General features: G+C 41.1%; 46 protein-coding genes, 1 riboswitch and 2 other annotated features (1 of these 49 cut by a window edge). Of the genes, 32 read left to right on the top strand and 14 right to left on the bottom strand.

All coding sequences use genetic code 11. The annotated features are described in order from the left end of the window. The first annotated feature begins 124 nt into the window (after nt 1–124). From DES38_RS03780 to DES38_RS03770, 3 genes are all read left to right on the top strand, one after another. Complete coding sequence (locus tag DES38_RS03780; protein ID WP_110250765.1) at nt 125–1,555, top strand: glycoside hydrolase family 1 protein; 1,431 nt, start codon at nt 125–127, stop codon at nt 1,553–1,555. A gap of 106 nt (nt 1,556–1,661) precedes the next feature. Further along, nucleotides 1,662–3,248: a glycoside hydrolase family 9 protein gene (locus tag DES38_RS03775; protein WP_110250764.1), complete on the top strand. Its 1,587-nt coding sequence runs from the start codon at nt 1,662–1,664 to the stop codon at nt 3,246–3,248. A 133-nt stretch (nt 3,249–3,381) separates the two neighbouring features. Continuing rightward, on the top strand, nt 3,382–4,008 hold the full coding sequence (locus DES38_RS03770; protein ID WP_110250763.1) for a flavodoxin family protein: 627 nt from the start codon (nt 3,382–3,384) through the stop codon (nt 4,006–4,008). A 116-nt stretch (nt 4,009–4,124) separates the two neighbouring features. On the opposite strand, the gene DES38_RS11960 is transcribed toward DES38_RS03770, so the two are convergent. Then, the gene (locus DES38_RS11960) at nt 4,125–4,265 is read right to left on the bottom strand and encodes a hypothetical protein (RefSeq protein ID WP_170114322.1); all 141 of its coding nucleotides are present in this window, start codon (nt 4,263–4,265) and stop codon (nt 4,125–4,127) included. Between the two features lie 120 nt (nt 4,266–4,385). Between DES38_RS11960 and DES38_RS03765 the strand changes: the two genes are divergently transcribed. The 9 genes from DES38_RS03765 to DES38_RS03725 all read left to right on the top strand — a co-directional run bounded on the left by DES38_RS03765 (nt 4,386) and on the right by DES38_RS03725 (nt 13,625). Next, complete coding sequence (locus tag DES38_RS03765; protein ID WP_110250762.1) at nt 4,386–4,931, top strand: 3-dehydroquinate synthase II domain-containing protein; 546 nt, start codon at nt 4,386–4,388, stop codon at nt 4,929–4,931. Between the two features lie 190 nt (nt 4,932–5,121). Beyond that, nucleotides 5,122–5,389, top strand: a binding site (T-box leader). Between the two features lie 38 nt (nt 5,390–5,427). Continuing rightward, nucleotides 5,428–5,645 (top strand) — a binding site (T-box leader). A gap of 60 nt (nt 5,646–5,705) precedes the next feature. Next, nucleotides 5,706–7,076, top strand: coding sequence for an anthranilate synthase component I (trpE, locus tag DES38_RS03760; protein ID WP_110250761.1), 1,371 nt, complete (start codon nt 5,706–5,708; stop codon nt 7,074–7,076). Next, nucleotides 7,073–7,654, top strand: coding sequence for an anthranilate synthase component II (locus DES38_RS03755; RefSeq protein ID WP_110250760.1), 582 nt, complete (start codon nt 7,073–7,075; stop codon nt 7,652–7,654). The genes trpE and DES38_RS03755 overlap by 4 nt, the downstream gene beginning before the upstream one ends. After that, nucleotides 7,655–8,671 (top strand): anthranilate phosphoribosyltransferase, encoded by a 1,017-nt coding sequence (gene trpD / locus DES38_RS03750; RefSeq protein WP_110250759.1) that lies wholly within the window; start codon nt 7,655–7,657, stop codon nt 8,669–8,671. Nucleotides 8,672–8,675: 4 nt separating this feature from the next. Next, nucleotides 8,676–9,446, top strand: coding sequence for an indole-3-glycerol phosphate synthase TrpC (gene trpC / locus DES38_RS03745; protein WP_110250758.1), 771 nt, complete (start codon nt 8,676–8,678; stop codon nt 9,444–9,446). After that, complete coding sequence (locus tag DES38_RS03740; protein ID WP_110250757.1) at nt 9,443–10,054, top strand: phosphoribosylanthranilate isomerase; 612 nt, start codon at nt 9,443–9,445, stop codon at nt 10,052–10,054. Before trpC ends, DES38_RS03740 begins: the two co-directional genes overlap by 4 nt. Further along, nucleotides 10,051–11,256, top strand: a complete 1,206-nt coding sequence (trpB, locus tag DES38_RS03735) for a tryptophan synthase subunit beta (RefSeq protein ID WP_110250756.1) — start codon at nt 10,051–10,053, stop codon at nt 11,254–11,256. The genes DES38_RS03740 and trpB overlap by 4 nt, the downstream gene beginning before the upstream one ends. Further along, nucleotides 11,249–12,025, top strand: coding sequence for a tryptophan synthase subunit alpha (gene trpA, locus DES38_RS03730; protein WP_110250755.1), 777 nt, complete (start codon nt 11,249–11,251; stop codon nt 12,023–12,025). The genes trpB and trpA overlap by 8 nt, the downstream gene beginning before the upstream one ends. Before the next feature lie 325 nt (nt 12,026–12,350). Next, nucleotides 12,351–13,625, top strand: coding sequence for a methyl-accepting chemotaxis protein (locus tag DES38_RS03725; protein ID WP_110250754.1), 1,275 nt, complete (start codon nt 12,351–12,353; stop codon nt 13,623–13,625). A gap of 95 nt (nt 13,626–13,720) precedes the next feature. On the opposite strand, the gene DES38_RS03720 is transcribed toward DES38_RS03725, so the two are convergent. The 3 genes from DES38_RS03720 to DES38_RS12160 all read right to left on the bottom strand — a co-directional run bounded on the left by DES38_RS03720 (nt 13,721) and on the right by DES38_RS12160 (nt 17,498). After that, the gene (locus DES38_RS03720; protein WP_110250753.1) at nt 13,721–15,061 is read right to left on the bottom strand and encodes an FAD-dependent oxidoreductase; all 1,341 of its coding nucleotides are present in this window, start codon (nt 15,059–15,061) and stop codon (nt 13,721–13,723) included. 491 nt (nt 15,062–15,552) lie between these two features. Next, entirely contained in the window at nt 15,553–17,172 is a 1,620-nt protein-coding gene (locus tag DES38_RS03715) for an ABC-F family ATP-binding cassette domain-containing protein (protein ID WP_110250752.1), read from the bottom strand. A gap of 203 nt (nt 17,173–17,375) precedes the next feature. Next, nucleotides 17,376–17,498, bottom strand: coding sequence for a hypothetical protein (locus tag DES38_RS12160; protein WP_281267681.1), 123 nt, complete (start codon nt 17,496–17,498; stop codon nt 17,376–17,378). Nucleotides 17,499–18,315: 817 nt separating this feature from the next. On the opposite strand from DES38_RS12160, the gene DES38_RS03710 reads away from it, so the two are divergent. The 5 genes from DES38_RS03710 to DES38_RS03690 all read left to right on the top strand — a co-directional run bounded on the left by DES38_RS03710 (nt 18,316) and on the right by DES38_RS03690 (nt 23,116). Beyond that, the gene (locus tag DES38_RS03710; protein WP_110250751.1) at nt 18,316–19,596 is read left to right on the top strand and encodes a helix-turn-helix domain-containing protein; all 1,281 of its coding nucleotides are present in this window, start codon (nt 18,316–18,318) and stop codon (nt 19,594–19,596) included. A gap of 166 nt (nt 19,597–19,762) precedes the next feature. After that, complete coding sequence (locus tag DES38_RS03705; RefSeq protein WP_342767345.1) at nt 19,763–21,007, top strand: MFS transporter; 1,245 nt, start codon at nt 19,763–19,765, stop codon at nt 21,005–21,007. Nucleotides 21,008–21,076: 69 nt separating this feature from the next. Further along, nucleotides 21,077–21,676 (top strand): nitroreductase family protein, encoded by a 600-nt coding sequence (locus DES38_RS03700; RefSeq protein ID WP_110250750.1) that lies wholly within the window; start codon nt 21,077–21,079, stop codon nt 21,674–21,676. Nucleotides 21,677–21,801: 125 nt separating this feature from the next. Beyond that, entirely contained in the window at nt 21,802–22,053 is a 252-nt protein-coding gene (locus DES38_RS03695; RefSeq protein ID WP_110250749.1) for a SunI/YnzG family protein, read from the top strand. A gap of 445 nt (nt 22,054–22,498) precedes the next feature. Continuing rightward, on the top strand, nt 22,499–23,116 hold the full coding sequence (locus DES38_RS03690; RefSeq protein WP_170114328.1) for a DUF2628 domain-containing protein: 618 nt from the start codon (nt 22,499–22,501) through the stop codon (nt 23,114–23,116). A gap of 2 nt (nt 23,117–23,118) precedes the next feature. Here DES38_RS03690 and DES38_RS03685 read toward each other — a convergent pair whose 3' ends face one another. Next, a complete protein-coding gene (locus tag DES38_RS03685) occupies nt 23,119–23,619 on the bottom strand; it encodes an AAA family ATPase (protein ID WP_170114321.1) in 501 nt (166 codons plus the stop codon). A gap of 545 nt (nt 23,620–24,164) precedes the next feature. Between DES38_RS03685 and DES38_RS03675 the strand changes: the two genes are divergently transcribed. The 5 genes from DES38_RS03675 (at nt 24,165) to DES38_RS03655 (ending at nt 27,327) form a co-directional block, all read left to right on the top strand. Next, nucleotides 24,165–24,617 (top strand): hypothetical protein, encoded by a 453-nt coding sequence (locus DES38_RS03675; protein ID WP_146206349.1) that lies wholly within the window; start codon nt 24,165–24,167, stop codon nt 24,615–24,617. 42 nt (nt 24,618–24,659) lie between these two features. Beyond that, nucleotides 24,660–25,064, top strand: coding sequence for a DUF4181 domain-containing protein (locus DES38_RS03670; RefSeq protein ID WP_110250744.1), 405 nt, complete (start codon nt 24,660–24,662; stop codon nt 25,062–25,064). Between the two features lie 59 nt (nt 25,065–25,123). Next, a complete protein-coding gene (locus DES38_RS03665; RefSeq protein ID WP_110250743.1) occupies nt 25,124–25,516 on the top strand; it encodes a DUF4181 domain-containing protein in 393 nt (130 codons plus the stop codon). 135 nt (nt 25,517–25,651) lie between these two features. Beyond that, on the top strand, nt 25,652–26,236 hold the full coding sequence (locus DES38_RS03660) for a hypothetical protein (RefSeq protein ID WP_110250742.1): 585 nt from the start codon (nt 25,652–25,654) through the stop codon (nt 26,234–26,236). A 167-nt stretch (nt 26,237–26,403) separates the two neighbouring features. Further along, the gene (locus tag DES38_RS03655; protein WP_110250741.1) at nt 26,404–27,327 is read left to right on the top strand and encodes an alpha/beta hydrolase fold domain-containing protein; all 924 of its coding nucleotides are present in this window, start codon (nt 26,404–26,406) and stop codon (nt 27,325–27,327) included. A 26-nt stretch (nt 27,328–27,353) separates the two neighbouring features. Here the strand turns inward: DES38_RS03655 and DES38_RS03650 are convergent, their stop codons facing one another. From DES38_RS03650 to glf, 5 genes are all read right to left on the bottom strand, one after another. Beyond that, nucleotides 27,354–28,004 carry a YpmS family protein gene (locus tag DES38_RS03650; RefSeq protein WP_110250740.1) on the bottom strand — a complete coding sequence of 217 codons (651 nt, stop codon included), beginning with the start codon at nt 28,002–28,004 and terminating at the stop codon, nt 27,354–27,356. A gap of 10 nt (nt 28,005–28,014) precedes the next feature. Beyond that, the gene (locus tag DES38_RS03645) at nt 28,015–28,941 is read right to left on the bottom strand and encodes a GDSL-type esterase/lipase family protein (protein WP_110250739.1); all 927 of its coding nucleotides are present in this window, start codon (nt 28,939–28,941) and stop codon (nt 28,015–28,017) included. A 247-nt stretch (nt 28,942–29,188) separates the two neighbouring features. Further along, nucleotides 29,189–30,868, bottom strand: a complete 1,680-nt coding sequence (locus DES38_RS03640; protein WP_110250738.1) for an O-acetylhomoserine aminocarboxypropyltransferase/cysteine synthase family protein — start codon at nt 30,866–30,868, stop codon at nt 29,189–29,191. A gap of 138 nt (nt 30,869–31,006) precedes the next feature. Next, nucleotides 31,007–31,111: riboswitch (SAM riboswitch) on the bottom strand. Nucleotides 31,112–31,221: 110 nt separating this feature from the next. After that, complete coding sequence (locus DES38_RS03635; RefSeq protein WP_110250737.1) at nt 31,222–31,644, bottom strand: NusG domain II-containing protein; 423 nt, start codon at nt 31,642–31,644, stop codon at nt 31,222–31,224. A gap of 2 nt (nt 31,645–31,646) precedes the next feature. After that, nucleotides 31,647–32,750 carry a UDP-galactopyranose mutase gene (gene glf, locus DES38_RS03630; protein WP_110250736.1) on the bottom strand — a complete coding sequence of 368 codons (1,104 nt, stop codon included), beginning with the start codon at nt 32,748–32,750 and terminating at the stop codon, nt 31,647–31,649. Between the two features lie 321 nt (nt 32,751–33,071). On the opposite strand from glf, the gene DES38_RS03625 reads away from it, so the two are divergent. From DES38_RS03625 to DES38_RS03580, 10 genes are all read left to right on the top strand, one after another. Continuing rightward, nucleotides 33,072–33,782 carry a LytR/AlgR family response regulator transcription factor gene (locus DES38_RS03625; RefSeq protein WP_110250735.1) on the top strand — a complete coding sequence of 237 codons (711 nt, stop codon included), beginning with the start codon at nt 33,072–33,074 and terminating at the stop codon, nt 33,780–33,782. Next, nucleotides 33,779–35,086: an ATP-binding protein gene (locus tag DES38_RS03620; protein WP_110250734.1), complete on the top strand. Its 1,308-nt coding sequence runs from the start codon at nt 33,779–33,781 to the stop codon at nt 35,084–35,086. The genes DES38_RS03625 and DES38_RS03620 overlap by 4 nt, the downstream gene beginning before the upstream one ends. A 285-nt stretch (nt 35,087–35,371) precedes the next feature. After that, complete coding sequence (locus DES38_RS03615) at nt 35,372–37,111, top strand: methyl-accepting chemotaxis protein (RefSeq protein ID WP_170114320.1); 1,740 nt, start codon at nt 35,372–35,374, stop codon at nt 37,109–37,111. Nucleotides 37,112–37,340: 229 nt separating this feature from the next. Next, entirely contained in the window at nt 37,341–39,773 is a 2,433-nt protein-coding gene (locus tag DES38_RS03610; protein WP_110250732.1) for a glycoside hydrolase family 3 C-terminal domain-containing protein, read from the top strand. Then, entirely contained in the window at nt 39,770–42,478 is a 2,709-nt protein-coding gene (locus DES38_RS03605) for a glycoside hydrolase family 3 N-terminal domain-containing protein (RefSeq protein ID WP_110250731.1), read from the top strand. Before DES38_RS03610 ends, DES38_RS03605 begins: the two co-directional genes overlap by 4 nt. Before the next feature lie 149 nt (nt 42,479–42,627). Further along, nucleotides 42,628–43,251, top strand: a complete 624-nt coding sequence (locus DES38_RS03600; RefSeq protein ID WP_110250730.1) for a GtrA family protein — start codon at nt 42,628–42,630, stop codon at nt 43,249–43,251. A 17-nt stretch (nt 43,252–43,268) separates the two neighbouring features. After that, on the top strand, nt 43,269–44,285 hold the full coding sequence (locus DES38_RS03595) for a glycosyltransferase family 2 protein (RefSeq protein WP_110250729.1): 1,017 nt from the start codon (nt 43,269–43,271) through the stop codon (nt 44,283–44,285). A 419-nt stretch (nt 44,286–44,704) separates the two neighbouring features. Continuing rightward, nucleotides 44,705–46,147 (top strand): cardiolipin synthase, encoded by a 1,443-nt coding sequence (cls, locus tag DES38_RS03590; RefSeq protein ID WP_110250728.1) that lies wholly within the window; start codon nt 44,705–44,707, stop codon nt 46,145–46,147. Nucleotides 46,148–46,278: 131 nt separating this feature from the next. Next, nucleotides 46,279–48,168 (top strand): ABC-F family ATP-binding cassette domain-containing protein, encoded by a 1,890-nt coding sequence (locus tag DES38_RS03585; RefSeq protein WP_110250727.1) that lies wholly within the window; start codon nt 46,279–46,281, stop codon nt 48,166–48,168. A gap of 73 nt (nt 48,169–48,241) precedes the next feature. Beyond that, entirely contained in the window at nt 48,242–49,483 is a 1,242-nt protein-coding gene (locus DES38_RS03580) for an aminopeptidase (protein ID WP_110250726.1), read from the top strand. Between the two features lie 167 nt (nt 49,484–49,650). On the opposite strand, the gene DES38_RS03575 is transcribed toward DES38_RS03580, so the two are convergent. The 4 genes from DES38_RS03575 to DES38_RS03560 form a co-directional block, all read right to left on the bottom strand. Next, entirely contained in the window at nt 49,651–51,669 is a 2,019-nt protein-coding gene (locus tag DES38_RS03575) for a methyl-accepting chemotaxis protein (RefSeq protein WP_110250725.1), read from the bottom strand. Between the two features lie 257 nt (nt 51,670–51,926). Continuing rightward, nucleotides 51,927–54,008 (bottom strand): DNA helicase RecQ, encoded by a 2,082-nt coding sequence (recQ, locus tag DES38_RS03570; RefSeq protein ID WP_110250724.1) that lies wholly within the window; start codon nt 54,006–54,008, stop codon nt 51,927–51,929. Nucleotides 54,009–54,105: 97 nt separating this feature from the next. After that, nucleotides 54,106–55,188 (bottom strand): AI-2E family transporter, encoded by a 1,083-nt coding sequence (locus DES38_RS03565; RefSeq protein WP_110250723.1) that lies wholly within the window; start codon nt 55,186–55,188, stop codon nt 54,106–54,108. A 155-nt stretch (nt 55,189–55,343) separates the two neighbouring features. After that, nucleotides 55,344–57,671, bottom strand: partial view of an efflux RND transporter permease subunit gene (locus tag DES38_RS03560; protein WP_110250722.1) — the 3' portion only. It continues 726 nt past the right edge of the window; 2,328 of the gene's 3,054 nt are visible here — the last part of the coding sequence; its start codon lies beyond the right edge, outside the window; the stop codon is at nt 55,344–55,346.

The following is a 57,671-nucleotide window of genomic DNA, read 5'->3' as shown; positions in this document are numbered from 1 at the left end:
AAGAAAGCGTGGTTCTATCAAAGGAACCACGTATTTTTTAGGTTGACTTTATCCGTCGTCTGAATTAAGTTAAATATATAGATATTTAAAGTTATGGTTAAGTTACGAAAGAGGAGGCTAACAGATGGAACATCAGCAATTAACACCATTTCCAAAAGACTTTTTATGGGGATCAGCGTCGGCAGCCTATCAAATTGAAGGAGCCCATGATGAAGCAGGGAAAGGGCCATCGGTATGGGATGTCTACACGAAAATACCGGGAACAACATTTAAAGACACAAATGGAGATGTGGCGGTGGATCATTATCACCGTTATCAGGAAGATGTTCAACTAATGAAGGAACAGGGCTTGAAAGCATATCGTTTTTCAATTGCCTGGAGCCGTATTTTTCCGGAAGGTAAGGGTGAGGTCAACGAACAAGGGATTGCTTTTTATGATGCCTTGATTAATGAATTGATCAAGCATGACATTGAACCGTTGGTAACGGTCTACCACTGGGATGTCCCGCAAGCACTGATGGATGCTTACGGTGCGTGGGAGTCGCGCGAGATCATTGCGGACTTTACAAATTATTGTCGCGTGTTATTTGAACGCTTCGGTGACCGGGTTAAGCACTGGGTCACGCTGAATGAACAGAACATCTTTATTGGGTTAGGTTATCAAAAGGCCCTGCATCCCCCGGGTGTGAAAGATTTAAAACGGATGTATCAAGCGAATCATATTGCGAACCTTGCGAACGCATCAGTCATTAAAGCGTTTCGTGAAGTGGTTCAAGACGGTAAAATTGGACCGAGCTTTGCCTATACCCCGATCTACCCGTATGACGCAGACCCAGACCATGTTTTAGCAGCAGAGAATGCTGAAAGCATGAATGCGCATTGGTGGATGGACATTTACGCATGGGGGACCTATCCTGAAGCGATCTTTAACTATTTAGAACGTGAAGGGCTAGCGCCTACGATTGAAGCAGGTGACATGGCATTACTTCAATCACAAAAACCTGACTTCATGGGCTTAAACTATTATCAGACAGCTACCGTGAAACACAATCCACTTGATGGTGTTGGAGAAGCTGGTATGAATACAACAGGTAAAAAAGGATCGCAACAAGAATCAGGCAATCAAGGGTTGTTTAAGATGGTACAAAACCCTTACCTTGAGACGACGGATTGGGATTGGACCATTGATCCAAAGGGATTGCGGATTGCTTTACGTCGGATCCAAAGCCGTTATCACTTGCCTATCTTAATTACTGAAAACGGGCTGGGTGCTTTTGATACCTTACTCGAGGATGATACCGTAAACGATGATTATCGAATTGCGTTCTTAAAGAGTCATGTGGATCAAATTCAACATGCGATTAGTGATGGTGTTGAGGTATTGGGTTACTGCACCTGGTCATTTACAGACTTGTTAAGTTGGCTTAATGGCTATCAAAAGCGTTATGGTTTTGTTTACATTAACCGTGACGAAGACGGACCGAAAGATTTACGACGGATCAAGAAGAAAAGCTATTATTGGTATAAAGATGTGATTGAACGAAACGGTCTTTAATTTACAGACGCCTCTGAATCATTGATTCAGAGGCGTCAGTTTTAATCACAAAAACCTGGTATGCCAGCTCACTTGAAAATATTTAATTGAAAAGAGGAAGCGCCACATGTTAATGATGAATCAAGTAGGGTTTTTAAAAGGAAAACAGCAACGGGTCATCGCAACAACAGCGAGCCCGGTTCATATCCATCAACAAAAAGACAAAGCCATGCTCAAAACGTTAGTGCCAGAAGGTCCTGTCTACGACGCGACGAGCGCGACGTCCATTTACAGCGTAGAGCTCGGACTTGACCCGGGTCAATATACCATCACCCAGAATAAGCAAGCGTACGAAATTACCGTCAGTGCGAATCCTTTTGAAGCAGTTACCCAAGCGCTTCTGCGTGCATTTTACTATTTGCGCTGCGGTGAGACCTTACCTAAAGCGGCCGCTGGGCTATACCATCATGGCCCTTGCCACACGGCCAAAGCGATTGTATATGACAACCCAACAGAAATGGTCGATGTGAGTGGGGGTTGGCATGATGCGGGTGACTACGGCAAGTATGTGGTTGCAGCGGGGAAAGCAATTGCTGATTTATTATTAACGTTTGATGACTTTTCGGATCGCTACCGGAATCAATCTGGAACCACTGGGCTGCCTTATCTCCTTGAGGAAGTGAAGGTCGAACTGGACTTCTTGTTGAAGTGTCAGCGTGCGGACGGGGCCGTTTATCATAAAGTGACGACAGAACAATTCCCTCCCTTTGATAGACATCCCGAAGCTGATACGATGCGACTTGTTCTTTCGCCAGTCTCCGATACAGCTACCGCAAGTTTTGCGGCAACATTAGCTGATGCAGCCCGTGTCTTTAAGCCATACCTTGCTGACTATAGTGATCGACTTCTTGAGGCGGCAATTAAAGCTTTTGACCGGTTAGAACAAGGGGGCCTAGCGCCCTTTGTTAATCCACCTTCGATTTCAACGGGCGAATATGGCGATCCCTCTTGTCTAGATGAGACTTACTGGGCAAGCGCTACGTTGTATCGGACAACTGGCGATTCACGCTACCTGACGGTCTTTAAAACGCTGTACGCTAAATTAGCAGATCCCCTTCACTTAGGCTGGGTTGATATGAGTGGGTATGGCAGCATCAGTTATTTGAAAAATCCGAAAGCTGACCGAAATGAACCCATTTACCAAGATATTTTGACCCGATTAAGCGCTACGGTTGATCAGCGTCTTGAGGTTATCAAGGCAAGTGGCTTTAAACTGGCCATGCGCCGAGAAGATTTTATTTGGGGAAGTAATATGGAAGTGGCAAATCAAGCGATTCAATTTATACTTGCTTATCAGTGCTTTGGTGACGCGCGTTATGAACAAGCAGCGCTGGATCATTTTGATTATTTGCTGGGTAAGAACATTTTAGGTAAGAGTTATGTGACGGGGTTTGGCGCGAACAGTGTTTTGTTTCCACATTACCGTCCGCAAATGCATCTCGGGGTAAATGAACCAGTACCAGGATTTGTCTCAGGTGGACCGAACAAAAATTTAGAAGATCCCTATGCACAGGAACAGATTAAAATGGCTGCACCTCAAGCCTGTTTTGTTGACCATTTTGAAAGTTTTGCGACAAATGAAATAACGATTTATTGGAATGCACCTGTTGTGTACCTAGCAAGTTATTTCACAGAGGCGTTTGCGGAGGAATAACGTGCAGAGGAATAGTGGCCGGTGGTTCCTTTCTTTGGAAAGAGGCGTGACTTGAGTGGAAAATCATTGAGCATGGTTAAGTGAAACGACAAACGGGTAATGCTAAGTAAATGCTTATGAGGAGGAACGGTAAATGACTGAGGTAAAGGTATTGTTTTTAAATGCGTCGCTAAAGGATAGCTCTGAAGTTTCAAACACAGAAGCTTTATATGAAGAAGCAAAAGCCCTCTATGAAAAAGAAGGGGCCAAAACAGAGAGCATTCGCTTGGCTGACTACAACATCCGTTATGGGATTAGTGGTGATGAAGGTGAAGGTGATGAATGGCCAGGGATTTTAGAAAAAGTAAAAGCAGCGGATATTCTCCTAATCGGTACGCCGATTTGGTTAGGAGAAAAAAGCAGTATCGCTACTAAAGCAATTGAGCGATTATATGGAAGCAGTAGTGAAACAAACGAAAAAGGACAAGCGATTTACTACAATAAGGTAGGCGGTGTTGTAATTACAGGCAATGAAGATGGGGCGAAACAATCTGCCGCTTCTGTCTTATATGGGCTTACGCATATTGGTTTTGTGATTCCACCGAATGTCGACGCTTATTGGGTTGGTGAAGCAGGTCCAGGTCCTTCGTACATTGATGCGGATGCAAAGCAAAATAGCTTTACGCAAAAACATATTGAGATGTTGGTCTATAACACACTCTATTTTGCCGAGCTGTTGAAGCAGTCACCGATTCCAGCAATAGGCAATACCTTGGAGTAAGCGCAAGGAAAGTAAACATTGCTAAGCGCTAATGGGACTAAAAATAAGGACATCAAAAAATGAGGAGCATCAAGAGCGATGGTCCTCATTTTAGTCTGAGTATGATAAACTGGGTGTTACATAGATACTTCCGTATGTGTGACCGATCGATCACTATTTAAATTGGATTGTTGGCTATCATTTTGTTCAATCTGATAACCAATCACGAAGAAACCGACGATCAACAAGAGAAATACAACAAATAATCCTTTTCTCAACGTTTTTGCCTCCTGAATAGTAAACTCTATTATTAATTTTAACGGGTCAGTAGTGAAAAATAAAGCGTCTTTTGCTAGTTATGCACGATTTATTTATTTTTTAGAAAGGGGTGTTTCATAATGGTAGACGCGTATGTTGATGCTAAAGTTACACAAATTAAAAAAATAGGGCAAGGGACAAGGGTTTGTTTAGATTTTATTGATGTACTAGCAGCGGATGAAGGGGTTTGTGTTGGGAACACGGGGCATGGCTACGTAACGGTTCTTAGTGAAAATAGACAGACAGACACCTATCCGCCAAGACCGTTTCGCGTCAACGTCGGAGCACACCACCAGTATGTTAAGGGGTTAAGTCAAGCGACCCATTACGCAACGGAAATTAAACCGGGTGACGTGATTCCAATTTATTCACTTAACGGCGAGCGCGAAGTCAGTGTTGGCCGCGTAAAAAAAGAAAAGCGCGACTTTTTTTGGATTGAAGCAGAGACTGAAAATCAAGCGGTGGTTTCGACGACCTTACAACAAGCAGATAGTGTGCATCTGTTAACACCGAATGGCCCAGTCAACGTGCTAGACTTAACCATTGGTGCAACCATTTGTGTCGTGTTAGATACGGCAGGTCGTCACTTAGGTCAACAAATTGATGAAGCGATTGAAGAACAGTAAGTGTACCGCATGAGCAGAAGTCAAACAGGTAGGTACTGACAGAAACACCAGCTTATTGCTGGAGTAATCAAACACGAGGAACGCCTGCACCGGGCATAGTCACTATGAAAGATGTCGCGTTAAATATTTAGAAAATTCGCTATTTTAATTGACAAATAGGGCCGGAGATACTATGATAAGAACACATATAAAAAATGCGCGATCAGAAAAGAAAGTAGCTAAACGTCCTCATGTGAAGAGAGCTAGTGGATGGTGAAAACTAGTCATGAGTGTGAAGTGAATGGGCTTTTCGATGCAGTGATGCTGAACAGCGCCTTTTAGAGGCGAGTAGGCATGACCGGGTTTTGTTTCCCCGTTACCACAAAACACAGATTGGTACGTTATCGATCTGATTACAACGATTTAAAGTACGTCCGTACTTTATAAAGGTGGCATAACGGGGTTTTCTCGTCCTTTAATGGATGAGAAAGACCCCTTTTTAAATACAAAATAAGTAAGATAATCAAAGAAATCAGATAAGTAGACGTTTTAAAGTTAGTACAGAGAGCTGGTGGTGGTTGCGAACCAGTCTAACGAAAACGTTGAATTGGGCTGATGGAGATGCTTTTTTTCAAAGGGTGAAATAAAGCCGGTCACCGCCGTTATCGGGAAGTGTAGAGTCAGCGTGACTCTAAATGGGCGGTGGTACCGCGGTTTTAAATAATCGTCCCCCTACTTAAAAATGAACTGTTTTTAAGTAGGGGGATTTTTCTATTGATAAGGGAGGAAACTAACATGCGTTATCAAGTTAAAGAATGTGTGGGCGACGTTTTAACACCGATTAGTGTTTACCAACGCTTACAAGGTAGTCAACGTTTTATCTTAGAAAGTTCAAGTGGACACGGGGAGAAAGGACGTTATTCGTTTTTAGGTCAACACCCCTTTAAAGAAATCATTGGTGATGACCAAAAAGTGACGATTAAGCAAGCGGACAAAGAAATCGTTTTGCATGATAAGGTTTTAGAAGTCTTGAAAGCACATATCCCAACTGTTGATTTAAATTTACCGTTTTTATTTTATGGTGGAGCGGTCGGCTACATTGGTTATGATGTCATTCGTCACTATGAACAAATTGGCGAGCGCTTAACAGATGAGATTAACATGCCAGATGTGCATTTAATGATGTATCAAGATGTGATTATCTTTGACCATAAAAAAGAAACCGTCACTTTAGTAGCAACGGATTTAGCTGGTAACCGTGATGAAGCAGCACTCCGTCGTGCGTTAGATGAATTGGAAACGCAAATAATGACCTATACAGCGGATGATGAAGAAGCACTGACAAAAGTCAGCTTCACCCCGGAAATCGATGAAGCTACCTTTATCAATTATGTTGAACGGGCAAAGCAACATATCATCGATGGCGATATTTTTCAGGTCGTCCTCTCACAACGCATGAAAGCAGAGTTTGATACGTCGCCGTTTCAATTTTACCGAAAGTTGAGACGAAACAATCCGTCGCCGTACATGTATTACCTTGATTTCGGTCCTTATGTCGTTCTAGGCGCCTCACCTGAAAGTTTAATCAAAGTGAAAGGCAATCAGGTTGTCACCAATCCCATTGCGGGTACTAGACCACGAGGGAAATCAGAAGCCGAAGACCTACGGTTTGAACAAGATTTACTTCATGATGAAAAAGAACGCGCTGAACATAAAATGCTGGTTGATTTAAGTCGGAATGACTTAGGTCGCGTCTGTGAAGTTCACTCGATTCAGCTTCCGAAATTCATGACAATTGAACGGTTCCAGCATGTGATGCATATCGTTTCTGAAGTAACCGGAACCTTGAAGGACACTTATGATGGCATTGATTGCTTGATTGCCACGTTACCAGCCGGTACAGTCTCAGGTGCACCAAAGATTCGAGCGATGCAACTGATTAATCATTATGAAACGGTTGAACGTGGTGTCTATGCAGGTGCTTGTGGGTATATCAACATGAATGGGGATCTTGATTTAGCACTGGCAATTCGGACGATGGTTATTAAGAACCAAACGGCTTACGTGCAAGCAGGGGCCGGGATTGTGTACGACTCAGATCCGAAAAGTGAGTATCAAGAAACACTAAATAAAGCAAAGTCACTCGTGGAGGTGTCGGACACATGATTTTACTGATAGACAATTATGATTCATTTACCTATAACTTGTATCAATATATGGGGGAACTCGGAGAAGATGTAAAAGTCGTTCGGAATGATGCGATCTCTTTAGAGGAGATTCATGCGATTAATCCGGAGGCGATTGTCCTCTCACCTGGGCCAGGCGCACCGGTGGATGCGGGGATTTGTATCGATGTGATTAAAGAACACGGGGAAAGCATTCCGATTCTCGGCATTTGTCTCGGTCATCAAGCGATCGGCGAGGCCTATGGGGCGACGATTATCCATGCCAAACGTGTCATGCACGGGAAACAATCAAAGATCACGCATCATCAACAGGACATTTTTGCCGGCCTCACGGATCCGATTGAAGTGATGCGTTACCATTCACTTGTAATTGATCCGACAACCGTACCAGAAACACTAACGATCACGGCAACCGCTCTTGATGACGGTGAAATTATGGCGATTAAACATCATCAGCTTCCGATTTACGGGATGCAATTTCACCCTGAATCAATTGGTACACTAGATGGTTTAACCTTACTCAGTAATTTCTTTAGCACAATAAGGGAGGACAACTAAATGCAAACGTATATCGAAAAAGTCGTACGCGGTGAAGACCTTACCCTTGAAGAAATGGAAGCTGCTGCGCGGTTAATGTTTGACACAGACACCGATCCAGTTCTGGTCGGTAGCTTCTTACTCGCTTTAAAACAGAAAAAGGAATCCGTGGATGAGATCACTGCCCTGGTTCAAGTGGTCCGTGAACATGCCCTCACCATGCCTGGGGAATTAATCGGTGCGATGGATAACTGCGGCACGGGTGGCGATCAGTCAAATAGCTTTAATATTTCGACGGCAAGTGCGTTTGTCGTTGCGGGGGCTGGGATTACCGTGGCTAAACATGGTAACCGCAGCATTTCCAGTAAAACGGGAAGTGCAGATGTCTTAGAAGCACTCGGTGTCGATATTCGCCAGTCACCGGAAGTAAGCTATCAACTCTTAAAGGAAAATCAAATTAGCTTTTTATTCTCGCAACAGATGCACCCGAAAATGAAGCCTGTTGTCCAAGTAAGACGTGCGCTTAAAATACCTACCATTTTCAACTTAATTGGTCCACTCACTAACCCGGTTGAACTCGAAACACAACTGATTGGTATTTACCGGCGTGATTTATTGCTCGATATGGCCAGTGTTTTAGCTAAGCTCGGTCGGAAGCGTGCGCTTGTGATTAATGGGCCGGGCTTTATGGATGAAGCATCACTCGCAGGAGAGACCCACTGTGTCTTATTAGATCGCGGGGAGCTGCTTGAGTTTACCATCAAACCTGAAGATGTTGATTTACCCTATGTTGATAACAAAGCCATTAGCGGTGGCGATAAAGAGATGAATGCTCGGATACTCACAGACGTGTTGTCAGGGAAACATGGTCCACATCGCGATACCGTGCTACTTAATGCCGGGTTAGCGATTTTCGCAAACGGGAAAGCAACGACCATCAAAGAAGGAATTGCCCTAGCACGGACAAGCATTGACGAAGGCCATGCCTTAGAAAAATTAAATCACTTAATTCAAACCCATCAACGTGAAGTGAGGTGAAAGCATGACGATACTTGATGACATTATTAAAGCAAAACAAATAGAGGTGGATGTGATCAAAGCACAGCGTGCGGCTGACAATAGAAAACGAACGGTTCCGCTCGTTTCATTTCTAGATGCGGTTAACACACAACCGATGCACGTCATCGCAGAATTTAAGCGACATTCACCATCAAAAGGTATGATTAATAAGGACGTGGAACCGGCTGAACAAGCTAGGATTTATCAAGCAAGCGGGGCATCAATGATTTCTGTTTTAACAGACTATCCTTATTTCAAGGGAACGATGGCGGACTTAGTCGCCGTGAAAGAAGCGGTTAGCTTGCCAGTATTAAATAAAGATTTCATCATTGATCCTGTTCAAATTGATCGCGCCTATCAGCACGGGGCGGATGTGATTTTACTGATTGTTGGTGCGTTAACTAAAGAGCAATTTACAAATTTGTATCACTACGCAACAGCTAAAGGGCTAGAAGTATTGGTTGAAGTGCACGATGAAACGGAAGTCAAGACAGCGTTAGCGGTTGATGCACCGCTAATTGGCATCAATAACCGCAACCTTAAAACATTTGAAACCAGTCTTAAACAAACAGAAGCACTTGCGCCACTCATTAACACAGAAAAACATGTCTTAGTCAGTGAAAGCGGCATTAAGACAAAAGCAGATGTTGTCCAGGTAAAGGCTGCGGGCGCACGGGCAGTTTTAGTCGGTGAAACACTGATGAAAACATCACCCGAAGCAATGATCAAAGCTTTTACTGAGGATTTGTCATGAAACCGCTCGTTAAAATTTGTGGGGTGAAAGATCGTGAAACTGCAGAAGTTGTTGAGGCAAGTGGTGCCGATTTTATTGGTTTTTTATTCGCAGACAGCAAACGGAAAATTACTGTCCAAGAAGCAAAAACGATCCGGGCTGCCTTAAGCCCAGCCATTCAAACAGTCGGTGTTTTTAGAAATCAACCATTTGAAGAAGTCAATCACGTGGCGGCAACGGTCGGACTTGATTATGTCCAATTGCATGGTGAGGAATCTCTTGCCTATATCAATCAGATAAACTATCCGGTCATTAAAGCCATTACCGTAAAAGATCAAGCGTCGCTCGACAAGGTGGCGACCTATCAAACTGCTGTTGCTTATTTATTACTGGATGGTCCCATACCTGGTTCAGGGACAGGGTTTGATTGGTCTTTATTACAAATTGATGATCTTCAGGTACCGGTGTTTTTAGCTGGTGGCCTTACCCTTGATAACGTAAATAAGGCGTTACGGACGCTTCCGGTTGCGGGTGTGGACGTCTCCAGTGGCGTTGAAACGAAGGATAAGAAAGATGCGGTTAAGATTAAACAATTTATTAATCAAGTAAAAGGGGTGCCAGAACAATGACAAACTATCAACAACCAAATGAACATGGGCATTACGGAAGCTTCGGTGGTCGCTATGTTCCTGAAACATTAATGCCGGCTGTCTTGGAACTAGAAAAGGCTTATCTAGAAGCAAAGAATGACCCAGCATTTACGGAGGCCTTTGATTATTACTTAAAAGATTATGTTGGCCGTGAAACACCACTCTACTTTGCCGAACGTTTAACTGAAAAATTAGGCGGGCCAAAGATTTATTTGAAACGTGAAGACTTAAATCATACCGGGGCGCATAAAATTAACAATGCGCTCGGTCAAGCGTTGTTAACAAAGCGCATGGGCAAACATAAGGTTGTCGCAGAAACAGGCGCAGGACAGCACGGGGTAGCAACAGCAACCGCTTGTGCGTTATTAGGGTTAGAATGTGTGGTGTTTATGGGTGAAGAGGATATTAAGCGTCAGAAACTGAATGTGTTCCGGATGGAATTACTTGGTGCCAAAGTGGAACCCGTTACTTCAGGCAGTTGTACGCTAAAAGATGCAGTGAATGAAGCGCTGCGCTATTGGGTAAGCCATGTCGAAGACACCCACTACATTATTGGCTCAGTTGTGGGGCCGCATCCATTTCCAATGATTGTTCGTGACTTTCAGCGCATGATTGGTGATGAAACGAAACAGCAGTATTTTGATAAAACCAACAGCTTGCCGGATGCGTTAATTGCCTGTATCGGTGGGGGCAGTAATGCGATGGGGATGTTTTATCCGTTTGTTGATGACGCTTCAGTTCAAATGTACGGCGTTGAAGCAGGAGGCGATGGTGTTGCAACGGGCAAGCACGCAGCGACGCTTTCTACTGGAACGGTCGGTGTCTTACACGGTACGATGACGTATCTCTTACAAGACGACGCTGGTCAAATCACAGAAGCGCATTCGATTTCGGCCGGACTTGATTACCCTGGCATTGGGCCTGAGCATAGTCACTTAAAAGATACCGAACGAGTCACTTATGTGTCGGCGACTGATGATGAAGCGCTGGAAGGCTTAAAGTTATTGTCAGAAACAGAAGGTATCATTCCGGCTTTGGAAAGTGCACATGCGATTGGCTACTTACCAAAACTGGTTAAAAAATTCAGTAAGGATCAGTCGATTATCGTTTGTTTATCTGGACGAGGCGATAAGGATGTCGAAACAGTTAAAGCTGTGTTAGGAGGTAAAGTAAATGACTAAGTCGTATTTGGAAAAGCATTTAAATCAAGTCCTAGAAGCAGGAAATAAGATATTTGTTCCCTATATCATGGCAGGTGACGGTGGTTTGGATCAATTAAATGAACAGATTGATTTCTTAAGAGAAGCGGGTGCTTCAGCTATCGAAGTAGGCATTCCTTTCTCCGACCCGGTCGCGGATGGTGATACGATTCAACAAGCAGGTATTCGCGCGCTACGTGAGCACGTCTCTTTAACGGCAGTGCTTGAAACACTCAATCAAAACAAAGATCGAGAGATTCCTATCTTATTAATGACGTACATGAATCCGGTTGTGCAATACGGGGTCAAAGCTTTCGCCCGCGCGTTAACCGAAGCAAATGTTTCAGGTGTAATTGTTCCAGATGTGCCGATGGAGGAAGAAGCGGTCATTACAGATGCGCTAAAGGAAGAAGAATTGGCCTTTATTCGACTCGTTGCCCTTACGAGTCCGAAAGCGCGCCGTGAAGCTTTGAAGCAGCGTGCGGAGGGTTTTCTTTACGCTGTCACCGTTACCGGTACGACAGGTGAGCGCGCTGTCCATAAAGACGAAGTACAAGCCTTTTTAACTGAATTGAAAGAAGGTGCACCTGTTCCGGTTTTAGCAGGGTTTGGTGTCAGTACACCAGACCAGGTTAAAAAGCTTAGTCAATTTGGTGATGGCGTGATTGTCGGTAGTCGGATTGTTAAAGCTTTTCATGAAAATGACCGTCCAGTTATTAAAACGTTGATTGCTGCAGCATTTAATTCGTAAGTAAAACGTCACAAGCCTTTAAACCTATAATGATAAATAATCATTATAGGTGGAAGGGCTTTTTTATTGATGGATGTGTCGTTATGAATGGGCAAGAAGACGATTTAAAAACGTTGATACAGAGGTTTTATTAAGTGTTTTAAACAAGGATTGACAGACGAAAAACTTTTTTTACAAAAAGGTATAAATAACAAACAAAACAATTGAATTTAGACTTTAGTTCTGGTACAATACTCTTACTAAACATGAGAGTAGACACCTGTCCTCGCACGATTAGTGATGAAAGGGTTAGAAACTAAATTGAGAATGAGATGAGGAACAAGTGTTGAAAAGCAAACTAAGAGTAAAATTCACCATTGCAACAGTTGTGTTACTATTCGTTGTTTTGTCGTTAGAAACCGTTATTTCGGAAATTGTCATGCGTATTGTATCGGATACGTTAATGATTAATGTACTATCTTCATTATTCAGCGTGTTGATTATTGCTGTGGGCATGTATCTGGTCACGAATGTGTTAGTCCTAAAACCCGTCGGTCAGCTGATGGACTTTGCGCAGTTATTAGGAGAAAATAAATTTGATGAGCGTTTAACCGTAAAAACACAAGATGAATTTAATCAATTGGCGGCATCCTTTAATGCCACTGCAGAAACGTTGGCAGGTCTGACGTCGATGCTATCGGATCAAAGTAACCGTTTGAAAGAAGAGACAGATGTATTTCACGGAAGCATTGACACCCATACGACGCAAACGGATCAATTAGCGGAACAGGTTCGGGTCCTCGCAGAAGGGAACCAAACCATTACCGCTGATGTAGAGCAAGTGGTAAGTCGAGTCGGAGAGATTGCAAGTAAAACAAAGCATGCGCAAGACTTCGTTAAGCGGACGGTAACGCTTTCTGAAGATGTGCACAAGTACGTAAAAGAAACAAGCGGTGCCGTAAGTACAACAAAGACACGATCGACGACAGTAAAAGATAACCTTGATCAAGTCGTTCGTGATGTCGAAGGACTCGAAAAAACATCTGCCGAAATAAGTAAAATTATTGACGTTATCTCCGATATTTCGGCGCAAACTAATTTACTTGCACTAAATGCAGCTATTGAAGCGGCCCGTGCAGGAGAATACGGCAAAGGTTTTGCGGTTGTTGCGACTGAAGTTCAAAAGTTAGCTGCTCAGTCAAACCAATCAACAGAGATGATTCAAGATTTAATTGAGTCTGTTCAAGAAGGGATTCGTGTGATTGCAGTTGATATTAAAATGAGTGAAACAGAAACCAGTCATATGCTTTCCTCTGTGACGGATATTTCTGGCTACATGGATAAAATCAATGAGAAATCTGATACCATTCACCAAGAACTCACTGAAGTCTCTGCTGACATGGATCAATTATCACGAGATAGTCAAGCCATTACGGAAACGAGCAGTCATACGAAACAAGTGATTGCCTTATCTAATCAAGAAGTTTCTCAAATGGTCGAAACCATAGACGAGCAACAGGCGACCGTACAAGAATTAAATAGCATGTATCAAGTTTTACATCAGTTATCAGATGAACTGGACCAATCGATAAAAAAATTGAAATATGAAACGAAGGACTAAATAAAAAATAAACATCCCGATGCAATAAGTGATGAGCCACTTACAACACCGGGATGTTTTTATCATCGTGAACGATTGTTCACTAATCTCTGGAATTATTCTTTCGCATCTTCCATAGCCATTAAAGCCACTTGGTTTAAGTAGTTAACGGGCTTGTTGAAGTGTGGTTGGAAGAAGAAATCAGTTAATGCTAATTCTTCGATCGTAACATCTTTAGCAATCGCAACTGATACGGTATTAACTACTTGTGTTAAGTCAGTATCAGAAATGACTTGCGCACCTACCACGCGGTGGGTTGCTTTTTCGTAGACGAGTTTTAATTTAACGATGCTATTTTCTGGCATGAAATCTGGACGGTATGTGTCTTCAAGATACGCAGTACCAACTTCCATTTCATTCACAGCGGCAGCATTTTCTGTTAAACCTGTTGAACCAATATAGTGGTTATAAATTTTCAGACCTGATGTCCCTTGTGTACCTGGGTGCTTAAAGGTTGGTTTAACTAAGTTTTGTGCCACAAGTGTTCCCATGCGAACAGCATTTGTTGCTAGTGGAATGTATGCTTGTTTTTTCGTTGGGTTGTAAGGCACAGCGCAACAGTCACCAGCTGCGTAGATGTCTTTTTCGCTCGTTTGCATGTATTCATCAATAACAATTGCACCATTTGGTAAAGTTTGTAGTTTGTCTTTAAATAGGTCAGTGTTAGGACGGAAACCAATACATAAGACAACCAAATCAGCTTTGATTTCACCTTTGTTTGTAATAACCTTTTCGACAGAATCCTTACCTTCAAAACTTTTTACAAGTTCGTCTAAGTGCATATCGACCCCTTTTTCACGTAGGGTCGCTTCGACAGGATCGGTAAATGTTTTGTCCAGGTAACGACTTAGAATACGAGATTCTGCATCAATTAATGTGACATTCTTACCCTTTTCTTCGAAAGCTTCGACGAGTTCAACCCCAATATAACCGCCACCAACTACCGTAACATTCTCGACGTGCTCAGAGCGACGGATGATTTCTTTGGCATGATCATAATTTTTACATAAGACAATGTTATCTAAATCAAAACCAGGGAATGGGGGAGTGATTGGCCATGAACCTGTTGTCACGATTAATTTATCAAACGCGTGTGTTGTAACCTTGTCGTTGGTTAAGTCTTTCGCTTCCAACTGTTTTCCTTCAACATCGACATCAGTAACTTCGTGTTTCATGTACATGTTGACACCTTTATCTTCAAATCCTTCAACGGATGCGTAAAACAGTGATTCAGCTTCTTCGACAACGCCACCGACGTATAATGCGATGCCGCAAGACAAGAATGAAACCGTATCGTTTCGTTCAAAGACATGAATCTCAGCCTCAGGGTATAACGCTAATGTGTTCTTAATGGCAGCCGTACCTGCGTGTGTACATCCAATAACAGCAACTTTCATTTGTTCATTCCTCCATTTTTTAATGTAATAGTGGTGCATTGATGATTTGTTTGTGAAACTAAGTTCCTAGGATAAACCTCATGTGTAATTATTCACAATGCGGTTTAAAAAAAGAGAACAATTACTTTATATACTTATTATACGCCTTTGTTTAAAATGTGACAAGAGTTTGAATAGTATTTCACATACTTTTTTTCGTATCCCTATCAGATCAATGTTTATTGCCTTTGTTGTTTGTCGTTTCACAAAGTGTTCACATCTTAAACCGTTTATTTGTTCACAATATAGGAACTAATTAACAAATCTCACTAGTAACTATACCCGGTCGAAGTCGGATCTACACCAATGCTTTGGTCGCATTTTTAATTAAATAGACAAAGCAGACCTAGCAGTTAAGGAAAGACGCATGAACCGTATAGGTTGCTGGTGATCACTAACGGAGGTACGATAAAAAAGACTAGAACCGGCAGGCTCTAGTCTTTGACTTCTATTTAAGCGTAACGTGCCTCTATCTCTTTTTGAAGTGCGCGATCATTAACGAATTCATCATAAGACATTTCTTTATCAACAATGCCGGTCGGTGTAATTTCAATTAAGCGATTAGCAATACTATTGATAAATTGGTGGTCATGAGAGGTGAATAACAATGCGCCTTTAAAGTTAATCAAGCTATTATTGACCGAGGTAATCGACTCTAAGTCCAAGTGGTTTGTTGGTTCGTCGAGAACTAACACATTTGCACTAGACAGCATCATTTTAGATAACATGCAACGGACCTTTTCTCCCCCAGATAATACTTTTGCTTTTTTTAAGGCTTCTTCGCCACTAAATAACATACGCCCTAAAAATCCACGTAAGAATGTTTCAGTTTGATCTTCTTTCGAATATTGACGTAACCATTCGACAAGGGTCAATTCATTGTTTTCAAAGAATTCACTGTTGTCTTTCGGGAAGTAGGATTGTGAGGTTGTGACTCCCCACGTATAGGTGCCGCTGTCCGGCTCCATCCGACCCATCAAGATTTCAAACAATACCGTTTTGGCTTGTTCGTTACGACCAACGAAAGCAACTTTATTGTCGGGGTTGAGGGCGAAACTGATGTCATCAAGAATTTTAACGCCATCAATTGTTTTAGTTAAGTTTTCAACGCGTAACAAATCATTACCAATTTCACGTTCTGGTTTAAAGGCCACGTAAGGATAACGACGAGATGACGGCTTAATATCATCAAGTGAAATGTTATCTAACATCTTTTTACGAGACGTTGCTTGTTTAGATTTAGATGCGTTCGCACTAAAGCGAGCGATAAAGTTTTGTAATTCCTTAATTTTTTCTTCTTTTTTCTTGTTTTGATCTTGTGCCATTTGCAAAGCAAGCTGGCTTGATTCATACCAGAAATCATAGTTACCGACATACAGTTCAATTTTACCAAAGTCAACATCAGCGATGTGTGTACAAACTTTGTTGAGGAAGTGACGGTCGTGAGAAACAACAATGACCGTGTTTTCAAAGTTAATTAAAAACTCTTCTAGCCATTGAATCGCTTGAATGTCCAAGTGGTTAGTTGGCTCATCAAGTAAGAGAATGTCAGGCGTTCCGAACAAAGCTTGCGCAAGCAACACTTTAACCTTCTCAGAACCAGATAATTCGCTCATCAATTTGTCGTGGTGTTCTTCGCCAATCCCTAAACCTTTTAACATGACAGCGGCATTTGCTTCAGCTTCCCAACCGTTTAGTTCGGCGAACTCACCTTCAAGTTCGGCGGCTTTCATGCCGTCCTCTTCAGTGAACGGGTCTTTACTATATATCGCATCTTTCTCTTTCATGACCTCGTAAAGACGTTTATGACCTAGCATAACGGTCTCAAGGACGCGAAACGATTCAAATGCGAAGTGATCTTGATTCAAAACGGCAAGGCGTTCATCTTTACCGAGTGATACATGACCACTTTGCGGTTCGATTTCACCTGAGAGTACTTTCAAAAAGGTTGATTTACCGGCGCCATTTGCCCCGATTAATCCGTAGCAGTTTCCGGGTGTAAATTTAATATTTACATCCTCAAATAATTTCTTATCGTCGAAGCGTAAACTTACATTTGTAGCTTGTAACATGTATTATTATTCCTCCATCAAAAAAACATAATTAAAGCCTAGCTTAAGCGATAAACGCGCCTAAGTCAATCAAAGTCTTTCATATTTAATGTTAAGTTTGTTATCCGTTCCGTTTATTGCCAACAAGATGTGTCAAAAAGCTAGAAGTAGAATTTTTCTTTGCCTGCCTTTAATGACGATTAAAATGACTTATGGTCTGTGTTCTACTTCCGTTTGCGATCAAGGTACGTATGCAAATCGTTGATAAACATCGATTCTTCGATAACATCTGTTTTCAAATAGTGGATATAGCGATAAGTGAAAAAGGCTTTTTGTTTACAGACCATTTGGATAGCCTCGTAAGCCTTGAGGGGCAAGCCTTGGTTATCCAATAAGAATTTGGCGAATTTTTTAAATGTTGCCCAATTTGCAGGCAAGTCTGTTTTTGAACGGGCTACATTTTCTCTAATGTATTAATCACCAAGGAAATCAACGCTATCTTCTGCCGTCATTTCTGATAAATGGGAATCAAATCCGTTTAGGAAATGTTCAAAAAACGCAAGGTGATCAAGATGGGTTGAGACGGTCGATGAAACATCAGTCAATAAGAAAACGAACGGGTTTCAGCATGTAAACAACGAACCTGACCTCTCCCTTTCCCCATCGGTCACTCAGGCAAACAAGTGAAGCCTTCTGGTAATAGGTAAAGTATAAATGAGTTTAGCTAGTAGATCCAATGGTGCGGTTTCAGAGGAATGAGCTAAGGGCTGATGGAATCTGGGTTGGGCGGATGATCAACTAAATGAATCATACCAACCTTGTTGTGAGTTTTTCTGTTGCAGTTATTGCATAAGCAAAGAGAGCATAGAAAACCTCTTAATGCTTGTGGCGATCCATTGCATACCGAAAAAAGGGAGACATCATTATTTGTAACCCCTTGTTTAAAGTACGCGTCTTAAGGGGGAAGTGAAAAGAATGAAGCTGTCACGAAATAGGAACAGCCATTTAAATGCAAACTGAAACTGTATGTCAGAGGAAATGCTGACATTGATATTAAACATAGATCACACCCATGCTCAATCACGAATATTTCGTGAATTAATTGAGATTGATAGTGACTAAAGTCATAGTTTTGTGTAAAATAGAAGGGGAAGAGGTGATAAGATGCCGACAGGTATTGGATGTAAAATCAAATATTTTAGAATGAAGCAAAAACTGACCCAAGAGGAGCTCGCCGAAGGAATTGTTTCGGTCTCTTATCTATCTAAAATCGAGCGTAATAGTGCAGATCCAAATCCAACTGCAGTAAAACAACTGTGTGAACGATTAAATATTAACCCAGAGCGGGTGATTGATGATAACATTGCAGAACTTGTTAACCAATGGACTGATCAACTGTTAAGTAGAAATTTAGCCATGAGTCATGATACATACCAAAAAATTGAACGTAACATTGAAAAAGTGATTGATGCCGATCTATTTTGGCTTGTTGAACTACATACATTATACTATTTTATTTTAACCGATCAAAGAAAGTTAGCTGAACGAAAATTCAAGTTTTTAGAGCAAGACACACAAAAGTTTTCAAAAGAAGAATTCTATTTTTGGTTAAAGTTTTCTAGTCATTTTTATTATATGTTAGCAAGCTACGAGCAAGCGTTTAATGGCTTTATCAAAGCTGAGAAATTATTTTCCCGTGTCTTTGAGGATCAAGATGAAGAATACTATGATTTAGTGTTTCAAGTAGCAAAAACAGCTAGTCTCCTTCATTATACCTATCACTCGACGATGTACGCCGATCGCGCCCTTGACTATTATAGGGAAAATTATAAACTAGGTCGGGCTGCGAAATGCCACATATTAAAGGGAACGAACTTTAAACGCATGCGAGAAATGGATGAAGCGCTCCATCATTTTGAGACGAGTCAAGATTTAGCGGAGCGGTTAAAGGATAAAACCATTTTGTATTTGGTCTATGAAGCAATGGGCGAATTGTTTTATGATCAACACTTGACAACACAAGCGCTGGATTATTACATGCGCAGTTATGACATTGTTAAACATAGTTATACGTTGCACGAACTTAAAGCAATTCTCGGCTTAATCAAAACAGAGATACAATTAGGAGAACTGGAACAAGCAGCCGGATGGCATGAAAAAGGATTAATTATTATTGAGGAAACGGCGGATTTAGCGCCGCGTTACGTGTACCAATTACGTGTGCTTTATTTTGTGATTCATGGTTATGATAAAGCGTTTGAAACACTCTTACAAAAAGAAGTGTTGCCTTATTTTAAAGCACGATCGTTACATTTACCTTATGCGGCTTACTTGAAGCTTTTAGCGGACTATTACTATAGCCAGCGGAAGTATAAACAATCGGCAGAGTATTACAATGAAGCCCATAAAGCACTTAATGACATTCGAACATTTGATAATCAATAATTTTAAGCATCTCGCTCGAGATGCTTTTTAATTTTCATCTCAATCTTAGGCGATAACATGGATTTTTAGTTTGATTTCCGGTATCTTAGATATTAGTGATTCAAATCGTCTACATATACGGGTGTTAGAAAGAGAGAAGCAAGGCAATGGAGGGGGAACAAGTTTGGTGAAGAAACAAAAAATTTATTATGGTTGGATTATGGTTATTGTCGCGGCAATCGGCGTCTTTTTCTCTGGCCCAGGTCAAACGTACTCTAATTCAACATTTATTGATTATTTGATTGCGGATTTCGGCTGGTCGCGGACCGAAGTATCCAGCATTTATTCAATGGCAACTTTTTTTGCTGGTTTAATTATGATTGTTGTCGGTCGTTTTATTGACCGCTTTGGCCAACGCTTGATGATGGTTGGCGTCGGTGTTTTGTTTGCGATTGCCTTATTTTATAACAGTTTGGTTACGACCTTGCCGATGTTATTTTTAGGATTTTTCCTTATTCGTTTACTCGGTCAAGGGAGTATGTCCTTGATTCCAACGACACTTGTTGCGCAGTGGTTTGTCAAAAAACGTGGGGTTGCCTTTAGTCTCATGTCACTGGGTGGTTTTATCTCCTCAGCTATGTTTCCAATTATTAATATCTGGTTGATTCAATCATACAGTTGGCAAGTGGCTTGGCGCTTTTGGGGTGTTATGTTACTTGTAGTATTTGTGCCTATTGCGTTTTTCTTTGTTAGAAATCGCCCGGAAGATATCGGACTTGTTCCGGATGGCCATGCCGAAGGGCCCAAGCTCAATTTAAAAGCATCAATGGAGATTGCCGAAGTTGATTGGACGTTAAAAGAGGCAATGCATACCCGCACCTTTTGGTTTGTCCTGTTTTGTGTTGGTGTACCAGCGATGGTGAACACCGGCATTACGTTTCACATCACCTCTATTTTTGGTAGCCAGGGGTTAAGTGTGCAAATGGCTGCGACGATTCTTAGTATGATGGCTTTCGTGGGCATCCCGATGTCCTTCTTGTCGGGGTTAATCTTAGATAAAATTAAAACAAATGTTGCTTTAATGATTATTTTCGGTCTTGAAGTCATCCTCCTCTTGTTACTTACTGTGATGACGACCAATGTTCTAGCAATCTTGTTTGGCTTTTTATGGGGTGTCGCTGGTGGAATTGAACGGATTAGTTTAAAAGCGATTTGGCCGAACTACTTTGGTCGACGCTATATTGGTTCCATTAACGGGGTCTCTTCGACGGTCATGGTCCTAGGCTCATCGTTAGGACCACTCCCTTTTGGAGCTGGTTTTGATGTATTTGGGAGTTACCAACCAATCTTGCTTGGAATGATTGTTTTCCCGGTAATCGCCTTTATACTTAGTGTTCTCGCAAAGAAACCAGAAAAAACGATAAATGTTTAACGGTTCCCTTTTTCGGTAATGGTACAAGTAACGGTAAATTTTGTATGATTACGAAGGAGGAAATGGTTTATGTCAAAAACATTACGTCAAGCAATTGAAGAACGTCGTTCATATTACGCAATCAGTGACGAAGAGATTGTTTCAAAAGAAAAAGTCGAAGAAGTGGTCCAGTTTGCGGTGAAGTATTCGCCTTATGCGTTTAATTCACAAAGTGGCCGCGTCGTGATTCTGTTTAACGAGCACCATAAAGCGTTATGGGATTTAACCAAAGAACATTTACGCCCCCTTGTAAAAGAAGAAGACTTTCATAAAACCGAAGCACGTGTCGATGGATTTAAAGCTGGATATGGAACCGTGTTGTTCTTTGAAGATACGGAAGTGGTCAAAAATTTAGGGGAACAGATGCCATTGTATGAAGATAAATTCCCAACATGGTCTGAACAAGCATCGGGTATTCTGCAATATGTGGTTTGGACGACGTTAGAAACAGAAGGATTAGGTGCGTCCTTACAGCACTATAACCCGTTAATTGATGATGATGTGAAAGAACGTTTTGATCTTCCGAAACATTGGCGCCTATGTGCGCAAATGCCATTCGGTAAGCCGGTGGAAGCACCCGGAGAAAAAACATTTCAATCTTTAGATGAACGAATTAAAGTGTTTAAATAATAAACGCAATCGGAACGAATAATGAAGCGTCAATCCATCACTCGGGTTGACGCATTCGTTTTTGATAAGGGATGTGTGTGACTGAATAACAACAGCAAAGGGCTTGAAAAAAAGGAGGAAGGCGCGTGTTAGGTATTCAGGTGAAGAAGTCAGCAGGTCTTGTGACGATTAGGTGGCAATTATCAAAAATTGAAATAAATGAAGCAGATATCATAGATGTTTCATCGGGTGATAGCTATGGTGGCGATGATAAACAGGCAACGCGGATCGGTACTCCTTATGGTACGACCGATCGCGTTGTAATCAAAACCAAACAGGACACGTATATTCTGTATACATCAGATTATCAAGCGATCAAACAGACAATTGAAGCCTAAGCGAGCGGTTGACGGATGGTGCTACCGGCAATGATTGTTTATGTTTTTAGCGTGGCTGTACAGGTGCGAGCGACACACCAATTAAAGCGGCGGTGATTAAACTGCATTAGTCTAAAGATAAGGTTACAAAAGAACGACTGAGAGAGTGGAACAAATCACTAACTAACAATGTCACTTAAAAAACAGGCAAGCGACATGTTTATTCGAAATGTCATTTGCCTGTTTTGTGTTGCATTAAAAGGGGAATTAGCTGATGCCGATAGTGGGTGTGTGATGACATGAAAAACCGCACTCAGAAAGGGAAAACCATTGGAATAAAGGTTATGGGTTTTATCGGAAAAAATTTTAAAAACAGATGGAAATGTGTTGGGTATTTGATATACTAGAAACACGGTGTTTACTAATAAATAGAAAATCAACCGTTATAAAGGAAAGGGGAATAACTATGTATTGTCAATATTGTGGCGCATCGATATCAGATGACGCCGTGTTTTGTCCGAAATGTGGCAAATCGGTTGATGCTCATCAGACCGAAAAAACGGGTGAACAAGCAAAATCAAATGGATCCCATCATGACCTCGATAACAGTGAAACAGCAACGACAGAAAAAGCACCACATCTAACCGAGAGCTGGCGCTGTTTTGTTGATACACGCTATCATTATTATGCAGATAAATGGTCGAATTCAAGCGATCCCGCAAATCACGCCGGGTGGAACTGGGCCAGTTTTTTTGTCGGTTTATTTTGGCTCGGTTACCGTAAGATGTTCGGGATATTGTTGATGATTCTGGCGATCTACTTGGTGACTGATGCGATTGTTTACTTTACTGGTATAGGTTTTTTAAACTCAGTGATTCCCTTCGCAATTTTCGTTTACCTCGGTGCCAAAGGAAATAGTTTATATTACCGTCATGTGAGTGATAAGGTTGCTGTCATTGGATCAGATAAGGCGTGTTATCAATACCGAAAAGCAGGTGGTGGCAGTGGTGCCGGATGTCTAGGTAGCTTGCTGTTGTTTGTTGCTTATATTCTAATTTCGGAGTATATATTTGGTTTGATTTAGCTTTAACAAAGTTGTGCAAGAAACTTTTTAACCTCTCCCCGTGACTTGAAATGATAATAAGCAAGGTGAGGGTGTTCTTTGATCATTCTTTTGGTTGAGCCGAGCTTCTCGTGCTTAAAACGTAGGACATACCAGAGAAAACTAAAGCTTAGTCTTTCTTCACAGCCTGCTGCCATATCTGGACGTGTTCTGTTTCGGTGGGTGAGGTAGCGTTTTAAAACACCAAAAAGCGCAAGTCTGGTCGGGAAGTCAAGTAAAATAACGGTATCGGCCTGTTGTAAGCGTGCCGGTAACGTATGGTAATAGTTCCCATCCATGATCCACGTGGATGTTGGGAGAGTCGTCTGCAAAAAATGGTTAAGTTGATCAGGGGATTCGACCCAATTTGCTCTAAAAAAGGCTTGATCTAAATGGTAAAGCGGAAGCTGTAAATGCTTTTGGAGTGAGCGTGCAAGCGTGCTTTTACCAGTGCCAGGACTACCAAGAATTAAGATGCGTTGCAAAGCGACCATCCTTTCGTTGAATAAGGTCTAGGTGTATGACCAAACTAAAGCTATCTTTACTTAAGTATAGCATCATTGCTTTTGAATTCACGCGTATGACGGGGACAACCTTTAAATCTATTGCTGCCAGGAAAGGACGGAAGAACCATTGCTACCAATAATTAGTACCTTAGTTTTTTATCTGTTGGCACAACTACTGATAATACGATATTTCCACCGGGAATATCGCCGCTCAAAAACAGCGATTGAAGCAATTCCTTACAAGAACCCAAATCATAATCGCTGGGATCATCTGATAAAAAGCGTGCTGATGATAGCTGGACCGTTCATACTTTTTCTGTCCCTTAGTGAGGTCATAACAAAGCCGCTGACATTATTGAGCTTTGTGGGAATAAATGCTGTGTTGTATGTCAGAGCTTATTGGAGTTTTAAACATCATCAAGACGCTCGGCATACGCTAGTACTTCTATTAGATGCGATGCTTATTACCCCACTGGTGATAACGGCAATATTAGTTACCGTGTGATCAACGTGTTACGTGGTTATTGACTGACAGAATAGATGAATTAGCTGAAGGGATGGTGGAGAAGATGGATCCTGCGTTTATTATTGGGTTGGTGTCTTTAGCAACAATGCATGTGGTAAAGCGAATTCTAGGTGGACATCTACAGGTTGATCCACTGCCAGAGGGTAAGGATTTTTATCTCAATGAGACCCATGAGAATAGCGCGAGGCGCGTGCATGTGAGTATGTTGTCGCTGGGTGTTTTCAGTGTGTTAGGTTTTGTTTTTGCGCAAGTAGACGTAGCTAACGTGTGGATTTATCTACTGGTTGGCTACGTGTTGAGCTACACATTGGGGTTGAATATCGTTCATATTCATATGTATGCACAATATTCAAAACAACCCAAACAAGCCATTATGCTATTCATCGAATTGATGATAAAATCAATTTTTATGATAATTATGTTATATTACTTCCCGTTAAATCAAATCTAAAGTGGGCTAAGCGGTAAGTGAAATCGGAAATGGAGGGGAAAGATGGGAATCTATTTGTGGTATATTCTTGGTTTTTTTATTTTCACATACGGATTAGAATATGGTTTGAATCGTTATTTTAAGTTAGAAAAACGGACGATTTTCACTAATCACTACGTCAATGATACCCATAAAAAAGTTGACTTCATTGGGCGGTTTGTGAGTATTGTTGTCATTGTCTCAATTTTCTTTTATCTGTTCTCGCTAGAGAATGACTTTTTGTTAGCAATAGGTTATTTGTTAGTGTTCTCGATCCAAATTATTTTTGATGGTGTGCGTGCTTATTTTGAGTGGTATCAATCAGATGAGCCGAAGCGCGCGGTTGTAACGCTAGTCAGAATCGGTCTTTGGTTAGTGTTTTTAATGGTCGCTGGTTTCGTCATTTACGATCTATTAGTAGCGGTGTAGTCACTCTAAGTGTCATCATTGCACATGTTAGAAGCTGGGCATGAAGAGGGGAACTGGATATGACAGATAGCAATCATTTTTTATTGGCAGTCGGTATTTTTTTGTTTGTCATTGTTTTTGTTAATGTCACGTTAAGCCGGCTATTTAAGGTAAAGCAACGGTCTTTATTTAAAGAAAATTATGTGAATGCCACCCATAAAAAAGTGAATTTCATTGTGACGTTTTTGTTAATTGTAGTTGGGGTGTTGAGTTGGGCGTATGTCCTTACCTACACAAAGCTTGAATTCACTGTATACCTTATTCTTCTGGTTGTTGTAGGCGCTCAAAATGCCGTTCGTACTTGGTTTGAATGGCGTCACGCTGAAGAACCGAGGCAAGCCCTCATCACTGTGATTGAAACCTTAACGATCCTGCTTTATTATGGCTACGTGAGTCACTATATTTTTACATGAGTAAGTATCGACCAAGGTGTCATGTTTATTTTTAAAAAGCACAAACGAATCGTCGATTCAATGTTATACTAAATAGTCTGATGTAACTTTTTATAAACAAAGGCGGTCTACTAAGGTAAGAAAGGGGGGACGCTTATGAACAAGTCTCGTCCGATATATTTATTGTTTTTAAGTACAGGAACACTGTTATCAAAAACCATTGATTTGTATACAGGTACAAGTTTAAACCATGTATCAATCGCATTAGATCCAGAGCTTTCGCAGGTTTACAGTTTTGGAAGAAAGCGGCCCTATAATCCATTTATTGGCGGATTCGTGAAAGAGTCAGTGACCTTGCCTTTTTTCACACGTTCAAATTGTGCCATCTACCAATTGGACATTTCTGAAGATGAATACCAACAACTGGTTGCTCAAATTTTATTGATTGAATCCACCAAGCACTTATACCGTTATAATTTCTTAGGCCTTTTTGGTGTAGCAATCAACAAAGAACTTAAACGTGAACATGCCTACTTTTGTTCGCAATTTGTCGCAACCATGTTACAACGCTGTGGCGTTTATAACCAAGCGAAATCACCTGGTTTGATCCGCCCACAAGATTTAAGAGATTGGCACCTGCTCGATTTAGTTTATGAGGGACCGTTAAAAGATTACCCGGCGCTTGTTTCGACTGAAGAAACCAGTGAAACGTTACGTCAATCATTTTTCAGGTTGAATTAAGGTGAAGAAGCGTTAGAGTAAATGCAGTCGCATGAGCTTTGATGCTTCTTTTTTGTTACATACAGATTACGTGCTACATGGGCGTTAGTATGGATGGGTAGATAGCGAGAAAGCTACCATTAAACAGGCTAATTGCTGATATAAATCCATTAGGAATGAGGGAAAACATGAGTATAAAAATGTATGCCAAGCGGCGATCAATCAGAAGCTACCTTGTTGAAAAGTTTCTCTTTTTAATCGGTGTTAAAAAAGTGTTTACTACACCTGAGCGAACAAAAAAGTTTATCATTGAGCGTGGAATGACTAATGATAAACCTTATGAGATAGGAAATACATCCCTTGTAAGTGAGGTTACAGAAAGATCTTTTCAAAACATGCAAGTATTTGTTTTGAATGAGGGGAACAATCAGGCCCAAAAAGTTATTTTATATTTGCACGGCGGGGGTTGGACCAATCAACCTTTAAGCTTTCATTGGCGGTTTGTTGATCGATTAGCACAAACCCTCGATGCAAAAGTCATTGTACCCATCTATCCAAAAGTCCCTCATTTTAATGCGGGGCACGCTTTTGCGAAATTGTTAGCTTTATATAAAGCTACAATCGAAACGATCAGCGACCCAAAACAGTTAGTCATCATGGGGGATTCTGCCGGCGGCAATCTGTCACTGGGGCTTGTGCAATTGTTAAAGAGGGAACAGTTACCGCAACCCAAGGAAATCATCGTCTTATCTGCCTGTGTTGATATGACATTTGAAAACCCAGCGATCCCAGGGTATGAGAAAAAAGATCCGTTATTATCAGCTGGAGGGATTGCTGTCATTACTGAGCGCTGGGCAGATGGGAAAACATTGACAGATCCATTATTAAGTCCGATCTATGGTGACTTTACCGAAATAGCACCGATCAGCCACTTTCTCGGCACTCATGAAAGTTTGTACCCAGATGGTGTGGCTTTCGATAAAAAACTAACAGACAAAGGCATCGCTATCGATACCTTTGTCTATCCGAAAATGAACCATGTCTTTGTTTTAATGCCCATTCCTGAAGCGAAAGATGCCTTCGCAAAAATTAAAAGAATTATTCAACAGTAATGATTGAAAACACAGGTATGAAGGTATTAATTAGCATTGGTTTCGTTAAACGCATCGTCATGATCGCCTTCTGGGATCTTGAAGGTGAAACTAATATCATCATCTGATAAATCAAGGGATTCAACAGAGAAGCGGAAATTACTCTGAATTTCGATTTGGGTGACTGCAAGGTAAAGTTGTTCATTCGTCGAATCAAAATAAAGCCAATCGGGTGTGGACACTTGCCGATTAATGTAATGTAAAATGCGGTCACGTGGTAAGTTAAGTAGACCGAGTGACATTTCATTCACTTCTAAAACTAAATCGCCATTGGCCTGGACGACGGGGTCCATTCGTACGTTGAGAGGGACAGGAATACCGAAAGCAGTAAATGTTCCAGATAAAGCGAAATCCTCGTCAATTAGCACGGAGAAATCAGCTTGATCGGAGCGTAAAACTTGGTCGAGATAATCATTAATCAAAGTGTTTAAATCATGCTTGGTCGCGTTAACGGTAAAACTGGCACCAGGTTCTTCAATGTAGTTCGGCTCGGGTAGTAAATCGGATTGTGGTGGCGATAAGACCAACAAGGTCATCATCCCTGCTAAGATTATAAAATTTAGTGTCAGTAAACCAATAAATGCCCATTGCCATTTGGTCATTTGTTTGATGATTGTTTTAATCCGTGTCGTGTTCATCGCTTGCCTCTCATTCTGCTTCATTTTCAGTGGGTTCTTCAGCTGATAGAGCTTCAATTTCAGGTGCTAAATAGTGATAGACGCGTGCGCCTATTAGATGATACCCGGTTGCATTCGGATGGAAATTGTCATCAGCTAAGAGCTCGATGCGATTGAGCTGAAATAAATCGTCAATCGGGATGTAGTGACCATTTGGATAGGTTTCAATGACTTGACGTGAGGTTTCGCTCCACGTCGTTAAAATATCATCAAGTGCTTCAACCTCATCAAAGTAGCCAGCAAACGGATTGAAAAACCCAAGTAAATAGACCTCAGCTTCTGGATTCAATGCCGTGATGGTATCAAAAAGATCGGTGAGTCGCGCTTCAAAAGAAGCGTGTTCACTATCGAATACAGATAGGTTTAAATTAAAAACATTCTCTCGGACAATCCGCATGATGTCGTTGGCTCCGATTGTTATTAAAATGCTATCTGCACGTTCAATCGAGCGTTGCATATCAGCTTCTTCATTAATCCGTGTCAGTAGTTGATCGGTCCGATGACCTCTTTTACCGAAGTTGTCAATTTGAACGCGAACATTTTCACGCTCAAAGCGATTTTCTAATATGCCGACATAACCTGCATGATTGGTCTCATCGCCCACCCCTTGAGTGAGTGAGTCCCCTAAAGCGGTCATGCGGTAATCTGTCCGTGTAAAAACTGAGAGGGTTTGTTCAAGTGCGTCACGTAAGTTTTGCGTTACATCATTTGCAGTTGAAGTCACTTCTTCGTCTTTTTGTTCGACTTGGTCAATAACGGTGTCAATGTCCTCTTCTTCGGGTGTTGTTGTCGTTGTATCATAGACGGGTAACGGTCGGTAGATAAAGAATAAAATCCCTCCAATGACAAGGAGAGTAATGAGTGTGATGCCTAGTATTTTCTTGCGGCGTTGTGACATATTGATCAGTCCTTTAAGTTAGCTTCTGTTTCTATTATTCCCTAATCACACCAGTTAAAACAGGTGTGCAGTTAATTATATGACGTCAAGAATTATACTTCAAGCCTTAGTTTGTGCGAACGGAGTAATGCCTTCAATTTGGGATGCATGTTTCTGGGGGCTTGTTTATGCGGCGGTGTGGATGTGGCGCTTTTCTGCAGGGTGTGTTTATAAAAAACCATCCACCAAAAAGGTGGATGGAAGGGGTTTAATCATGCTTTGGATTTAAACGGATACGATTGGCAGTGCCAAACAGACATTCATTTTCAACAACAAATTGACCGTTTGCTTCAGCTGCTTGTTTTAAGTCAGCATAATCATCATTTGTTCTAAACCAAATTATTTTTGCTTGCTGCGGCAAGGTATCAATTTTGTCAGGTTCTGTGATGAATAAAATATCGATCACATCTTCGCTCGCCGTGTAAGGTGCCGTGTTAAAGCCTAACTTGCTAATTTTAGTGAGGCAACGGTGTTTTGAACCGTCACCAACAACTTGGATGACTTTCGGTCTAATTGCACCATCTTCCCGGGCAAACGGTGATGAGAGCGCCCAATAGACGGCATCTTCACGGTTAGGTTTGAGATGACGGTCTTTATCAGTCGCTTTCGCGATCGCTTGGTCTAAGTCGTGGACGATATCGTCATAGCTTTCTAAACCAATTGATAGACGAATCAATTGTTCGTTCACACCAGCTTTTTCTAACGCCTCTTTGCTTAATTGTTGATGTGTCGTCGAAGCAGGGTGAATAATCAGTGATTTTGCATCACCGACATTGGCAACATGATAGAATAATTCAACATGATCAATTACTTTACGTCCAACCTCACGATCACCTTTGACACCGAAGGTAACAACGGAACCGTAATAGTCAATCAAGTATTTATTTGCTAAATCATGTGAGGGATGATCCTCACGGCCAGGGTAGTTTATCCATTCTACATCTGGGTGATTCGCCAGGTACTCAACCACACGCGTTGTGTTTTCTTGATATCGCTTGAGACGTAAGTTCAATGTTTCTAAGCCTTGTAGTAAATTGAAGGCATTTTGCGGACTGAGTGACGGACCAATATCACGCAACAACTGCACGCGGAATTTTATCGCAAAACCAGCAGGACCAACGTCCTTACCGTAGCGGACACCGTGATAAGATTCATCAGGTTCAGTAAACCCTGGGTAACGCGCTTGGTCCCAGTTAAAACGCCCGCCATCGATTACGACACCACCCATGGTCGTACCGTGCCCCCCAATCCATTTTGTTGCGGAGTGAATCACGATATCAGCACCAAATGTTAGTGGTTTACACCCGTAAGGTGTAGCAAAGGTGTTATCAATGATTAGTGGAACCCCAGCTGCATGAGCAATGTCACTGACGGCTTCAATATCAAAGATGTTTAATGATGGATTGGTAATCGTTTCTGCGAAAATCGCTTTTGTTTTATCATTAATCGCAGCTTTAAAGTTTTCAGGGTCCGTCCCATCTACAAAAATAACGTTAATGCCGTATTTTGGTAAGGTTTTAGAGAATAAATTATAAGTCCCGCCATAAAGGTTGCTGTCGGTAATGATCTCATCACCTGCTTCAGCGATGGTTAAAATGGATAAGGTGATCGCTGACATCCCTGATGCGACCCCAACAGCTGCCACCCCATCTTCTAAAATACTCATGCGTTGCTCGAAGGCATCAACGGTCGGGTTCATGATGCGAGAATAGATGTTTCCCGGTTCCTGTAGAGCAAATAAATTTTGAGCATGTGCTGTGTCACGGAATGAGAATGCGGTTGTTTGGTATATCGGTACCGCCACAGCTCCAGTTGTGGGATCGGTTTGTTGGCCAGCATGAATTAATTGTGTTTCGGGTCCTTGATTACGTAAGTATTGATTTGTCATTTTAACGCCTCCTAATAGTTTTAGTGTTGATGTTAACTGATACGAGAAAACAACATAATCGGTCTTAGTCCAGTCAAGAGAAACAAAAAGCCCTCTTCTTAAATAATTTTAAGAAGAGGGCGAATAATCACGTTCCTCCTCTTATCGTTCAGGTTATTATACCTGTAGGATTTGGCACCTTCCGAAAAGTCAGGGGTTGCCGGGCGTCGTAGGGCCTATTCCCTCAGCCACTCTGGATAAGAGTTTCGTTATGTTAGTAGTGATTATAGTGTAGTTTGTCAGTTGAGTCAACTGTTTTATCAGAATATTGTCATTTTTCGAAACGGAAACGTGTAAAAAGAAGACGTCAAGCCTTAATAGGCAAAGACGTCTTCAGTTTGCTCGGTGTGAGCACCTTTTATTTCAATAATCAAGCGGTGCGGTAAGCAGATGCTGGTCTGGCCAGCACGACTAATCCAACTTGTTTTGACGGCAACTTGATCGGGACTGTTGTCTTCTTTGACCCGGATTTTGGTGCCACTGACTTCGATAATGTTGTATTGCCCTTCATTCGGGTAATAGGTCACTTCTTGATGTGGGGTATCTTCACTAAGGACAAAAGAATCAACGACTTCACCGTCAATTGAAACGTAAGCAACTAAATCCTCATCTGCCTCAACCGTTGTCGTCGCATTAAAATATAACAAGGGCGCAAACGATAAACCGACAAGAAGTAAGAGAATCACCACATCGCCAAACTTGAAATGGGTTAAGACTTGTTTAAATAGGGTTGACATTATTATTCACCTAATTCTTTTTTTACGGTCGCTAGTGCTGAACCGATGACTTGATGCATATCATAATATTTATAGGTTGCGAGGCGCCCACCGAAAATCACATCGGTTTCTTGTTCTGCTTTTTCTTTATATTTTTTATAGATGGTTTCATTTTTCTTATCATTAACCGGATAATAAGGTTCATCACCAGGTGACCATTCTGAAGGATATTCCTTCGTAATCACTGTATCAGATTGTGTGCCGAAATTAAAGTGTTTATGCTCAATAATCCGCGTGTACGGTGTTTCTTTATCGGTGTAGTTGACAACGGCATTGCCTTGATAGTTCTCAACACCCGTCAGGAGCGTGGTATCGAAATCAAGACTGCGGTAATCAAGAACGCCGAAGGCATAGTGATAATATTGATCAATCATACCGGTAAAGACGGTTTTTTTCGCTTGCGCCTGTAAAGCTGTTTGATTATCAAAGAAATCACAGTTTAACTTAATATCACTACCGACCAACATTTTTTCAACGATTTGAGTATAACCGCCAATCGGTATCCCTTGGTAGCGGTCGTTGAAATAATTGTTATTATAGGTGAAACGGACGGGCAAACGCTTGATAATAAAGGCAGGTAACTCGGTCGCTTTACGCCCCCATTGTTTCTCGGTGTAGCCTTTAATTAATCGCTCGTAGATGTCCTTACCAACGAGTGAAATCGCTTGTTCCTCTAAATTTTCTGGTTCGGTAATGCCACTCGCTAACCGTTGGGCATTAATTTTAGCCTGGGCTTCTTCGGGTGTGGTCACCCCCCAAAGTTTGTTGAAGGTATTCATATTAAAGGGCAGATTATAGATCTCCCCGTGGTAATTAGCAATCGGCGAATTGGTGTAACGATTGAAACTAGCAAAGGTGTTAACATAATCCCAAATCGGCTTGTTGTTGGTGTGAAAAATATGGGCCCCATATTTATGCACATCAATGCCGTTTGTCTTCTCGGTATAAATATTCCCCCCGATGTGGGAGCGTTTATCAATGACAAGGCATGTTTTCCCTTTCTTAGTTGCCTCATGGGCAAAGACAGCACCGAACAGTCCAGCACCAACAATTAGATAATCATACATAAGAACAGCTCCTTTATGTTTTTTGCGATGGAATAAATAGCGATGAGTCGTTAAGCGAACATTTATTTAGATTATTAGCACCTGCTGCTGAATTAAATGGAAAGGGTTGCAAGGTCAGCTAAAACATGATAGAAATGTGCTATACTGGTGAATGGTTTATTTTTTGAAATTTAATCGCTCTGTTAATAGATAATGACAGATGATCTCACGCGTGTAAAGTGAAAAAAGAGCGATGCGGGTTTTAAAAAGGAAACGCTACAGAAATAAGAGCAAAAACCAAAGTAACGGACAGGGTTCGTTTGAATAGAAGGGGCGTAAAGCATGTTTAATATTGCAATTGTAGAAGATGAAAATCATTACCAGCAACAGTTAAGGGAGTATCTCGCCCAGTTCCAAGAAGAAAAAAACATCCCTTTAAATCTGACCTTCTTCAGCGATGGTGATCAATTTATTGATAAATATCAATCGCAATTTGACATTGTATTATTAGATATTCAAATGCCACTGGTGGACGGCATGACCGTGGCTGAAGAGATTAGGAAGATTGATCAAAAGGTCATCATTATCTTTATTACCAACATGACGCAGTATGCGATCAAGGGTTATGCCGTTAATGCGCTTGATTACGTACTAAAACCAATTACCTATTTTCCTTTTTCGGAACGCTTACAAAAAGCGATTGAGAAGGTTGAGAAGAAAGAAACGCACTACTTAACCCTGAAAGTCAAGGGTGGTGTGATTCGGGTTGACACAGCAACGCTTTATTATATTGAAAGTCAAGGACATAAACTGATCTTCCACACCAAGGAGGGGGAACTGGAATCCTCAGGTGCAATTAAGCATTACGAAGGTGATTTATCAGAACAAGGTTTTTTCCGCATTCATAAAGGGTTTATGGTGAACCTTGATTACGTCCAAGGGATAAATGATACCTTCGCATTGATTGGTGATGTTGAACTGCCAATCGGACGCACGAAGAAAAAAAGTTTTCTTGAAGCATTAGCTGCGCGTTGGGGAGATGGATTAAAATGAGTGAGTTTTTCCCGGAAATCCCCCGTATACTTACGGCGTTAACAGAATGGATGGCTTGTCTGGTCTATGTTCTTATCTTGAAAAAGAAAATCAAAGGCTTTCGTCTCCCGCTCTTTTTGGTAGGCGCACTTGTTATTCAGGCCAGCTTTTTAATGGCGACCGGTAATTTGGATATCTTCTTTTGGGTGCCAAGTATGATTGTCGCGATTCTCTTGATGATTTTACTGATTCACCAAACGACAGATGTCTCACTCTATGAAGCCGGTTATTTTGGTATTAAAGCCTTTGTTGCAGCTGAGCTGGTTGCGTCGTTCCATTGGCAAGTCCATTACTATTTAATTCGTGAAGATAATGTCTATTCGCTTGCGGGAATGAGTTTACTCATCCTTGTGTATGGCTTATCCTTTTTCTTGATTTGGTTTCTTGAAAAGCGCCATATGCCAGAAGAAGGTAAGCTATACATTAAAGCGCGTGAGTTTTGGTCAACAGCAACAATTGGTTTTGCGGTGTTCTTTATCAGCAACCTGAGCTTTGTTTCAATCCGAACCCCGTTTAGTGGCCAATATGCTGCGGAGATATTAAACATTCGTACCTTGGTCGATTTAGGTGGGTTTGCGATTTTATTCGCCTACCATGTACAAATCAATGAGCTCCGGGTTAAACATGAACTTGAAGCGATGCAAAATATTTTTCAAAACCAGTACACGCAGTATCAACAATCGAAAGAAAGCATCGAATTGATAAACTACAAGTATCATGATTTGAAAAATCAATTGATTGCCATCAAAGCCGAAACAGATCCAGAAAAACGTGAGGCTTACATTGATGACATGCAAAGTGGAATCAAAACGTTTGAAGCCCAGCACAAAACCGGAAATCAAGTTGTCGATACGATGTTAACAACGAAGCATATGTATTGCATCAAAAATAATATTACCCTGACTTCAGTGGCTGATGGTCATTTGTTAGATAAGATGGATGTGGCGGACATTTGCACGATTTTCGGTAATGCATTAGATAATGCGATTGAATACGAGATGAAAGTAAAAGACATAGAAAAACGACTGATCCATCTGACCTTGCATGAACAAAACAATTTCGTCTTAATTCAAATTGAGAATTATTATGAAGGGAACTTAGAGCTAGCCGATGCACTTCCCCACACCACGAAGAAAGATAAACAAAATCACGGTTATGGTTTGAAAAGCATTCGCCATACGGTACAAAAATATGATGGGATTGTTAAACTCAATCATAAAAACCATTGGTTCCAGTTAACGGTATTAATTCCTAAATTAAAATAAGCTAAACATGAGGCTACCCGCCAAGCGTTTCACGTGGGTAGTCTTTTTTGTTTGTTTAAAATGAAATGTTGTTGATGTAAAAAAAGCGGTCGTTTATGAAAAAGATAAGGATTAAATCGCTTACATGGTAAATTAAGTGTGTAGATGGCTTGAGGGGTAGATCGATGACTCCTGCTTTATGGGGTGGGGGAAAGCATCTTTCAACACACGAATCACTGCTAGAAATCATGCGCCTGTGTGGAACGAAACAAAAAACGAAAATTACTGATGAAAAGGATGACGAAAATGAAGAAGTCAATAGCAAAACGCCTGATGTTTATTTTGATTGTATTAACGGTGTTATTTTTAGTCAATACGGTGTTAAGTGGTATTACCAATACACAAGTTCAATTATCATCCGAACTATTTGCTGAATATTTTGTCCCGATAAAAGAAGAACAAGTACAACTTGAAAAGAATCGCAAAACACTCGAATTGACCTATCAACAATTGGCACTCACTGAAAGACGTAGCGGAAGTGATGCGTTAACAAACATAGAAGGTCAGATTGAACAACAGCGGCGCCACTTAGAAAATATCGAAACGTTAGCATCGGGCTTTTCGAAACGGGCGATGGATACCCGTTTACAGAATGCCTACCTGCCCTACCATACAGCTTACGAAGGTTATCTTGATCAACTAGCGCAGACGTTAGAAACCCCTACGACGCTACCTAGTGAGCCAGAAACAACGACGGCGCTAAGTGAAGCTGAACAGAGCTTTCAGCACGTATTGGCTGAGCGAATCACTCATGAAGAACATCTAATTGGGACAAGGGTTGAGCGATCGACGTATATTATTTTCGGGATGGCATTGGTGTTTATTTTAGCTGCAGCCCTCTCCTTTAGGGTCTCCACCAAAACAATTATCCAACCGTTGAAAAAAACGAATCAAGCGCTACAAGAAATCATTAATAAATTAGCACGAGAGGAAGGGGATTTGACCGTGCGGATTGAAAGTGATCGTGAAGACGAGATTGGGGCGATGACGGCAGGCATTAATCGTTTCCTAGATATCTTGCAACAGGCGATGATAACCATTAAAGCCGGCTCCAGTACGATTCGTCACTCGACGGAAAAGATGAGCCATCATCTCAATGATTCAAAAACGTCAACCTCAAATGTTTCGGCATCACTGAATGAATTATCCGCAAGTATGGAAGAGATCAGTAGTACGATCGTGAATATTGAAACAGGTGCGAAACATGTGTTGTCACAATCAAATGAAATCGCTAACGATGCCGGGGCGAATACTTCGCATGTGACAGCAGTTAGTGCTGAGGCCGATAAAATATTCACACAGTCAAGTAACAGTAAAACACAAACGGAAAACATGCTGAAAGACATTAACGATAAGATGACAGTCTCTATTCGTAACAGCCGTTCTGTTGAAGAAATCAATACGTTAACCACAGAAATCTTAGACATATCAGCACAAACGAATCTGTTAGCACTTAATGCGTCGATTGAAGCCGCTCGTGCGGGTGATGCGGGTAAAGGTTTTGCGGTAGTGGCTGAAGAAGTACGTCGTCTGGCCGAGAGCACAGAGACAACCGCAAACAATATTCAGACGATTAGCCAGGGGGTTACTGCAGCGGTTCAATCCTTGGTCGATGATGCAAATGCAATCACGTCTTATGTTGTGGATCAAGTGTTACACGACTATGATGCCTTCTTGACGGTAGCATCGAATTACAAAAAAGATATGCATGCCACCCGGGAAATGTTAGAACGTTTCAGTTTGAAATCACATGATTTAACCGTCACGGCGACTGAAATGACAGAAGGGCTACAAGAAATAACGGCGGCCGTAGAGGAAAGTACGAGAGAAGTTGTCGATTCAAATGAAAATACAACGACGTTATTACAGATGATGACCTCAATCAATGAGGCGGCAACACATAATCTCGAAACGGCGGACAAATTGAGTCAGCAAGTGAATACGTTTAAAAAACTTGAAGATGAATCGATACCAGTAGCGGAGTAAGGGGAAGCGATGGAGGGATTGTTTCAACGCGTGTGCAACGATCGTCCAAACCGCAACGCATTAAGGGGTGAACGTTCGGCATGTCGTTCATGTAAAAAAAAGTGTCGTTTATGAAAAGTAACTAAAAATAAACCGTTATCATGATAAATTATAAGTATCAAATTGATAGCGCTTTAACGTTAAGGTGAACATTAACTTGTCCATCAATCTTTAAAAATGAGGTAATCATATGAAACACAAACAATTGATTGAACAAATGACACTAGCGGAGAAAGCAACGCTTATGTCAGGGAAGAATTTTTGGGAAACAGAAAGCATCGAACGATTAGGTGTGGATTCAATTTTTCTTGCTGATGGACCTCATGGCATTAGAAAACAAGCGGCTGCCGCTGATCACTTAGGCTTAAATGAAAGCGTACCAGCGACATGCTTTCCTACTGCAGCAACAGTTGCAAATAGTTGGGACGTCGAGTTAGGCGAAAAAATTGGTCAACACTTAGGAAGAGAAGCAGTAACCCAGGACGTGAATGTTTTATTAGGTCCTGGTATGAACATGAAACGTAATCCGAGGTGTGGACGTAACTTCGAATATTTTAGTGAAGATCCCTATCATGCAGGGAAAATAGCATCCGCTTACATTCGTGGTATGCAGTCAGAAGGAATTGCTGCCTGTGTCAAACACTTCGCTGTTAATAATCAAGAAGAACGCCGGATGTCGATTGACACCATCGTTGATGAGCGGACCTTAAGAGAAATTTATTTAACGGGCTTTGAGATGGCTGTTAAAGAAGGTAACGTAAAAACAGTCATGTCATCCTACAATAAACTAAACGGGTCCTACACCAATGAAAATATGCATTTGATGCGTGACATTTTACGCGAAGAGTGGGGATTTAATGGCGTCGTGATTACCGATTGGGGTGGCAGTAATGACCGGGTCCAAGGTTTAATTGCTGGAAATGAGTTAGAAATGCCTACCGCAAATGGTGAAACAGTTGCAGATATCATCGAAGCTGTAGAAGCAAAACAACTGGATGAAGCGATTCTCGACGAAGCTGTCGATCGTCTCTTAACACTAGTGGTTTCAACCAATCGGACCTTAATGGAGAACAAACAAGCCGTCGATGCCGACAACCACCATAAGTTTGCTGAGAAGGTAGCGGAAGAATCAATTGTCTTGCTGAAAAACGAAGACAACATACTGCCATTGAAGTCAGAAAGTAAAGTAGCGATTATTGGTGATTTTGCTGATAACCCGCGTTACCAAGGGGCCGGTTCATCGATTGTTAATCCCACTAAACTTGAGACAACCTTAGCTGCCGTTAAAGGTTTTGATCTTGATGTGATTGGCTACGAACCAGGATTTAATCGTTACGGAAAAAAAGATCATGCCAAACAAAAGAAAGCGGTTCAATTAGCTGAAAAAGCTGAAGTTGTATTATTGTACCTCGGACTGGATGAGGTAACTGAAGCAGAAGGTCTTGATCGTCAAGATATGAAAATTCCTGAAAATCAGTTAGAGTTATTAGCAGCAATTAAACAAGTCAACAAAGAAATTGTGGTTGTACTATCTTCAGGATCAGCGGTGGAACTACCGTTTGTTGCAGATGTTAAAGGATTGTTACACGGCTATTTAAGTGGCCAAGCGGGTGCGAAAGCCATGCTTAATATCTTGACTGGACACACCAATCCTTCAGGTAAACTTGCAGAATCTTATCCAATTCAGTATCAAGATACGCCAACGTATCATTACTTCCCGGGGAAAGAAACAACCGTGGAATACCGTGAAGCCCAGTTTATTGGCTATCGCTACTATGATACGAAAAAGATACCGGTCCAATACCCATTTGGTTACGGATTAAGTTACACTACCTTTAGTTACAGTAACCTCCAGGTGACAGATGAAGGCGTTTCCTTTGATCTGACAAATACAGGCGATGTAGCTGGTAAAGAAATTGTGCAGCTTTATATTGGTGCAGAAAGTGATACGATCTTCCGGGCTAAGAAAGAGTTGAAAGGATTTAAGAAAGTCTATTTATTCCCAAATGAAACAAAACATATCGACATACCGTTTGATGATTATTCCTTTAGATACTTCAATGTAAAAACAAACAGATGGGAAATTGAAGCGAATGATTATCAGCTTTCAATTGCTGCTTCAAGTGCTGATGTTAAACTGACGGCAACACTTACTGTCGAAGGAACAACAATGGTAAAACCGTATGACCAAGACGTACTTAAACCATACTTCGAAGCTGATGTGAAAGCAGTTGAAGATGAAGCGTTCCAAGCGCTAATGGGTCGGGAGATTCCTTATCCAAAATGGGACCGTAAAGCGCCACTTGGCTATAACGATACATTAAATCAATGCCGTTATGCCAAAGGGTTGGCAGGAAGGTTTGCTTATCACATGATGAAATTAACACATAAAGTGTTATGGAAGATTGGTAAACGTGATACAGCTAACTTAATCGTGATGTCGGTTTATCATATGCCGTTTCGTGGTTATGCAAGAATGACAGGTGGTGCCATCAATATGCCAATGGTAGACGGGATATTGTTAGCAATAAATGGCCATTTCTTCAAAGGGATGTCTAAGGTGTTTAAAGAAAGAAAGAAATTAAAACAGAATAAATCTAAAAGAAACGAGGGGTTAATATGAATAAAGAAAAAAGAATGTCGAAGAAAAAGCGTCATGTATTAATAGGGGTAGGTATATCTTTTGTGTTAATTATTGCCGCATTATTATATTACGCTTTTGTTATCACTACTGCTGGGCAATGGTTTTTATCGAAATTTACGCCTGATACTGAACAACAGCAGGTTGCATTTTCATCAGCGCTTGAAACAACAGAATTAATTGCGGACGAAGGTTTTGTCTTAATGAAAAATGATGATAATCTGTTACCTTTATCAACATCTGAAAATAAAAAAACTAAAATAAATCTATTTGGAACAAGGTCTGTTGTTACCTTGTTTAACTCTGGAGGTTCTACAGCTACAAATGTTGAGTCTGCTATCAAAGTTGAAGATGCACTAAGAGATGAAGGTAATTTCGAGTTGAATGATAACTTATTAAATCTATATTACAACTTTTACAAGACAGGGGATATTTCAACTGAACAAACGACCCCACCTAAAAATAGAAGTGACTCCGAAATACTAGGGGAAAGCAACAATTTAATTTTGCCAGAACTACCTGCATCTGCTTTTTCTGACGAATCTTTGTTCGAAGATAATAAGACAATTATTCAAAACGCAAAAGACTACTCAGATGTTGCTATGATTGTTTTAGGTCGTGGTGGTGGAGAAATGCAAGAGTTGAGTCCGAAGGACTTACGTTTAACAAATGAAGAGGAAGTACTTATTGAAGAAGTTTCTTCTGCTTTTGATAAAGTTATCTTAGTAATAAATTCAGCAAATGTTCTGCAACTTGATTTTTTAGAAAATTACCCTTCAATTAAAAGCGTGCTATGGATTGGATATCCTGGTGAATCCGGAACAAAATCATTAGCTCGAATATTAAATGGAACAGTTAATCCATCGGGAAGAACGGTTGCTATGTGGCCAAGTGACATAATGAATAATCCAGCGGCATTAAATTATATGGAACTTAATGATGAGGGGGAATTTATTTCGGATGGGCATTATGAAAACGCTCCTGAAGAGACAGGATACTTTGTGCAATTACATGAAGGGATTTATGTTGGGTATAAGTATTATGAAACAAGACACAATACAGACTCCAGTTATAACTATCAGGAAGAAGTTGTATATCCTTTTGGTCATGGATTAAGTTACACGACATTCGAAAAAGATATATTGGCGATTAATGTTGAAGATGATATCGTTACCGTAAGAGTAAGTGTTGAGAATACAGGGGATGTTGTGGGTAAAGATGTGATCCAATTATATGCTAATCCCCCATATTCCGGTGATATAGAAAAAGCTTCAGCAAATTTAATAAGATTTTTAAAGACAAATGAAATGGAGCCCGGTCAATCTGATGTGTACTCATTTGATATACCGTTTGAAGACTTTGCATCATACGACTATAAGAATGAAGAAGCGTACGTGTTAGAAGTAGGTAATTACACCATTGATTTGAAAGATAACTCGCACGATGTTTTGGCATCAGAAACTTTTAATGTTGGAAACGAAGTCGTCTATTCTGAATCAAAAGATGGTTCGCGTACAAGTGATGTTGCAGCAGCAACAAATCAATTTGCGGACGCCTTGCATATTGATGATTATTTAACAAGAGCATGGGATGAGAATAGCCGAGCTTTTACAGGGCCGCAACCAGATGACTATATTGCATCTGAAGAGGTGTTATCGGCATTAAACTATGAAGTACCTACAGATGAGGAACTTGGATTAGCCGAAAGTGATTTACCTCCATACAATCAGACGTTAGATGAAACGCTTATGCTAGAAGATATGGTAGGTGTAAGTTTAGATGACCCCAAATGGGATACTTTTGTATCACAATTGGATTTAGAAGAACTAACCGGTGTGAGTGGAACAGGCGCTTACCAATTAATGGAGATAGAGAGACTAGGTGTTCCTAAAACTTTAAACCCTGATGGAACAATGGCAATTGCTTCAAATATTTATTCAGGTCCTATTATGGGAGTTGAAGGTGTGGGAGTAACATACCCTTCACCAATGGTCTTGGCATCCACTTGGAATAAAGATATCGCTTATCTCATGGGTACTAGCGTAGGTAATGAAGCGCAAGGATTTGGTTATAGTGGTTGGTATGCGCCAGCGATGAATATATTGAGAACACCTTATAACGGCCGTAATTTCGAATACTATAGTGAGGATGGCACTCTTGCCGGAGAAATTGCAGCGGGCGTAGTTAAGGGTGCAACAGATAAAGGTGTTATCACTTATGTGAAACACTTTGCTTTAAATGAACGAGAGACAGGAGTTAGAAGTAGCTTGTTTACATGGTCGAACGAACAGGCAATTCGAGAAATTTACTTGAAACCTTTTGAAAAAGCAATAAAAGAAGGAGGATCAATAGGTGTCATGTCTTCTTTTAATTTTATAGGTCAAACATGGGCTGGTGGACATGAGGGACTATTAACTAACGTTTTAAGAAATGAGTGGGGATTTGATGGATTTGTACTCACTGACGCACACATGTATCCGCACATGAATGTTATGCAAATGCTCCATGCCGGAGGAGATGTCAGTTTAGATACGATGGCCGCTTGGCAAGGTGGAAGAAATCATGCTGATACGATGCTCGAGTTTGCTGAAGATGAAAATACAAATGTAAGTACAATTATTGCGCTTCAAAAGGCAAGTAAAAATGTTTTACATGCAATAACTGAAACGTGGAAAATGCAAGAGTAATGTTCGAATAAAATGAGGGAGATTTCTCCCTCATTTTATTTATTGCTCACTTACTTTTTGCATAAAATCTCTTCTGAAGCAAGTTTTTCCTCAGAAGAGTATAGGAAACCGAAGGGAATTTAACAATCTTTCTTGTGAAGGAGATTAACATGGACAATATAGAAAAAACGAGTAAAATAAAGACATCGCATTGGTGGGTTCAATTCAAAGAAAAACATCCCAATAGTGCTCAATTTCTGGTATTCTTTTTATTAAGCAATGGTGTAACTGTTTTGCAAATTGCTTTAATGCCAATATTAAGAAATATATTTGCGGATACTGCATTAATTTTCACGGATTTTCAAATCTGGCAAGTTGGGCAGAGCATTGACGGCAGTCCTTATTACGTGTTTGATTATGCTGCCGGGACATTAGCAGAAGGCGGCGGTGGAGGGTTAGCCTACTTTTTAGCCGTTCAAATTAGTATCGCTGTTGCACAAATTATTAATTTCTTTCTGCAGCGAACGATTACCTTTAAATCAAATACGAATGCATGGGTCGCAGCTTTTTGGTATTTAGTTGCTTATATTATCATTACGATAGGAGCAGCAGCTGCCCAAGGCTTCTACAAAGCGCCAATTTATGATTTATTGATGAACACATGGGAACTCGGTTCAACAGGTGAGACAATTGCTGACGTGATTACGATGATTATAAATGCTGCAATCTCATTCTGGGTCTTCTATCCAATATTTAAAATCATCTTTAAACAAGTACCAGAAGAAGAGAAATAAGAAAAGGTTGTGAAGGTATGAAGCTACTATCGATTGTTGTTCCTTGCTACAATTCAGAAGCATATATGCATTATGCGATTGAGTCGTTACTTTCTGGTGGAGATAAAGTGGAAATTTTAATTGTCAACGATGGATCAAGTGATGAGACCGCAGCGATTGCGGACCGTTATGCAGCGAAGTATCCAGCGATTGTTCGAGCGATTCACCAAGAAAACGGTGGCCATGGTCAAGCGATTAATACGGGCTTGGCTCATGCAACGGGGCTATATTTTAAAGTGGTTGATAGTGATGACTGGGTCGATACGCGGGCTTATTTTAAAGTGCTCGAAACGTTGCGTCGTTTTTCTGGGACGTCTGAGACGGTCGATATAGTTATTAGTAATTTTGTCTACGAAAAACAAGGCAGTAAATACCGGAAGGTCATGCGCTATAAAAATGTTTTACCAGAAGGTAGCGTCTTTGGTTGGGATGATGTGGGTACGTTTAAAAAAGGGCAGTTTATTTTGATGCATTCAATGATTTACCGGACAAAACTGTTAATTGAAAGTGGTTTAAGCTTACCGAAACATACGTTTTATGTGGATAACCTTTATGTCTATACGCCACTCAAATATGCGACCCGTCTCTATTATATCGATGTTGATTTGTACCGTTATTTTATTGGTCGGGACGACCAATCGGTCAATGAAAGTGTGATGATCCGCCGGATTGACCAACAATTAAAAGTGAATCAATTGATGATTGATGCGGTCGACCTCGATACCATTGCTGAAGAACGGCTCCGCGACTACATGTTGAAGCACCTAGAAGTGGTTACCGTTATTTCGTCGATATTATTAATCAAGTCTGGAACAAAAGAGAACTTGCGGAAAAAACGCGAGTTAATGAAATATGTGAAGGCAGAGAACATGGAGTTATACCTTAATCTTCGATACGGACTAATGGGCCGGATTGTCAATATACCAGGTAAATTTGGCCGATTGATCAGTGTGATGATCTATAAGGTGTCACAAAAAATCGTTGGATTTAATTAAGCGCCATCGCACACTTTTAAGTATCCGGATTGCTTCTGAATAAAGAGACGTGTACGCTATCAAGGCTTAGATCAATCGCCTGATGCCGTACACGTCTTTATCGTTTTATCTGCGACCCGTGTGCAATCGCTTCAAAAATATCTTCTTCCGTGACAAGGTTTGCGTCTCCGGCAATGTAGTGTTTTGATAGGGAGCCTCCGTAATTGTTTGTATTCATTTTTATCTATACTGGTATATCGATGGGAATAGTTAAAAGGACAGGGGTTATGCTAGGGAAAGTCAGAAAATGATTATTTTGTCTGGCTTACGCGATCCTGCTTCGGAAATGTGTTTTTAAAGCGTTAAGAAAAGGGTAAATAATGTTATAGACATACAAAATGTGCTATTATTTGGGTATGGTGTAAGGAGAGGGGTGCCTAATGGATATTACTGCTATTTTGTTCGGGTTTTATGTCTTTTTAAACATTGCTTTGGCATTTATTATTGTCTTTTTAGAACGGAAAAACCCGACCTCAACATGGGCCTGGTTACTGGTCCTTACTTTTGTGCCTTTTTTCGGCTTCTTCTTATATTTAGTTTTTGGCAGGAAGATAAGTGGTGGGAAATTATTTACCTGGGATAACAAAAGTAAACTCGGGGTAAGAAAAGCTGTTGAAAACCAACTCAGTTTACTTGATGAAGATTCATTCCCCATTAAACCCCACTATCAGCAGCATAAAGATTTATTTTATATGCATTTAAGAAACAATGATGCCATTTTGACGCAAGAAAATGAGATTGAATTATTCTATGATGGCAAAGAAAAGTTTGAAGCGTTAATTTATGACATCAAGCAAGCCAAACACCATGTTCATCTGGTCTATTACATTGTTAGGAGTGACGCTTTAGGTTGGCGTATTGCTAATGCGTTGATTGACCGGGCGAAGGCAGGTGTTGAGGTGAGGTTCTTGTATGATGATATGGGGGCGCGTCGCGTGAGTCGACGCTACGTGAAAGCGTTAAAAGAAGCGGGTGTGCACGTCGAATCCTTTTTCCCATCAATTATTCCACGCCTTAACATGAAAATTAACCACCGCAATCACCGCAAGCTGGCAATTATTGATGGTTATATTGGTTACATTGGTGGTTTTAACATCGGTGACGAATACTTAGGGTATAATCGTAAATTTGGCTACTGGCGTGATACGCATTTAAAAGTGATTGGTGATTCTGTCCGTAACATGCAGACGCGGTTTATTCTAGACTGGAACCAGGCATCAAAAGACCGTGTCTTACAATATGATTCGGTGTACTATACTTCAACGCCTAAAGGTGACGTCGGTATGCAGATTGTCTCGAGTGGCCCAGATAGTGACTGGGAACAGATTAAGTATGGGTATATTAAAATGATTATGGAAGCTGAGGATTATGTATACATTCAAACGCCATACTTTATTCCAGATGAAAGCTTGGCAGATGCCGTTCGAATTGCTTCACTGGCAGGGATTGATGTGCGAATTATGATCCCGAATAAACCTGACCATCCTTTTGTTTACTGGGCAACTTACTCCCATATTGGTGAGATGTTGAAAGCTGGTGCGAAAGTGTACATTTATGAGAATGGCTTCCTGCATGCAAAGACCATTATTGTAGATGGTAAGCTTGCCTCAGTGGGCACAGCGAATATTGATGTTCGTAGTTTCCGTTTGAACTTTGAGGTGAATGCATTTATTTATAGTGAAGCGGTATGTAGCGAAATGCTAACACAGTTTGAAATAGATATGCGTGAATCGTACTTGTTAACATTAGAGGACTATCAAAAGCGTAGCATCTGGATTAAGTTTAAAGAAGCTGTCGCTCGCCTAATATCACCGATTTTATAAGCGCATGATTAGGACGACTACGTGAACAAGTCTTTACCGGGTGAATCTCAGGTAAGGGCTTGTTTCTGCTTGTTTTCTTTAAGACACCTGTACTATACTTAACACGTAGCAAGAAGAAGGAGAAGATTTTTATGGAAATGCTTTTAGTTGAACAATTATCCAAATCATTTGGCGATAAAATATTATTTGATGCGATTAGCTTCTCAATCGAAAAAGGAGAGCGGATTGGTCTTGTTGGGGTGAACGGGACAGGGAAGTCAACGTTCCTGAAGATCTTAGCTGAAAAAGAGGTTGCTGATTCAGGAAAGGTGAAGCATCCGAAAGACTTTTTAGTGAGTTACTTGGCCCAAGACGTTGAACTGGATCAATCACTGACGGTCTTAGATGAAGTATTCACTGGCGAAGCACCGATTACGGTCGCGGTAAAAGAATTTGAACGGGCCCGGCTTGATCTAGAAAAAGATCCAGTTAGCGAACCGTTTCAACAACAGTTTGAACGCGCACAAAATAAGCTTGACCGACTTGAAGCTTGGGATCATGATACTCAGGCCAAAACGATTCTATCCAAACTAGGAATCACCGATTATGAACAAGCGGTTTCGACCTTATCAGGTGGGCAAAAGAAACGGGTTGCTCTAGCAAAAGCGTTGATTCAACCCGCGGATGTCCTAATTTTAGATGAGCCGACCAACCATTTAGACCATTCATCAATTGAATGGTTAGAACAATTTTTGCCGAGTTACCGAGGGGCACTCATATTAGTCACGCACGACCGTTACTTCTTAAACCGAGTAACAAACCGAATTTATGAACTTGATAAAGGTAATCTTTATCGCTATGTCGGTAACTATGAAACATACCTTGAGAAAAAGCAAGTGCGTTTAGCAGAGGCAGAGCGAGCAGAACAAAAACATGCCAATACATTAAAGCGTGAAATCGCTTGGCTAAAAGCAGGGGTGAAGGCGCGGACAACGAAGCAAAAAGCTCGGATTGATCGAGTGCACCAACTTAAAGAGCAATCATTTGAAAAGCAACAAGGCAAGGTCGACTTGTCAGTTGCAAGCGCGCGACTCGGTAAACAGGTGATTGAACTACGAGAGATTAGCTATAGTTTTACGGGCGTGCGTTTATTTGAACCGTTTAGCTTCTTAGTGAAACCAGAAGACCGGATTGGTATCGTTGGGCCCAATGGTAGTGGGAAATCAACCTTATTGAATATCATTTCAGGACGTTTAACCCAAGAAATGGGCGAGTTAATTGTTGGTGAAACAGTGAAAGTTGGCTATTATACCCAAGACCATAGTGAAATGGATGAAGGTTTGAAAATCATTGAGTACATCCGAAAAACAGCCGACGTGATTGAAACCACCGACCAGCAAACGATTACGGCTGAACAAATGTTGGAACGCTTCTTGTTCCCAAGAAGCCAACAGTGGACATACATTAATCGCTTGTCCGGTGGTGAGAAACGGCGTCTCTATTTACTCAAAGTCTTAATGGAAGAACCGAATGTCTTGTTGTTGGATGAGCCGACCAATGACCTTGATACCGAAACATTGGCAATCCTCGAAGACTATCTTGATGGCTTTCCTGGGGTCGTTATTACCGTCTCGCACGACCGTTATTTCCTCGACCGTGTCGTCGATCAGTTGTGGATATTTAGTGATGGGAAAGCCGTCGATACGTATTACGGTAACTACACAGAATATTTAGCCGCATCAAAAGAAGAAGCGCACCAAGCCAAACAAGTCGAAAAACAGACTGAGACTAAAGCTGTTGATAAGCAGCGTAAGAAAAAATTGTCTTATCATGAACAAAAAGAATGGGCAACGATAGAGGATGACATTAGTGCGCTTGAAACAGCGATTGAAGAAGAACAAGCCGCCATTGTAGCGGCCGGTAGTGATAGTGAGGCAGTACGTATTCATTTCAATAAGCAAACAGAACTTGAAGCGAAACTTGAAGAAAAAATGGAGCGTTGGGAAGAACTTTCGTTAATGGTCGAAGCCTTCTCGGACTGATAGGAATATTTCATATCTCGAAATAAATCATGTATAATGTAAGATGAAAATAAATAGATGGAGGGAATTTTACATGGCAGATTTAGCGTTACAAGAAAAGTATGCAGAGCTCGCACTTAAAACAGGTGTGAATTTAAAAGAAAATCAATTGTTGATGATTAATTCATCAATTGAAGGTGTAGAATTTACACGTCTTTTAGTCAAGAAAGCTTATGAAATGGGGGCAAAGGATGTTGTCATCAATTGGCAAGATGATGATATTACCTTATTGCGTTATCAACACGCATCAGAGGAAGCACTCACAACGATTCCAGATTGGATGGTTGACAAATACGTCTATTATGCAGAAAATGATGTCGCACTCCTTTCTGTCCGTTCAACCAATCCAGACTTACTGAAAGATGTTGATCCAGGCCGGGTTGCCAAAGCAACAAAAGCAAGTGCAGAAGCATTGAAAGAATTCCGTAAATATACGATGAACGATAAAATTGCATGGTCAATTATTTCAATTCCAACCAATGACTGGGCGATGAAAATCTTCCCTGGGAATGATGCGGAAACAGCCAAAGAACTGTTGTGGGAACAAATCTTTAAAATTGTCCGGATTGATCAGGAAGACCCAATTCAAGCGTGGGATGCGCATAATGCAACACTTAAAGCAGCGCATAAAATTTTAAACGATAAACAATACCAATCGTTAAAATTCACAGCACCGGGAACGGATATTACCTTCGGCTTACCTGAAGGACACATTTGGAAAGGCGGCGGTGCGAATACTGAAGCAGGGCGTCATTTCAATCCGAATATGCCAACAGAAGAAGTGTTCACGATGCCTGATAAATATAACGTAAATGGTGTGGTGAAGAGCACGAAGCCACTTATCTATGGTGGAAACATGATTGATAACTTTAGTTTAACCTTTAAAGACGGTCGTGTGATGGATTTTAAAGCTGAACAAGGCTATGAAACGCTCAAGCACTTACTTGATACCGATGAAGGGGCAAAACGTCTGGGTGAAATCGCATTAGTACCACACCGTTCACCTATTTCACAATCTGGTTTGATTTTCTATAATACCTTATACGATGAGAATGCATCATGTCACATTGCTTTAGGGAAAGCTTATCCAACCAATATTGAAAACGGGGCACAGATGTCTGATGAGGAGCTTGACCAGCACGGTGTTAATGATAGCCTCACCCATGTTGATTTCATGATTGGTTCAGCTGAACTTGATATTGATGGGGTCCGTGCCGATGGTGAGACAGAAGCTGTTTTCCGTAAGGGTGAATGGGCGCTTGCGGGCATTAAATAAGTATAGTAAGCAGTGACATAGAGAAAAGAAAACGAAAGAAATAAAAATTGATTTAAAAAGCAATGCCGCTGGTGAATAACTCACAAGTGGCATTGCTTTTTTAGCTGGTTTTGATTTGTGCTATGACCGTTTCAAAGGTAAACGGCTTTGGTTGACTGAAGTGATGCTTAGATCTTGAATTTTTCAACAAGCATTTTTAAGGCCATCGCAAGTTCTGATAAACTTGAACTTGAATGCGAAATTTCTGCCATCGAGGAGGTTTGTTCCTGCATCGCCGCTGAGACTTCTTCAGTAGCAGCGGAGTTTTCTTCTGCAATAGCTGAAAGACCTTCCAACGTTGTTACGATGTCTTCTTTGATGGACGCAATCGTTTGACCAGTTTCATTTAAGTGCTCGACTGCTTGATTTGAAATGTCCATCGCCCCTTCAATTTGATGGTATTTTTCTTGGGTTAATTTCACACTGCTCAATTGTTCTTCAAGAACCGTAGAAACTTCTGCCATCACTTTGACTGATTGTTCGGCATTTGCCTGCAGGTCTTTGACGATGTCATCGATTGATGCAGTAGAAGTGGTCGATTGTTCGGCAAGTTTACGAATTTCCTCAGCCACAACAGAGAACCCTTTCCCGGCTTCGCCCGCTCGAGCTGCTTCAATGGCTGCATTTAGTGCAAGTAAGTTCGTTTGTTCAGCAATATTGGCAATCACGCTACTCGCTTCACTAATGCGGTGAGAGCTTTCGTTTGTTTTCATTATGCCTTGTTCAACTTCTTTGGTCGCTTTTGAAGTTTGATCAGAGATGACCGCCAGGCGCTTGATTTCGGCAATACCGGCTTCTACAGCAGCATGAACATCGGTAAATGCTTCATTCAGACGTGTGACGACAGCGTGTTCCTGTTCAACGACTTGCCCCAATCGATAAGCCTTTTCAGATCCAGCTTCAGTATTTTCAGCTTGACTCGCCGCCCCGTCAGCAATATCCTGAATCGTTGATGCCACTTCTTCTGAGGCTGAAGCAGATTGTTGTGAGGTGGCCGTTAATTGTTCCGAGGAAGCTGAGACATTTCCGGCGGAATCGTTAATATCAAAGACAACCTGACGCACATTATTCGTAATGTTCTGCAGGGCATGTGCCAACTGACCGACTTCATCTTTACTGTTTAAAAGTTTTCCATCGATGTCTTGTCGTAAATCTAACTCACCAATCTTTGCTGCCGACTGAGAAACCGATTGAATCGGTTTTGATATGCTTGTGCCGACAAAAAAGGTAAGCACAATCGCAATCACGACAGCGATAATCGTCATGAGGATCGCTGTTGTACGTAAGTTATTCACACTTGCAAGTACCTCATCTTCATCGGCAGTAACAATTAAATTCCAGCCAGTATCACCGATGTCAGAGAATCCAGAATATAAATCGTTCCCTTCGAAATTGTAATTACCGACTCCGGATGAAGCCGACAATATTTCAGAGAATTGCTGAGCGACTGAATCAAGCGAAGCATCCTCTTCGCTTTGTAGAATCGGATTAAAGAAATCCCTAATCATGTCTCGGTTGGGGTGGGCAACAACTGTCCCTTCTTCATTAATCATATATGCATAACCGTTTTCTCCAAATTGAATGTCGTCAACAATCAAGCTAAGAAAGTCAGCATCGCCGACCGCAACCAAAACACCAGTGATTTGACCGGCTTCAATAATAGGTACAGAGGTGACCATAATTAAGCGATCCCCATCTGCGGGATTGACACTAAGCGAAGGTGGCATCAGACCACGCTCGCCGTTTAGGGAAGCATGGTAATAGTCGCGTTCAGATATATCAACGATATCGCCGTCGTTGCCATACGAATCAGACAAATATAAATTGCCATCTAAATCAGCAATTCCGATACGTAAATAGTCTGTTTCTTCCACCCGGTCTAGAAAAATGTCCATCGCGCTATCGATGTCACGGGTGTCTGACTGAATTTCCGGAAGATTAGTCAACCCTTCAAGATAAATAAATTTACTGTCGAGTCGACTATCGGTCACTCTTGCCCCTTCTGTAGCAAGCGAGAGAAGGCCTTCTTCTGCTTCTTGTTCAATTGCTTCACTTGCGCCATTCATGATAATAAAACCTAAAAGTGCTAAAGCTACAGCCATTATTACCGAAAAATACAATACTAACTTCATTCTAATACTTTTCATCTAGAAAACGCTCCTCATATGTTGTGATATACGTATTATACAGGAAAATAGAATGAAATACTTCAATTATATTATAGGAAAAAATAACGATTTTCGTACTGATGCATCATATTTCGAGCAAGGTAATCGTGACACTGGCTGAAGTTAATAAAAAACACCTGTACTGACATGACGTTTTATGATGTCATGCCAGTACAGGTGTTGTCTGAACCACTCAAGTATTCAGCTCACCTTTAACGAAAGATGAAGAGATCGCGTTATTGCTCGTATTGGTGATGTTTGACGAGGACGGCCTTAATCGTCTTATAATCAATCTCATCGTAGACCATGTCTTTAATCGCTTTAAGCCGAGCTTCACCGACTTCTTCATAAGCATCGAGCACATGATTTTCCACTTCCTCATCGAAGAAGTCGGTGAAATCAATCGTTTCCCCGTCGTCGTAAGCCTGTAGGAGATGGTCCATGACCGTGTCGACTTTAATGTTGCGCCGTCTAGCAATATGATGGATGGTCTCACCACCTTGATAACGTTCAAAACTAACTAAGTAACTGGGGCGCTCACGATCTTTATCAATGATGTATTGCATAAACGGCTCCCCGTACTGGTCAAACTTCTTCTCACCAACCCCTTTAATCTGAAGCATGGCCTGCTTCGTTGTTGGCAGTTGCCGGGTAAGGTCTTTTAAGGTGGCATCAGAGAAGATGACGTATGGAGGCACCCCTTCTTCTTCGGCTAGTCCTTTACGTAGTTGCCGTAAATCCTCAAACATGGTGGCGTTATAATCTGTCACCGCTGCTTCTTTAACCACTGGCGTTTTCAACCAGACTGGGGCATGTTCTTTTAAGACCTTGACCGCTTTTTCAGTCAATTTCAAGGTTGGGTATTGGCCTTCGCCGGGTGAAAGATAACCTTCAGCAATTAATAAATGGATAAACTGAACAATTTGTTTTTCGGTGAGGTGCTTAAGCAACCCATAGGTTGAGAGCTGATCAAATTTAAATTGACGCACCTTTTGATCCTTTGATCCTTTTAAGACTTTGGCTGTTAAGGTAGCCCCAAAACGTTGATTCATGCGGATGACACAAGAAAAAACTTTTTGCGCATCAACTGTTCGGTCCGTTCGCTCAGTTGTGTCGGTACAATTGGAACAGTGCATACAATCATCTTTAGAGAACTGGTCATTAAAGTAATCTAGCATATACACAAGTAAACATTGATTGGTGTGGCAATAGTTAATCATTGCTTGTAATTTTTTATATTCCAATTGCTTTTTCTCATCATCGAGTTTGGATTGTTCAATTAAAAATTTCTGCAGCTGAACATCTTGCGGATTATACATTAAAATACAATCACTCGGCTCCCCGTCGCGACCGGCTCGTCCAGCTTCTTGGTAATAGGCTTCAATATTCATCGGCATGCTGTGGTGAATCACGTAGCGCACGTTGCTTTTGTCAATCCCCATACCAAAGGCGTTGGTGGCGACCATAATCGTCCGTTCATCGCTGATGAAACGGTTTTGTTCTAAAATGCGTTTATCTTCAGACAGACCCGCGTGATAGTAAGCGGCTTTAAAGCCCTTCTTAATCAATAAACCATGGACCTGTTCAACTGTCTTTCGCGTCGGGCAATAAATAATCCCTGATTCTTGGGTATGGTTTTTAACATAGTCGGTAATGAACGTTGATTTATCTTGGCCTTTCAATAAATGAAAGTGAAGATTTTCGCGTCGGAAACCGGTGTTGATGGTATGGTCCACACTGATCTGAAGTAAGTGTTGGATATCACGAATGACTTCAGGCGTAGCAGTTGCGGTAAGAGCCATCATAAACGGGACATGATGGAGTTGTTGAATCCGATGAATAATCGAACGGTAACTTGGTCTGAAGTCGTGCCCCCACTGTGAGATGCAATGGGCCTCATCGAAGGCAATGAAACTTATCTTAATCGATTGAATCACATTAAAAAACCACTCATGATCAAAACGTTCGGGTGCAACATAAACAAAATCATATGCCCCCTCTTGAATGGCGCGCATTCGGGTCATGTAAGTCTCTTTATCTAAACTGCTATTAATAAAGGTTGCTTTAACCCCGTATGTCTCTAATGCATCGACTTGATCTTTCATTAAAGAAATTAATGGTGAAATAATTACAGCGGTTCCGTCTAATAAAATGCCCGGGATTTGATAACAGATCGACTTACCGCCTCCGGTTGGCATAATGCCTAAGGTGTTTTCTTGTTTTAAACTGGATTTGATTAAGTCAGCTTGACCGTCTCTAAACGAATCATAACCGAAATAAGCTTTTAATATATGTAAAGCGTCATTAAATTGAACCACATTGCTCCGCTCACTTTCTATGTAGGCTTTTTAAAATACCTTCCCCATTCTAACATAAAAATGTCTTCCGTCCGAATCATCGGAGGAAGACATTATGTTAAAAAATATTCTTTTGACCGACGGGCCTTGAGTTTGTATAAACATGATAAAAGTGACTAATGATTGTCTTGGCTACAGCATAACTTGGTACGGCAAGAAGTAACCCAACAAAACCAAAGATGGCTCCAGCCGCTAAAATAACGGTAATTACGGTCAGTGGGTGTAAGTTTAATACTTTCCCCATGACGTTTGGTGAAATGAAGTTACCTTCAATCTGTTGCGCAACAATCATAATTACTGCTGTCCAAACCCCAACCATTGGATCTTGGAAAAAACCGATAATGACAGCGGGAATAGCTGAAAGCCACGGACCGACAAAAGGAATCAGGTTCATGAATAAGCCGAAGAGGGCAAGTACTAACGCATAATTCAGGCCGACAATCGAGTAACCAATCAGCAAGATAATCCCGACCACTAAACTTACGATTGCCTGTCCTTGAATGAACGAACTTAAGGTTTTGTTAATGTTTACCAATAGTAAATTCAAACTCTTAGCTTTTTGTTCACTGAAAAACTGGGTAATAAATGGTGCGAATTTATGGCCGTCTTTCAACATAAAGAACAAGAAGAACGGAATCATAACGAACGAGAATAAAAAGCTAAATAATGAACTAATGACTGAAAAGAGTGAAGTAATCACATTTTCTGCATACGTGTCTAAATTATCAATTACATTCTGAACAGAATCTTCCATTGCTTGAGGCAAGAATTCTTGTCTGTTTTGCCACATGATCCATAGTTCTTCGAACCAATTCGCAATCGCAGGTGCATTGTTAACCAATCGCGTCATCTGTTCTTGTAAAGGTGGAACGAGGAAAAGAGTAATCAAATAGCCGACTAGGATAATCAGTACGAAAACAATTAAAACACCGAAAATCCGTTTAACTTTATACTTTTCTAATAGGTTGACGAGCGGGTTGGTAATGTAGAAAAGTAAACCTGCCCCAACAATTGGCACAGCAATTGAAGCGATCAGTAACCCAACCGGTACAAAGATAAAACCTGTTAGAGAGATTAAGTAAATCAAGGTGAAAATTAAGATGCCGTATACTAACCAGCGAAACGGTTTTTGACTTGTCACCTATGTCACATCCTTTTTTTGTAGTCTAGTGATATCATAGCATATTTTATATAAAGAATTACAAAAAATATGCAAAAGAGAAAAGCGAGACGACAGAAAATGAGGCCGTCTCGCTTTTTTTGTTGGACAATTTTTTGTGTATCAACGGCTAAGCGTTACGATGCTTGTTTATCTTTTCGAGTCCGTGCTCTAACGAGTAATAGATAAAGTGGTGGAATCGATAATAACGTTAACAACGTAGCAAACAAGATGCCGTAAACAATCGACACGGCTAATGGTTTAAAGAGCACATCACCAGTGATAATAATCGGAATCAGTGCGGCCATCGATGTTAATGTCGTTAAAAGAATTGGACGGAGTCGTTGACGTCCAGCTTCAATGAAAGCTTCATTAACGGATGAATACTGATCGCGATTTTGTTCGATAAATTCAATGAGAAGGATGGCGTTGCGAACAATGACCCCAGACAGTGCGACGATACCAAGGACCGCTAGGAAACTGAGTGGTTCTCCGGAAATAAGCAAACCAAGCCCTGCCCCACTGACCGCTAAGACAATGGTCGCGCTGACTAAAAGCGGTGTAGTTAGTGAATTAAATTGAATCGCAAGCGTCATATAAATTAAAAACAAGACGACTAAGAAGAGTTTCCCAACTTCTAAGAAGAATGCAGTTTGACTCGCTTGTTCACCTGTTTCAACAATAGTGATGCCCGTGGGTAACGTCTCTTCAAAATCATTTAGCACTGCATCAAGGTCACGAGCAAAATCATCACCATCACTAAAGATTGCTAAGGTGACGGTGCGTTCTCCGTTGATATGGTTAATGGCACTGATTTGTTCGTTGCGTTCTTCACTGATGAAATCGGCTAACGGCACGATGGTCGGTACCGGTGATTCCCCGCTAAAGCTAGCCAACTCAAGTGCTGATAAAGCTAAACCGTCAGGATCACCATCATTATAAGTGACATTGACAGGTAAGCGGTCCTTGCCGTTGTCAAAGGTACCAATCGGTGCCCCGATATTCGCAAGCTGCATTAACCCTTCAACTTGCTGACGCGTAAAACCATAATTGAATAGTGCCGGTTCATCAATATTTAATTCAATAACCGGTTTAGTTACAGCATTTGATTTGACGAGTTTTGTCGAATCAAGGGCATCAAGTTTTGCGGATAAATCATTGGCGTAAGTGGTGAGTGTCGTTAAGTCTTCACCTTGAATATCTAAGGCAACATCAGGTCCTGCCGGTGGTCCAGAGACAATGGTTGATAATTCAAGTTGAACGTCACTAAACTGTTGCCGCAAGTCTTGTTCATAGTGATCGATAAAATCAAGGACCTTGGTTGATGAGAGGTCAACGCGTGCAACAATCTGCCCGGTATTCTCGCCTGAATTTGTGAGCGTTGACCCAAAAATGGCAGGGAGACCACGTCCAGCGTAGCTGGTTGTTTCGGTTACTTCAGGTGCCTGTTCGTTTAGGTATTCTTCAATGGCGATTAAGCGTTCGCGTGTTGCTTCAAGTGTAGTGCCTTCATCTAGACGGGCAGTGATGGTTACTTCTTCACGTTCAGCTGCTGGGAAGAATTCAAAGGGAACGATGAAGAACGTACTGAGCATAGCAAGCGTCATGACAAACGTAAGCGCAATCGTTAACAGGGGTCGTTTTAAGCTGAATGGTATGACTTTGTCGGCGTAAACATCACTTAATTTATCGAATAAGCCACTTAATAGTCCACTGCGTGTAGGTTGCGCATCTTTCTGCTGTTTTAAAGCAAACCGTAAGGTTGGCATGAATGTTAAAGCTAGTAAAGTTGAAGCTAGCACGGTGTAAACAAGTGCTAACGGTAAGGCGCGAATAAAGTCACCATTACTCCCTGATAAAAAGGTGAGTGGCACAAAGCTAAAGGCAATCAGTAACGTTGAGGTAATGATCGAGACGCGGACTTCTTTGATGCCGTTTAAGACACCGTCTAAGGCGTTGTCACCGAGACGAAAGCGGCGTTCGATGTTGTCATTTACCACAATCGCATCATCAACTAAAATACCAATCGCAACAATGATCCCAATAATCGAGATTTGATTTAAATCAACCCCGTTATAAGGTAAAGGAATGAGGCCAATGACCATTGATAAAGGGATTGCCAGCGCGACGATAATCGCAGATGAGATCGGCAGACCGAGAATCATAATGACCATCACGGCAATTAATGAAATAAATAACGATTGTAACAGTGACGCGTAAACGTCATCAATAATATTTAATTGGCTGAAGTATGTGTTCAGACTGACATCAGGAGGTAAACTTTCTTCAAAAGCCGTGGTTGCAGCATTTAAGGGTGCTTCTAAACTTTGAATGTTTATGCCATCTTCTGCTTGGACCGTTAACGATAACGCATATTGACCATCTTGATGGATATACGTATCAATCGCTGCTGTATCACGCGTGATTGTCGTGACGTCCTTTAAGCGAATGGGTCCATTCTCATT

This window comes from Streptohalobacillus salinus, from assembly GCF_003201605.1.
In the GTDB taxonomy this organism is placed as follows: Bacteria; Bacillota; Bacilli; order Bacillales; family Amphibacillaceae; genus Streptohalobacillus; species Streptohalobacillus salinus.
This window is presented reverse-complemented; position numbering and strand designations above follow the sequence as displayed.

Bases quoted from the DNA above. Each gene is read 5' to 3' on its own strand.
- DES38_RS03780 (WP_110250765.1), top strand. From the start codon at position 125: ATGGAACATCAGCAATTAACACCATTTCCAAAAGACTTTTTATGGGGA.
- DES38_RS03775 (WP_110250764.1), top strand. From the start codon at position 1,662: ATGTTAATGATGAATCAAGTAGGGTTTTTAAAAGGAAAACAGCAACGG.
- DES38_RS03770 (WP_110250763.1), top strand. From the start codon at position 3,382: ATGACTGAGGTAAAGGTATTGTTTTTAAATGCGTCGCTAAAGGATAGC.
- DES38_RS03765 (WP_110250762.1), top strand. From the start codon at position 4,386: ATGGTAGACGCGTATGTTGATGCTAAAGTTACACAAATTAAAAAAATA.
- trpE (WP_110250761.1), top strand. From the start codon at position 5,706: ATGCGTTATCAAGTTAAAGAATGTGTGGGCGACGTTTTAACACCGATT.
- DES38_RS03755 (WP_110250760.1), top strand. From the start codon at position 7,073: ATGATTTTACTGATAGACAATTATGATTCATTTACCTATAACTTGTAT.
- trpD (WP_110250759.1), top strand. From the start codon at position 7,655: ATGCAAACGTATATCGAAAAAGTCGTACGCGGTGAAGACCTTACCCTT.
- trpC (WP_110250758.1), top strand. From the start codon at position 8,676: ATGACGATACTTGATGACATTATTAAAGCAAAACAAATAGAGGTGGAT.
- DES38_RS03740 (WP_110250757.1), top strand. From the start codon at position 9,443: ATGAAACCGCTCGTTAAAATTTGTGGGGTGAAAGATCGTGAAACTGCA.
- trpB (WP_110250756.1), top strand. From the start codon at position 10,051: ATGACAAACTATCAACAACCAAATGAACATGGGCATTACGGAAGCTTC.
- trpA (WP_110250755.1), top strand. From the start codon at position 11,249: ATGACTAAGTCGTATTTGGAAAAGCATTTAAATCAAGTCCTAGAAGCA.
- DES38_RS03720 (WP_110250753.1), bottom strand. From the start codon at position 15,061: ATGAAAGTTGCTGTTATTGGATGTACACACGCAGGTACGGCTGCCATT.
- DES38_RS03715 (WP_110250752.1), bottom strand. From the start codon at position 17,172: ATGTTACAAGCTACAAATGTAAGTTTACGCTTCGACGATAAGAAATTA.
- DES38_RS12160 (WP_281267681.1), bottom strand. From the start codon at position 17,498: ATGGTCTGTAAACAAAAAGCCTTTTTCACTTATCGCTATATCCACTAT.
- DES38_RS03710 (WP_110250751.1), top strand. From the start codon at position 18,316: ATGCCGACAGGTATTGGATGTAAAATCAAATATTTTAGAATGAAGCAA.
- DES38_RS03700 (WP_110250750.1), top strand. From the start codon at position 21,077: ATGTCAAAAACATTACGTCAAGCAATTGAAGAACGTCGTTCATATTAC.
- DES38_RS03690 (WP_170114328.1), top strand. From the start codon at position 22,499: ATGTATTGTCAATATTGTGGCGCATCGATATCAGATGACGCCGTGTTT.
- DES38_RS03670 (WP_110250744.1), top strand. From the start codon at position 24,660: ATGGGAATCTATTTGTGGTATATTCTTGGTTTTTTTATTTTCACATAC.
- DES38_RS03665 (WP_110250743.1), top strand. From the start codon at position 25,124: ATGACAGATAGCAATCATTTTTTATTGGCAGTCGGTATTTTTTTGTTT.
- DES38_RS03660 (WP_110250742.1), top strand. From the start codon at position 25,652: ATGAACAAGTCTCGTCCGATATATTTATTGTTTTTAAGTACAGGAACA.
- DES38_RS03655 (WP_110250741.1), top strand. From the start codon at position 26,404: ATGAGTATAAAAATGTATGCCAAGCGGCGATCAATCAGAAGCTACCTT.
- DES38_RS03650 (WP_110250740.1), bottom strand. From the start codon at position 28,004: ATGAACACGACACGGATTAAAACAATCATCAAACAAATGACCAAATGG.
- DES38_RS03645 (WP_110250739.1), bottom strand. From the start codon at position 28,941: ATGTCACAACGCCGCAAGAAAATACTAGGCATCACACTCATTACTCTC.
- DES38_RS03640 (WP_110250738.1), bottom strand. From the start codon at position 30,868: ATGACAAATCAATACTTACGTAATCAAGGACCCGAAACACAATTAATT.
- DES38_RS03635 (WP_110250737.1), bottom strand. From the start codon at position 31,644: ATGTCAACCCTATTTAAACAAGTCTTAACCCATTTCAAGTTTGGCGAT.
- glf (WP_110250736.1), bottom strand. From the start codon at position 32,750: ATGTATGATTATCTAATTGTTGGTGCTGGACTGTTCGGTGCTGTCTTT.
- DES38_RS03625 (WP_110250735.1), top strand. From the start codon at position 33,072: ATGTTTAATATTGCAATTGTAGAAGATGAAAATCATTACCAGCAACAG.
- DES38_RS03620 (WP_110250734.1), top strand. From the start codon at position 33,779: ATGAGTGAGTTTTTCCCGGAAATCCCCCGTATACTTACGGCGTTAACA.
- DES38_RS03615 (WP_170114320.1), top strand. From the start codon at position 35,372: ATGAAGAAGTCAATAGCAAAACGCCTGATGTTTATTTTGATTGTATTA.
- DES38_RS03610 (WP_110250732.1), top strand. From the start codon at position 37,341: ATGAAACACAAACAATTGATTGAACAAATGACACTAGCGGAGAAAGCA.
- DES38_RS03605 (WP_110250731.1), top strand. From the start codon at position 39,770: ATGAATAAAGAAAAAAGAATGTCGAAGAAAAAGCGTCATGTATTAATA.
- DES38_RS03600 (WP_110250730.1), top strand. From the start codon at position 42,628: ATGGACAATATAGAAAAAACGAGTAAAATAAAGACATCGCATTGGTGG.
- DES38_RS03595 (WP_110250729.1), top strand. From the start codon at position 43,269: ATGAAGCTACTATCGATTGTTGTTCCTTGCTACAATTCAGAAGCATAT.
- cls (WP_110250728.1), top strand. From the start codon at position 44,705: ATGGATATTACTGCTATTTTGTTCGGGTTTTATGTCTTTTTAAACATT.
- DES38_RS03585 (WP_110250727.1), top strand. From the start codon at position 46,279: ATGGAAATGCTTTTAGTTGAACAATTATCCAAATCATTTGGCGATAAA.
- DES38_RS03580 (WP_110250726.1), top strand. From the start codon at position 48,242: ATGGCAGATTTAGCGTTACAAGAAAAGTATGCAGAGCTCGCACTTAAA.
- DES38_RS03575 (WP_110250725.1), bottom strand. From the start codon at position 51,669: ATGAAAAGTATTAGAATGAAGTTAGTATTGTATTTTTCGGTAATAATG.